The following is a 57,671-nucleotide window of genomic DNA, read 5'->3' as shown; positions in this document are numbered from 1 at the left end:
CGTCGAGAACCTGACCGATCAGTATTACGTTGATCCGCTGGCGGTAGCGGCAATTGCAGCACCCGGCCGGACGGCCCGCATGGGTTTCACCATGATGCTCGACGAGCAGGGTGATTACAGCTCCGGCGGCATCTCCATTCCTGAGATAACGACACCTTCCAATGGCTACGACTGGAGCGGCGCGTTCGTTGGTCTGAGCGGCAGCTATTTTACTGGCGAGGGTTCCGGACAGGGAGATTTCGCAGGAACGTTCCGGACAGGGACAAGGCCGAACTTCGTCTGGATACCGTATGCCGCAGCAATGCAGACCACGCATGATCCGGCTGGGCTGACCGGAGGTGTGTTCGCTGGCTACAACAAGCAGCTCAATTCACCTGTCGTGCTGGGCGTCGATGCCAACGTCGACTACGTCAATCCTTTTGAGTTGATCTCACGCGGCACTGGTCCGGCGGTTTCTAGTGCCGTGACACGCACGCTCAGCACAACCGTGACGTCAGGCGTTGATTGGCAGGCCGGAGTGCGTGGCCGGTTCGGTTTGGCTTTTGACAGAACGCTGCCATACATCGCCGGCGGACTTGCGATTGCGCAATATAGGTACAGCTATACGTCCTTCACGCTGGATCAAGCAGTCAGCACCACCACGCGCCCCGATCCGACAGGCTTCAAGGGGACGTACATCGGCTGGACACTCGGCGCCGGTGTCGAGCACGCGGTGACCGACCACATGCTGTTCCGCGCCGAGTATCGGCACAACGATTTCGGCAAGAAGACGTTCGACACGCCAGCCGGAGCGCATAAGGTCGAGCTCACGTCTGACGAGTGGAAGCTTGGCCTCGCCTACAAGTTCTGACACTGCATCTTGGAAGGGCTGCTGCATTCTGTGCGGCAGCCCTGCCCGCTACCCACATAGTTGAGCGGCGCACTGCCGCGCATCCACCCCGCACAACCTCCACCCTGCTCCGTCCAGCACAACCGGCCTGCAACCAACCTTCAGCAGCGGTTGCTACCTGGCATCAACGTCGCTTGCCGCGCGCGGGTCCGGACACGCTTTCGCAGCCATCTGATCAACCAGCAACTGCAACGGCGCCGGGGAAACCCGCACCGGCCCCTGGAACGGCTCGCCCATTTCCTTGACCAAAAATATGGCGCCGGAAATTGCTGCCATCGCCAGCACCTGGCCGACGAAGACCACCGGATTACGTGGCGCATAGACGCCCAGATACAGAAAGATCAGACAAAACCAGCTGATCACCACAACGATGAACGCGGTTGGATTGACGGTTCGCGCGACGCCGCTGACCTTCCAGTGGTATTCCATCAGCTGGCGCGTCAACGACAACAGGCTGCTTTGCGCCTGCCTTTGATCGTCATTGACCGCCTTCAGTTGGCGCACCTCGCCGTAAAAGTGCAACAGCGCTGCCAGCGAAGTGTCCGGTGCCGTTCCCTCGCCAACGGCGCTGACATCGTCATGCCACGTGCCCTTGATGAGCTGCTCGACATAGCCGCGTAGCTCCTTGCGCACCGCACAGGCTTTGTCGCCGAAACTCAGCAGCTCAAGGTCTGTCACCTGAATTGCGGCGGCATACTTCTGAACGTCAGAGTAGGCCTCGCTGTAATTGTAGCGCGACGAGTTGATCATCAGGCCGAGCAGCAGCGACGACATGGTACCGACCAGCGCCATGCCGATGCGCAGGTTCTTCATCGCGTGCTCGGAGAGATATTCCTCCGGCAATTGCCGCGCGAGTAAAACGCCGCTGCCGCCTGCAATCAGCATCAGGATGAAAGCTGTGAGCGTTGAATCAAAGGCAGTCATGCGACGATGCTCTTCTGGCTTTCGGTTGCATTGACACGCGGTGAACGATGCATGCGATCGTGTGCTGGCTACTTGGCAAAATACTCAGGGTAGAGCGACTGCCAGAAGGCACACTTCGCATCAGCCGCAAGGTCGATCGCGTGAATATTGCCGGGCTCGAAGCGCATCGTTTGTGCGCCTTCCGCGTAGGCCTTCCACGCCGGTGCGCCGTCGGCCTTCGGCGTGCCGGTACGCATGAAGGTTGCCCAGCTCTCCGTCATTTGATCAGCCATCACCTGCGATTGCGGCGGCAGGTCCGGCCCGGAGATTGCAGTCGTATTGGAGAAATTCGGGAAGTATGCGTTGAGCTCACTCGAATGCGCCGCGCCTAGTTCGAAGCCCGGATCGGGTTCAATCGGCATCGCCACGCCCAGCACCGGCGTGTGCCGATCGGCGAATTCCCACTGATACACGGGCACGTGCTGTGACATCAGCCGCGCCGTTTCAAGATAAAGACAGCGATTGATACCAAGGTCCGGCCTGAAGTCGGTTGTCGCCGCGGTGATCGCCTGCGCCGCCGACGCGTAAGCACTAAGCGGATATTGCTCCAGCACCTTCGCTGCGTTGTCACCATAAAGGATTGCGATCACCTCGTCGTAATTCTCGGCGGTGAACTTCTTTCCGGCCTGCACGTCGTAACCAACGTAAAGGCTCAACTCGTCCCGCGTGCCACCGTTCAGCACCGGCACGCGCGCAAACTTCCCGCTTGCGATGGCGTCCAGTCCCTGCAGCGGCACGGTGCGCGCGCCGTATGTCTGCGCGAACGCGAGCAGATCGCCCGCGCCCACTTCTTCGCCGGCGGCAATCAGCGTTTGCGGGTCTTTCCCGCGCATGCATTGAAGCACTGTTGCTGCGTCCGTGCAGCCTGCCTTCTCGGCCACCACGGCTCCGAAATTTTTGCCGTCTTCAACATTGCGCAGCCGGAACACGCAGGCGCCACTCTGCACAATGGCCTTATGAAACAGGCCTTTTGTTTCCTCTGGCGCGATCAGATGCATGCAGACCGACGCTGCGCCCGCAGATTCACCGGCAATGGTGACGTTATCGGGATCGCCGCCAAACGCCGCGATATTCTCCTGAACCCAACGCATGGCCAGACGCTGATCCTCAAGCGCATAGCCGCCGTTACGTTCAGTTCCGAACGCAGGGTGTGGCATGAAGCCGAATACACCGAGGCGATAGTTCATCGACACGACCACAGCGTCGGCCTTGCGCGCCAGCGCATCCAGCCGGTAGAGCGCGGCCGAACCACCGACGAACGCGCCGCCGTGAATCCAGATGATGACGGGCAGCTTGCGTTTTGCCAGCGCCGCACCCGCCTCCCCGGCGTCCAGCGATGCGTTGGCATCAGTCGGCAGCGACACATTGAGATAGAGGCAGTCTTCGTTGTCGCTCCGTTGCGTCAGCCCATAGCGCGCAGCTTGTGCGCACGGCTCCTTGAAGTGCATTGCCGGCAGCACACCGCTCCAGGACGCTGCGGGCTTGGGTGGCTCCCAGCGGCTGTCACCGGCAACCGACATCCCATACGGAATGCCGCGAAACTCCAGCGCGCCATTGCGCATGAAGCCTGCAACTTTGCCGCCTTGCGTCTCGACAATTGCGGCCTCACCCCACTGCGATGGCGGCGCAGCCGCGACTTGAACCGGCACGGCCGCTGACATCAGAACGGCCAGGGCCGCCAATGAGAATTTAAGTTGCACCCCGAACTCCGCATTTGAGTGAGGTGCGCACATTGACGGATTTCATTTAAAATGACGGTAAGGGCTGCCGACCGACGCGATTGCGCGCCGATCTCACCACTTGGCTACGCCCAGCAAATCCATCCTTGGCCTGACATTGATCAGGCATCGGCCCGCCAGGTGCGCGCCACGACGTCTGTCCGTGGAGGCAGCAAGCTGGCCGCCGCTCCAGCTCACCGCTCCGGTTGAGGCGCAAACGGGACGGATTTCGCCTCAACACTCCCTTGCTACGCGCACGGATTGTCAGCAGCATCCCCTATTCGGGTTATGCTGCTAATGCCGGCTGCCATAACGTTAAACCAGCTTACGCGGAGAGCTTGGCCGCAATCTGCGCAACGTGCCGTCCCTGATAGCGCGCACCGGCCAACTCGTTCTCGCTCGGCTGGCGCGAACCGTCGCCATCGGCAATCGTCGAAGCGCCATAGGGTGATCCGCCCGTCACCTCTTTCACGCCCATCTGGCCGGCGAAGGAATACGGCAAACCGACAACCACCATCCCGTGATGCAGAAGCACGATCTGCGTAGTCGTCAATGTCGTCTCCTGGCCGCCATGCTGACTGGCGGTAGATGTAAACACTGAGCCGACCTTGCCGATCAGCTTGCCCTGCGCCCACAATCCTCCGGTCTGATCGAGGAAGTTCTTCATCTGCGCGGCCATGTTGCCAAACCGTGTCGGCGTGCCGATGACGATGGCGTCATAGCCCGCAAGCTCATCAACGCTGGCGATGGGCGCGGGCTGATCGAGCTTGAACCCTGACTTGCGCGCTACATCCTCGGGAACCAGTTCAGGCACGCGCTTGATGACGGCTTCGGCGCCAGCTTCGCGTACGCCCTCGGCAATCGCACCGGCCATACGCTCGATGTGGCCGTAGCTCGAATAATACAGAACAAGAACCTTTGTCATTTGCAGCTCCGTGGGCGACATGGATGGGATGGTCGCGCATTGCGGAAGCACTCTAGCTGCGCAGTGCGTTGGCGCCGTTAAGCGGATTGCTCGAAAGCAACCGTTGGCGAGAAACCTGTCGTCACATGGGGAGGTGTGCGCCCTTCATGAAGGGCAAAGTGATCTGCAATGCTGCGTGATGGCGCCGCGTCCGGCACGGCATAGCGCCGGGGCTACCCTCCCGGCACAACGCGAACCGGTCAGCGTCCCATCAGGCCGAGTGTTGCACGTCCGGACGGAAGGAAAGGTCGATCGTCAGCCAGACGAAGTAGACCGCCGATGCGCTGAGCACGATCGCGGCCCATGCGGGCGGCGGAAAGCCGGTTGCGATGATGGCCACCGCGGCAATCGACCATGCCGCTGTAACCGCCAGCGTCAGCATGCGCCACCGCTTCACGCGCACCGGATGCACCCAGTGAATGGGCACGAACGTCAGTGCCACGCACAGCAGCAGTGCCGTGTAGGTCACCCATCCGGGCGGCGACAGGGTGAATACGTAAAACGCCACCACATTCCAGATCGCGGGAAAGCCGACAAAACTATAGTCGTCGCCTTTGCTGGCGAGATCGGAGAAATGATAGAGCGATGACAGCAGGATCAGCGCGCCGATGATAAGGCCGCCGGTTCCGGTCAGATACTTCGCCTGCAATAGCGCCAGCACCGGAACGAACACATACGTCACATAGTCGACGACGAGGTCGAGGCGCTCGCCGGAAAAGCGGGGCAGTCGCTGCTCGACCTGAAACAGGCGCGCGAATGTGCCGTCGATGGCGTCGATCACCAGCGCAACGCCAAGCCAGATGAACATGCGCTCCCAGGCGCCATCAAAAGCCGCCAGCGCAGCCATGAGACCGCACACGGCACCCAATGCCGTAAACACATGCACTGAAGCGGCAGCAAAATCGGAAAACCGGAAGGGCAGCACCGTCGTCCCCCCTCCGCGCCCCGGACCGAACGGTAACGGGGTGCTCGTTTATCAGAAGCGATGCTTGACCGAGCCACGGACAGTCAGGTCGTCCTCAGGCGGGGCAACGCGATCGGGCTGGCTCTCGGCGGCGCCGTAAAGCAGCTCCAGTCCGAAATCCATCTTAGGGAGCACGCCAAGCCTGCCGAGACCCGGAATGCGGATCTCCGTGCCGGTTTCAGCTTTGGCGCCGATGTCGGTGTTGAGCGATGCTTGCGGATCGGCTGCAGGCGCGGTTTCCACCGGCGCAGCTGGTGCCGATTCCGTCGCTGCAGGCGCGCCAACCTGTTCCTGTTGGAACGCGAACGCGCTGTGGCCAGCAAGAACTGCTGTTGCCAACGCAAGCGCTACTACGATCCGGCCGCCGCTCATTTGCATAGAATCCCGCAAGTCTTCCGTTCGTCTCATGGCGAAAATGCTGCCTCAATCCAACCATGACAAGGATGTTTTAAGCCCAGTTAAGCGCCAGTAAACGTTTGTGCCACCCGGTGTGATCTTGCTGCCATGTGGCCAATGGGCATCAACAAGGGGGTTATCCACACTGACGGCTGTTAAGCGTCGAATTGCGCACTGCCTCGTCGCAGTTTGGTCCCATTTGCCCGCCGCCTGACGTCGCCAAGCCGTGCCGCGTCCTTGGAACGCTTCCGGCGCGGCCCCTCGACCACTTTGCGCGATTCCCCCACCGTGGCATGCTCCCGGCAGATCCTAATGACCGACAGCGGGGCAGGCCCTGACTATGACCGTCCAAGCTTCGAACCCCAATCCGCAGGCTGCCCCTCCCGTGGCGCCATCCGCCAGCACCGCCCCCGGCGCCGCCCTCACCTATGACATCTGCACCGTCGGCACCGGTCCTGCCGGTCTGGCTGCGGCCCTGGCTCTGGCCGGTACTGGGCTGCGGATTGCCGTCATCGGACCCCCGCCCAACAGCCGGGACACCCGCACCGCCGCCCTGTTCGCAGGCTCGGTCACGCTGCTGGAAAATCTGGGGCTGGGCGAAGCCTGTCGCGCCGATGGCGAGCCGATCTATGCCATCCGCGTCATCGACGACATGGGTGGCCTGCTGCGGGCGCCCGAGGTGACGTTCACCGCACAGGAAGTGGAGCGCGAGCTGTTCGGCTTGAACATCTCCAATGTCGGGCTCGTCCGCGCACTGCGAGAGCGCATTCTTCAATGCCCGAACATCACTCTGATTGAGGATAACGTAGCCGCGGTCGCTGTCGCCGGCGATCACGCAGCCATCACGCTGGCGGCTGGCGCGGTCATCACCGCGCGCCTCGTTGTTGGTGCCGATGGCCGCAATTCGCTATGCCGCCAGGCGGCGGGCATCGACGTCAAATCATGGGGCTACGATCAGAGCGCCATCGCCTGCACGTTCACGCACACTGGTAAGCATCGGGGTATTTCTACGGAATTCCATCGCCCCGCCGGGCCGATGACTTTTGTTCCGGCCACGCCCAACTCATCGGGCCTCGTCTGGGTCGAGCATCCCACCGTTGCTGCCGAAATGGCCGCGCTGGATACGGAGGCTTTTCGCGCCGTTTTGACGGAACGCTTGCAGGGGCTATTAGGTGACATCGGCGAGATTGGCGCGCGCGCCGTGTTCCCGCTCTCCGGCCTCATCGCCAAGGATGCCGGCCGCAGCCGCGTCGCTCTCGTCGGCGAAGCCGCGCACGTGATCCCGCCGATTGGCGCTCAGGGCCTCAACCTCGGGCTGCGCGATGCCGCCTCCATCGCCGATTGCGTTACCGACGCGCTGGCGACGGGCGCTGACATCGGCGGCGATAGCGTGCTTGCCGCCTACGGCCGGATGCGCCATACGGACATCAGCGCTCGCATCTGGAGCATCGATCTTCTCAATCGCAGCCTGTTGATGCAGTCTCCGCCTGTGCAGGCACTACGCGGCCTGGGGTTGCATATCCTGAAATCAGTTGGCCCGTTGCGCCGTCTGGCCATCCGCGAAGGGCTGCATCCATCGTTTGTCATGCCGCGCCTGATGCAGCCTCATGCGGCCGCAGCCGGTTCGCCCCACCCTTGACGCAACGCGTTGCACTGGGCATAGGCGAATGCCGCCCACAACCGCGCGCACCCTAAGGATCTGGAATTCGCCGCCGATGACAGCGAAAGACCGCCTCCGCGACATCCAGTACCGTCTGGAATATGTGCTTCTGCGCGCTGTCGCGGGCATTTTCCGCACGCTGCCGCTCAATGTCGCTACCGGATTTTCCGCATACTGCTGGCGTAGACTGGCGCCGCGCATCAATCCGAAGCGGCACCGGCGCGCGCTGGACAATCTCGCCATCGCATTCCCCGAAAAAACTGACGATGAACGCAAGGAAATTGCGCTCGCCCATTGGGAAAATCTTGGTCGCGTGATGGTTGAAACCATGCGCATCGACCGCTTTCTGGCCGAGCCCGAGCGCATCGAGATTGTCAGCCAGAACATCTTTTCACGATACAAAGATAAGCTGGGTCCAGCCGTGGGCGTCAGCCTGCATATGGGCAACTGGGAACTCGCCATTCTGCCCTTCACATGGGCCGGCGCCAATCCAGCGGCTGTCTATCGCTCGGTCACCAACCCATACGTCGATCGCTATCTGCGCGAACAGCGTAAGGATCTTTATCCCGATGGCCTGTTCGGGCGCGGCAACGTCGGCGATCATGGCGACGATCAGCGCACGGCCCGTGCCATCATGGACTTCGTGCGCCGTGGCGGCCGTCTCGGCCTTGTGTGCGATCTTTATGATCGCACCGGCATGCCAATTCCGTTCTTCGGCCGCGATGCCAAGACGCAGGCCATCGGCGCGATGATCGCGCGGCGTGTCGGCGCGCGCATCTGGCTTTCGCGCTGCAAACGGATCGGCAAGGAAAGCCGCTTTGAGATCGAACTGAAAGAACTGCGCGTACCACGCACCGCCAGCCAGGGCGATGACATCCGCTGGATGATGGAACACATGCAGAAGCAGTTCGAAACCTGGATCCGCGAAGCGCCAGAACAGTGGATGTGGAGCAATCGCCGCTGGAGTTGAGCGCAGCGCTCGGTACCGTTGCGCGGCTCTCACCTGATCACCTGGTTGCCTGTTCTTGTCGCAACCCCTGTCGTCACCCGGTCCGGCCAGTCACAACGTGCGCTCAGCCCAGTGCTTCCCGGCGGCATTGCGATGCGGTGATGCCAAATTCGGCACGGAACCGCCGCGAGAAATGCGACAAATCCGAAAAGCCCCAGCTGAACGCAATTTCGCTTACCGTTCGATGGCTCTGGCGTGTGTCCTCAAGCGCCTGCCGGCAACATTGCAGGCGCCGCTGCATCACGTATTTCTCAACCGATGAGTTTTCCTCAGCAAGCAATGCGTTGGCATAGCGCACACTGATGCCGGCCGCAGCCGCCGCAAGTGCCGGCTTGAGATCGGGATCGGCAAGGCGCGCGTTGATTGCCATCTTCAGCCGCTGCAGCGCATGGCCGCGCACTGTTGTCGAGGGTGCACGATTGTCATTGCCGAACGCCAATGCGAACAGATTGACCACTTGCTCCGCTAGCGGATCTTGCGCGTCTGGCTCGATACTGCCAAGGCGCCCTTCAACCAGATGTACAAACTCACTTGCCAGTGCGGGGATCGTCTGTTCCGTCGATATCGTACGCAACGTATCGACGCGACCTATCCGTTCCTCCAGCATCAATCGGGGAACGCTGACGTAAAGCGAGCGATTGGCTTCAAGAAAATCGGTGTGCTGCGGTTGCGCGGGGTCCTCCAGCACAATCATGCCGGGTTCAACGATGAGTTCGCGATCCCCCTGAACAAAGCGAGACTTGCCCTCAAGGCGAATGCAGATAATCGCGTTGTCGATGCCGTCCTGCAGGGCATTCAGCCGCGTGCGGCGTACTTCACACGGCGCAAACTCGCACCGCATGAGACTGATTGGGCCGAGCGTACCGCCGCCGATCGAACCGCGAAACTTATGCGTCTGCGGCACGAATGTATGATCGAAGAACGCCTTCGATGCGACATCGAACCAATAGGAGATTCTGTCGCGTTCGTTGACGTCGTCCGTCGAAAAGGCTGTAAGCATTCAAATCCTCACCCCGACAGTGCCGCTAGGGTCAATCAATTGTGCCACCTAGGTCAAGCACGCAAAGTGAATCTCGCGTTTAATCCGTCCGCCGAGCTTCGGTGTGGACACAATCACTCGGGGCAGGCCAACAACCCTCTCTCGCGAAGGTAGCATAACCTTGAATTCTTCTACGCTGCATCTCCTCCACCGCGTTCACCAGTGTGCCGGCGAATTGTTCCAGCAGCACATGGACGGCATCGACATCACGACCACGCAGTACACCGTACTGCGCGCTGCCTCACAAAAGGATGGCCTCAGCCAGCAGGACATCATCAATGCAACGGGCATCGACCGTTCAACGGTGTCGCAGGTGGTTCAGCTTCTGACGCGCAAAGGCCTGTTGAAGCGCAAGCGTACGCGTCATGACGCGCGGGCCTATGCAATTTCGCTCACCGAGGCAGGTCGCGACGTTATTAAAAAGTCCGAGCCGATCATGGGTCGCATCGAGCAGGAACTGGTCGCCGCTCTGCCCGCCACACGTGCAAAGACCTTCGTTTCTAATCTCCGTTCGATCGTTGCCGCATTTGAGCCGGCGGGATCCTGAAACGCTATTGGATAGCGCTGCCTGCGCATCCTGTATCGATTTCAGCACAGAGACAAACTGTCTCCATCAAGCCCCCGCGCCGCAACCCGGCGCGGGGGCTTCTCAATAGTGCCATAGGATCGCTGAATAGCCGCGCCCTCGCCCCGGTGCTCATCGTTGACACCTATCGGTGAGGCAATATGGTGCGCCCCATTGCCAATATGGGAGCTCTGTATCGATGGCCGCCAGCCGCACACCCGCCAAGTTTTACTCACCACTCGCGATTGGTGCCCCGGAGCCCTACCGCGCCCAGCCGGTGCGCCTTGAGCGCATGATTCACTTCGTGCCGCCGCACAATGAAAAGATCCGCTCCAAGATCAAGGACATTGCGGGTCAGGTGGACGTCGTGCTCGGCAACCTTGAGGACGCAATTCCCGCCGACCAGAAGCAGGCCGCACGCGCCGGTTTCATCGCCATGGCGCAGGAGAATGATTTCGGCACAACCGGGCTTTGGACGCGCATCAACTGCCTCAACAGCCCCTGGATGCTGGACGACGTGACCGAGATCGTTGCGGCCGCCGGTAACAAGCTCGACGTCATCATGCTGCCGAAGGTGGAGGGCCCTTGGGACATCCATTATCTCGACCAGTTGCTGGCCCAGCTTGAGGCACGCAACGGCGTCACCAAGCCCATCATGATCCACGCCATTCTGGAAACCGCTGAGGGCGTCAACAACGTTGAAGCCATCGCTGCCGCTTCGCCACGCATGCACGGCATGAGCCTCGGCCCCGCCGACCTCGCCGCATCGCGCGGCATGAAGACCACGCGCGTTGGCGGTGGTCACCCTGACTATGGCGTGCTGGCCGACGCCGGCAGCGCAGGCAACCCGCGCGCGTTCTACCAGCAGGATCTCTGGCACTACACCGTCGGCAAGATGGTCGACGCCTGCCTCGCCTATGGTCTCAAGCCGTTCTATGGCCCGTTCGGTGACTTCTCCGACGGGGCCGCATGCGAAGCGCAGTTCCGCAATGCCTTCCTGCAGGGTTGCCTCGGCGCCTGGTCGCTGCACCCGACGCAGATCGATATCGCCAAGCGCGTCTTCTCACCGGACGAGAAGGAAGTGGCGTTCGCAAAGCGCATTCTTGATGCGATGCCCGACGGCACCGGCGCAGTGATGATCGACGGCAAGATGCAGGACGACGCAACCTGGAAACAGGCCAAGGTGATCGTTGACCTCGCCCGCCTGGTGGCGACGAAGGACCCTGAGAAAGCTGCCGCCTACGGCCTTTAATAGCGCATAGGTCCGCACACGCATGGCGGACCAGGCAGCGCACGCTTTGAACGTCACGACACAGCGTGCACCGGCTGAAATTCCGGTCGGTGCACGCGTCATTCAATTGGCGGTATGGCGGTGAAAACGCTGCCTGCGAATTGCCAAGCGACGCGCTCAGTTGATCGCGTGCATTCCTTGTTCGGACAGACACATGGGCGCGAGCAAACAGACGCGAGCTAAATTTTCGGTCGGTCAGGTCGTGCGCCACCGCATCTTCCCGTTTCGCGGCATCATCTTCGACATCGATCCGGTATTCGACAACACCGAGGAATGGTGGCTGTCGATTCCAGAAGATATCCGGCCGCACAAGGAACAGCCGTTTTATCACCTGCTGGCCGAAAACGCCGAGACCGAATACATCGCCTACGTTTCCGAGCAGAACCTGTTAGCCGACACGTCCGGCCAACCGTTGCGCCATCCTCAGCTCAAGGAAATGTTTGTGCTGGATGATACTGGCGGCTATCGCGCGATATTCCTGCAGCCGCATTAACTGCGAGGCTGTAAGCACCGCAGTCTTCCCGGGGCAACCGACTGCTGCTCCGAACTTGATCCGCGGCACGTCACGACCGCTGCGCGTCAGATAAACCTCAAACGGGCGAAGCGACGGTTGTTCGGATCGTGAATGTCGGTCGGTGGACCATCGAAGGCAACACCGGCCATATTGGCGCGGCGCCAGATCAGCCTGGCCGGATAAAGCCGCCCGGACGACTTCTCATACAGATGAAACGTGTCAGGCAGCCCGAAGGTGCTGGCGATCAGAATGCGCGCGCCGGCCTCGGAGATGTCGCGGATGGTGCAGTCGAGAACGCGCATCGCATCGGCATAGACAATCTTGCCCTCCTTGAGGACCCGATGGCGCGAAACCTTGCGGCGTTCTTCCATGGCACCGCCCCGCCAGACTATGGCTGCACGTCACGTGAGTTGTAACAGCTCGGCTGCAGTCATGTGACCGCCCGCCGTTTCGACTCGGCTTCCATTCTAATCCTTCCGCGCCCCGCGATCAGCACCCAGTTGCCTTTCCGCACGACTATCCAAAAGTTCAATGATTGCCGTCTTAAACGGGCTTTGGTGAGACGTTTTAAAAAGCTGCATTCAAACGCTGGACACGGGGCATCCAGGGTGCTACACGCCTCTTCACAGGGGTTCGCGGTGGCGGGCCCCTTTGCCTTCTAAAGCAGTACCGGCTTCGGTTTTATGTTTTGGAAGGGTGCCATTCGTGGCGTTGGGTGATTAGCTCAGTTGGTAGAGCAGCTGACTCTTAATCAGCGGGTCGAAGGTTCGAGCCCTTCATCACCCACCATTCTTTTCAAATACTTAGCCGCTGAAAAACCGTCCCGCGTAGTCGGGCACGGCACGCTGAGAAGTCTCACGTAAGACATTCGGCTTTGCGCGGCCTGTTGTGCTCTCCATTTGGAAATGGCTTCGCAACGCGCTCCTGAGCGCCAGCACCTGAAGCTGGTGCGTCTACCGGCGCGCTCGCGCTCCGCACGCCAGCTCAGTTCTTCATCAGCAGGTGCTTGTAGCTGTCAAGGCCGGCCAGCACCGCCGCCGATCCTTTGACCACGCAGTGCATCGGGTTGGGCTGCAGGTGAAACGGCACCCCCACCTGCCGCGTCAGCGCCACGTCCAGCTTGTCCAGCATCGCACCGCCGCCGGTGAGGTGAATGCCGCGCTGACGTATATCGCGCAGCGTCTCCGGCATCAGATCCTCCAACGCCCGCTGCACGAAGTCGGCCAGCGCCTCGATCGGTTCGGCCAGTGCCTCGGCGATATCGCGCGCGCCCAGCACCACCGTTTTCGCCGTGCCCTGCTGCAGATCCCGCCCACGAATGTGCGCTTCGGCGACACGGCCGCTGCTTTTGGCGATGGCGGTGCCCAGTTGCACCTTCATGCGTTCGGCGTTGGCGTCGCTGATGTGAAGCTGATGCTGGCGCCGCACATAGCGCACGATAGCGGCATCCATCGCGTTGCCGGCGATGCGCAGTGTGCGCGCTGAAATAATCTCGCCAGCACTCAGCACCGCGATGTCAGAGCTGCCGCCACCGATGTCGAGCACCATCGCGCCACCCGGCTCGCCAACTGGCAGCCCTGCGCCTAGCGATGCCGCCACCGGCTCGGCAATCAGATAGACCTTGCGCGCACCGAGAGATTTGGCCGTCTCATACACCGCGCGCCGTTCCACCGGCGTCGCCTGTGCAGGCACGCAAATGAGAATGCGCGGCCGCCGGAAGCCCAGCATCGTTTTCGCCCGCCGGATAAGCTGGCGCAGCATTTCCTCGGCGGCGACAAAATCAGCGATCACGCCTTCACGTAGCGGGTGAACAAGCTCCACGCCCTTGGCCGGCTCGGCCATCAGCGCCTTGGCCTTGCGTCCGACCGCAAGAATCTCCCGCGCGGCATTGCGCGTACGCACGGCCACCGTTGACGGTTCGTCGATGATGATGCCGCGCCCCATCACATGCACCAGCGTATTCGCGGTGCCGAGGTCAATCGCGATATCATCCGAAAAAGCCTTGGCCACGCCGTCAAACATTACGCGTACACAATTATTCGAGCGCCCTGGGGCAACCTGCACCGGCAAGTTGCAATTGCTGAAATCTAGCGTGCTTCCGGAAAAGTGATAGCCGATTTCCAAGACAACTGCCTTGGCCTTGTCCGGCAAGAAAGCGGGCGCCGCAGCAATTCGATCGCAACGGCGCCCGGTGTCAAAGTGTGGTTACGCTTCAGATCTGCTGCACGTGAGCCATTTTCTGTCGCTTCACCATCAGCTTGTTGAGCGCCGCCAGATAGGCCCGCGCCGACGCAACCATGGTGTCGGTGTCCGCGCCGCGGCCGGTAACCATGCGCTCACCTTCCTCCAGCCGCACTGAAACTTCCGCCTGCGCATCGGTGCCTTCGGTCACGGCGTGCACCTGATAGAGGTCCAGCTTCACCTCGTGCGGCACCAGCATCTTGATGGCGTTAAAGGTTGCATCAACAGGTCCGTTGCCCGTCGCCTGCACCGTATGCTGCGCGCCGTCGATATCCAGCGTCAGCGTCGCCGTCTGCGGACCCATGTTGCCGGCGATCACCGTCAGCGACACCACCTTCATGCGGTCGTGCATGTGGGCGATACCCTGATCGACCAGCGCTTCGATGTCCTCGTCGTAAACGTGCTTCTTGCGGTCGGCAAGGCTCTTGAAGCGCACGAACGCATCCTCGAACGCGTTCTCGCCCAGGTCGTAGCCCAGCTCCTTCAGCTTGGAGCGGAACGCGTTGCGGCCGGAGTGCTTGCCCATCACCAGCGATGTCTTGCCGACGCCAACCGATTCCGGCGTCATGATTTCATACGTCTGCTGATGCTTCAGGATGCCGTCCTGATGGATGCCGCTCTCGTGCGCGAACGCGTTGCGGCCAACGATGGCCTTGTTGTACTGCACCGGGAAGTTCGTCACCGCCGACACGAGCTTGGACGCCCGCGCCAGCATCGTGCTTTCGATGCCGGTATCATAGCGCAGCTTGTCGCGACGGGTCTTGATCGCCATCACGATCTCTTCCAGCGCCGCGTTGCCCGCACGCTCGCCGATGCCGTTGATGGTGCATTCAATCTGGCGCGCGCCTGCGCCCAGTGCCGCCAGCGAGTTGGCAACCGCAAGGCCCAGATCGTTATGGCAATGGGTGGAGAACACGGCCCTGTCGGAGCCCGGCACACGCTCGCGCACCTGGCGGAACATTTCGGCGTATTCGTCCGGCGTCGCATAGCCCACCGTGTCCGGCAGGTTGATGGTGGTCGCGCCGGCCTTGATCGCGGCATCGACGCACTGGCACAGGTAATCGATGCCGGTGCGGGTCGCGTCCATCGCGCTCCACTCGACATCCGCAACCAGATTGCGTGCCCGCGCGACCGTCGCCGTGATGATCTCCAGCACTTCGGCTTCCGTCTTGCGCATCTGGTGCGCCAAGTGGATCGGTGACGTCGAAACGAACGTATGGATGCGTCCACGGCGCGCGTGCTTCACTGCCTCGCCCGCACGGTCGATGTCGGCGTTGATGGCGCGCGCGAGGCCGGCGATGGTCGCGTTCTGCACTCGCTTTGCAATGGCCGTCACGGCTTCAAAGTCGCCTTCGGACGCGATCGGAAATCCAGCTTCGATGATGTCGACGCCCATCTCGTCGAGGCAGTCGGCAACCTCCAGCTTTTCCTCGAACGTCATCGTGGCGCCGGGGCACTGCTCGCCATCGCGCAGCGTCGTGTCAAAAATTATGACACGGTCGCCTTCGGAACCCTCAGCGGCGGAGGTGCTAGGATCAGTGGTCATAAGGTCATTCTTTCGAAAGGGGCCGGCCCGGCAATGGGCGGCGTTGTACCATCAGCTCGCTCGACTTTTCATCCCCTGAGCACATTCCGGCGGCACCGGAACCGTGACAGCTCAGGGGTTGCTAAGGAGGATCGGAAGCTGAAGCAGGCGCGCCGACCGGCTGCCACGGAGGGGCTCCGTGCGGAAAAATCGAATGCCATCAATGACCGAGTTCTGGCGCATAGCGGTTTATTAAACCATCATCGCGGCGCTGACTAGTCTCATGCAACCGATCCCGCGCGCGCCTACGCCGCCGATATTGCGAACATTGTAAACGAAACGCTGCCCGAAAGTCCTGGCGGAGCAGGCTCTCAGAACGTCACCAGGAAAGCGGGATTGGAGCGCCTTGCACGTACGGCCGCACTGCCGCTAATCCGAAGCCTTGCCACGAGATGCAGCAACGTGCAGGTGCCCGCGCTGCCTGGCGCTGCCGCCGTGCTCCATCGCTTACCCAGCCGACGACTTCAGTCCGATGACGACCTTGCCGCGATAGCCGCCAGCACCGTCCGCTTCCATCACCGGCGTCTGCGCCGCAAGCTGACGCGGCGTGTTGTTGGCGAAGATGCCGTCCTTCGCCAGCGGAATACCCTCATAGTTCGGCACGCTCTCGCGATAGACATCCGATGCCGCATAAACCTCGCCGCACAGCTTCTCCGGCATTGCGAGCTGGGATGTCAGGATGCGGTTTTCATAGCTCGTCGCCTTTTCGAGGCTCGGATAAATCTCGAAGTGGATGTGCGGAAAACGCCCGCGATAGCAGCCGGGGAAAATGCTGGTGAACGTCACCGCTCCGTTCGCATCCGTGACGCCCACGGCGCGCAGATAGCTGGTCTCGGGCAGGTCATAAATGGAATAGCGGCCGGCGGCATCGCAGTGCCACAGATAGATCGCATAGCCCTCCAGCGGGCGGCAGCGATTGGCCACGTCCACGATCTCGACCGTCAGCTCGATCGGCGCGCCCTCGGCGGCAGGCTGCTGCGGATCGAGATTGGTGCGCATGTCGGCGCGCACGATGCCGCTCTTGTCCAGCACGTTGGCCAGCGTGCCGTGTGCGCTGTTCGAGCCATCGGCGGGAAACGGACCGGCCGTTTCGGGCGGATGGGCAACACACTCGGCGCCGTTCGCGCCCGTGCCGATCACATCGGCTTCCGCACGCTCAAAAAACGGACCATCGCAACCGGCCAGCGCGGTCGTGACGCCCGCTGCACCCAGCAGCCCAAGCGCGCGCCGTCGACTGATCTGCATCAGATCGTGCCGCAACCCGTGATCATGGTCATGCGCGTGTTCGTCTGCGCTGTCGGACATGTTCGATGGTTCCCCAGAAGCTTTTTGCGGCCCGGACGTATACGCCCGGACGAAACTTCACCGGAGAACGGCAGCTATCCGTGAAACCCGTCGCCACACCATCTGCGACAGATGCGCGGTGCTCAGACGGAGATCTGCCCGTCGATCACCCGCACCGCCGCACCGCCGATGCGCACGGTCTCAAGTCGCCCGCCCGCCACCACAAGCGTCAACGTAATGAGGCTGGGGCGGCCCATCAGATAGCCCTGCTCGATCTGGCGGCGATGGGTGCCATCGGGCAGGCCATCGAGGTCGTGCACCGCACGCGCAAAGCACACCGCCGCCGAACCGGTCGCCGGATCTTCGTCAACGCCGAGCGCGGGCGCGAACATGCGGGCGTGGAACGCCGATGCCGTATGCATGCATTCGCGCGTGTACAGATACACTCCGCCGTAGGTCTCATCCGGAAACACCCGCGCCCACTCGGCGCGCTCGATACGCGCGCGGTCCAGCGCTTCACGGTTCGCCACCGGCACGAACACAAACGCGTTGCCCGCTGCCAGACACTGCGGTGTGTGGTTCTCAAAGCCGATCTCGCGCGGCAGCAGCCCCACCGCGTCGGCAATCCGGTCGCGCGCCGGCGCCGGCGCCGGTTCCGGCAGCTTTGGCGCGTCGAATTCGGCATAGGGCGCTTCACCGGCGCGCATGCGAACGCCAACCCGCACGATGCCGATCTCTTCCTCAAGCACGGTCAGCGCATCGCCGTCGCCATCGGGCGAACCGTTACGCAACTGCGCCAGCAGGATCGCGGCGCCAAGAGTTGGATGCCCCGCAAACGGCAATTCCCGATTGGGCGTGAAGATGCGAATGCGCGCCGAATGTGCCGGGTTCTGCGGCTTCAGCACAAACACTGTTTCGGAAAGATTGAGCTCGCGGCTGATGGCCTGCATCTGAGCAGTGCTCAGCCCATCGGCTTCCCGGATCACGGCCAGCGGATTACCCGCGAAGCGGCGATCAGTAAAAACATCCAGCGTGTGCAGCGGCAGCGCCATTCAATCCATCCCCATTGTCGGCCGCAGTTCTGCCGAAAACCTCGCCCCGGTCAAGCCGACAAAACACTTTGAAGCAGCAGCCTCGCATGGGCAGGCATCTCTTCGGCGTCGATAGCATCGATGGATGTAACGATCACGACGTCATCCAGTTCGGGCGCTTCCTCGCGCGCGATGAAATCGAGGATGCGCTGGCGCAGCTCCACCGCTGGCAGCGCACTGCGCCATTCAATGGCAATGGCAACCTCCGCGCCCGTGATCGCAATCCGGTAGCCGGGCATGCGCTGCAGCGCGCTCGGCTCAAGGCCGGTCTCCTCGTGCAGCTCGCGCGCTGCGCTGGCGTCAATGTCGATCTCGCCAGCGCCGTTGACGTCAGCGTCGCACAGCACCCCACTCGGCGGATAGACCAGCCCCGAATGCAGCTGCCCCGGCCCCTGCCGCCCCAGCAGTACATGGCCTTCAGCCGAGCGCAGCAACGCCGCGCCAAAGGCCTCCCGCGCCGGCAGCGGCGAACCCAGCCGACGCCAGTAAAGCAGCGACTTGAAGTCAGTGCGGAACATGCTGGCCGACAACCTGCCAGCTTCGATGCGCAGATCGCGCAGCAGATACGTCTCGCCGTTGAACAGCCCAGGCGTATCCGCGCGGCAGCGCTGCCAGTGCGCGTCGATCAGTTCACCGTAGCGCGCAATCGCCCAGTCAAACGGCTCAACCGGAAGACGGCACTCGGCAACGTCAACACAGCCCTGCCCGGTCTGACCAAGCGAATCGACGTTGTTTGAATCACCATCCGCACCCGTCATTTTCCGGTGTTCCGCAGCCATTGATCCGCATGCATCCTATGAGCACAACCTCTGCGCACTGCGTAAACCGGCATAAATTCACGCGATTACGGTTGAACAACCGGAAATCTTAGTTTCGCCCCGAACAAAACACGCTCCGTCCACGATCAAGGAGTGATGTTGACACGTGGGGCAAGGGGGTGCCGAGGAAACTTTGCACGGGTCTTGCGCCGCCTGTTGCGCAGACGTTTGTCCGTTCCAGCCGATCTTTTCGGACAGTGCATGCGCCGCGGAGTTTGCGTCCATTAATCGCCCAACCGGTGCGATGCTATCTCACGATGGCACTGAGGCCGGTTACGCCGCGACCGCACGGATGGATGCAAATGCTTCCTATCCGGCGGCATCACGATCCGCGATGCCGCTGGAGCGGACGGTGGAGGTCCCCGCTTCTCCGCCGTCCGTTTTTTGTGCCTGATCGCATGCTCGCGCCGCAGCGCTTGCTCAGGTCGTCTCAGAGACAGCCAAGCGTCTTCGATCCGCAGGTGTAGTAGTTGATCATTTCCGCCGAGCAGCATGGCTGGTCAGCGCGGCAACGCCACGTCTTGATCTTGCCGCTCGATGTCTTGTGCTTGCAGATCTTGGTTTGCTTCGCCTTGGACGAAGCTTCGGCGTGGGTTGCTGTCAGCGCCATCGGTGCCATGGCGAGCACAGCGGCAACGGCAGTCAAACTCAGAACACGCAACATCGTCTGATACTCCCCTGATTGACGATTACCGCCCTGTACGAGCGGGCGCGCATCAGTATGCGCCAATTGCGCTGGTCACGCAGTTGCATCTGCGCCGCTAGCACCATTTATCAGCACGCGAAGTTTGGTTCCGTCCCGCACGGCTTTTCCCAGCACCGGCGGCCGGCTCCCCGGAGGGATGCCGCCGGTGCAAAAGGACAATCACCGGCGGCCGGCGCCCCGGAGGGGTGTCGCCGGTGCAAAAAGCAAACAAAAAAGGAGCGGCCGATGCCGCTCCTTTCGATGGTGTGCCCCGTAAAACGGTGACGCGACTTTGCGCGATCAGTTGCGTGCCTTGTCGACCAGCGCGCCAGCCTTGATCCACGGCATCATGTCGCGAAGCTTGCTGCCGATCTCTTCGATCGGATGTTCGTCGGCTAGGCGGCGGGTTGCCTTGAAGCGGGCAGCGCCGGACTTGTACTCCTGCATCCATTCGGACGTGAAACGGCCGGTCTGGATGTCGCTCAGCACGCGCTTCATCTCAGCCTTCGTTTCCGGCGTGATGATGCGCGGACCGGAAACATACTCGCCCCACTCAGCGGTGTTGGAGATCGAGTAGTTCATGTTGGCGATGCCGCCCTGATAGATCAGGTCAACGATCAGTTTCACTTCGTGCAGACACTCGAAGTAGGCCATTTCCGGAGCGTAACCGGCTTCCACCAGCGTCTCGAAACCGGCGCGGATCAGTTCAACCAGACCGCCGCACAGAACAGCCTGCTCGCCGAACAGGTCGGTTTCGCATTCCTCGCGGAAGTTGGTTTCGATGATGCCGGAGCGGCCGCCGCCAACGCCCGAAGCATAGGACAGCGCGATGTCGTGGGCGTTGCCCGAAGCATCCTGATGCACAGCGATCAGGCACGGCACGCCGCCGCCCTTCTGGTATTCGCCGCGCACGGTGTGGCCGGGGCCCTTCGGCGCAATCATGATGACGTCAACGGTGTTCTTCGGCTCGATCAGACCGAAGTGTACGTTGAGGCCGTGGGCGAAAGCGATCGCAGCGCCGTCGCGGATGTTGTCAGCGATTTCGCTCTTGTAGATGTCGGCCTGCAGCTCGTCCGGCGTCGCCATCATGATGACGTCAGCCCACTTGGCGGCGTCGGCAACCGACATAACCTTCAGGCCGTCGGCCTCAACCTTCTTGGCGGTCGTGGAACCGGCCTTCAGACCGATGGCGATTTCCTTGGCGCCGGAATCCTTCAGGTTCAGCGCGTGTGCGCGGCCCTGAGAGCCGTAACCGACAATCGCAACCTTCTTGCCCTTGATGAGATTGGTGTCGGCATCACGATCGTAATAGACGCGCATGGCTTCCTCTATTGGTTTTCAGCTTGTAGCTAGCATTGTATCGGCTGCACTGGGCAGCGGTTCAGGCGGGGCGTCCGCAGCCACAGCCGTTGTGACGGCAATGGCGGCGAACTGGAATTTCGGATTGCTCCTTTAGCTGCTCACAGGCCCGCGGCCAATGGCGGCGATACCGGTGCGCGACACTTCGACCAGCCCCAGCTCCGTCATGATCTGGATGAACTCCTCCAGCTTGGACGGTTTGCCGGTGATTTCGAACACGAAATGCTCGGTCGAGGTGTCCACCACCTTGGCTCGGAAAATCTCGGCGATGCGCAGCGCCTCGATGCGCTTTTCGCCCTTGCCGACAACCTTCACCAGCGCCAGTTCACGCTCCAGCGCAACGCCTTCAGCGGTCAGGTCGCGCACGCGGTGAACCGGTACCAGCCGCTCGAGCTGATGCTTGATCTGCACGATCACGTCCGGCGTGCCCAGCGTCACGATGGTGATGCGCGACAGATGCTTCTCGTGCTCGGTCTCCGTCACCGTGAGGCTGTCGATGTTGTAGCCGCGCCCGGAGAACAGACCGATGACCCGCGCCAGCACGCCGGGCTCGTTATCGACAATGATCGACAGCGTGCGCGACACCACGGCCTGCGCCGCACCCGGTCCAACGTAATGGCTCTTTGAAGGAAGCTTCGGCATGTTCGTCATGGTTTTTCTGGCTTTGCTTTGTCGGGCGTTGGCAATGTGTCGGGCTTGCTCGCCCCATTATCCGGCCCGTCATTTGACGTGTCGTCCTCCGGAATGGCCTGCGGCACCTGGGGGACGGGTGTATTCGGGAACAGCGCGGCGAACATGATCGGGAAGCCGTGCGCATCGATGTTGCGCTTGAACTCGGCCACCTGCTCCTTTGACAGCTTGTACTGGCCGAACGCCGCGCTCACCCGGCGCAGCATCGTGCCCGCAAGCATGTCCGGCGACGGCGCTTTCATCCGCTGCAGCACTTCCAGCGGCATACGTGAATAGACCAGCGAGAGGATCTGCGTTTCCAGATAGTCCTGCGCGATGCAGGCCTCGAACGCGCGCGTATAGGCCGACGACAGCCGGTGCGTGCGATAACACGCATCAATGAACGCGAATGCGCCGCTGGCGCCCTGCGTCCGCTGAATCTGTGCCAGTCGCGTTGCCGCTTCCTTGATGTTGGCAACCTGGTCCCAGTCGGGCTTCGGCGCCTCATCCTTTGCCGCTGCTTCGTCGCCGGCCTTGGCCGCGTCCGGTGCAGATGTAGCGTCACCCGCGTCCGACTTGGTCGCTTCGGTTTTTACGGTTTCAGGCTTTGCAGCTTCAGCTTCGATCTTCTTGTCTGCGGCCGCTGGCTTGTCCTGCGCAACAACCGTTGCCGGAGCGACCATCAGTCCGAAGACGACCGCAGCGCACAGGCCGGCACAGGCGCCGAGGCGCGGACGACGCAACGCCATCATCCACCACCTCGCCGCCGCCGCGCGTTCAGCCTGTTGCTCCGCTGTCTGCATTAGACAAGCACCTTGCCTTCTTCGCTGATCGCGTTGCCGACATCCTCGTCGGAAACATCTTCGCCCAGCAGCATCTCGTTATGGGCCTTGCCCGACGGGATCATCGGGAAGCAGTTGGCGAGATTGGCCACGCGGCAATCGAAGATCACCGGACCCTTCGGTGTCGATCATCGCGCTGAATGGCGTCGTCGAGATCCGCCGGATGATCGCACTGCATGCCGGTCCAGCCATAGGCTTCCGCCAGCTTCACGAAGTCCGGCAGGCTCTCCGTATAGCTGTGCGACAGGCGGTTGCCATGCAGCAGCTGCTGCCACTGGCGCACCATGCCCATGTACTGGTTGTTCAGGATGAACACCTTCACCGGCAGATCGTACTGCACCGCCGTCGAGGCATCCTGAATGTTCATCAGGATCGAAGCGTCACCTGCAATGTCGATCACCAGCGACTTGGGATGCGCAAGCTGCGCACCGATCGCCGCCGGCAGACCATAGCCCATCGTGCCCAGACCACCGGACGTCATCCAGCGGTTCGGCTCATCGAAGTGATAGAACTGCGCCGCCCACATCTGGTGCTGACCGACCTCGGTCGTGATGTAGGAATCGCGGTCCTTCGTCAGCTCGAACAGACGCTGGATCGCGTACTGCGGCATGATCACGTCGTTGGAGTTCTTGTAGCTGAGCGATTTACGCGCCCGCCACTGATCGATCTGCTTCCACCACGCCTTGTGTGCCGCCTTGTCGAGCTGCGGCGCCTTCGACTTCCAGATGCGCAGCATGTCCTCAAGCGTGTAGGCAACATCGCCGACGATCGGGATATCGACCTTCACGTTCTTGTTGATCGAAGACGGATCGATATCGATCTGGATCTTGCTGCGAGCCGGGCGAGAACGCATCGAGGCGGCCGGTGATGCGGTCGTCGAAGCGTGCGCCAACCGCCACCATCACGTCGCAGTCGTGCATGGTCATGTTGGCTTCGTAGGTGCCGTGCATGCCCAGCATACCCAGCCACTGCTTGTCGGATGCGGGATAGGCGCCGAGCCCCATCAGCGTCGACGTGATCGGGAAGCCCGTCAGGCGCACAAGTTCGCGCAGCAGCTGGCTGGCCTTCGGACCGGAATTGATGACACCGCCGCCGGTGTAGAAGATGGGACGCTTTGCCGTCGCCATCAGCTCCACCGCTTCGCGCACGCCCATCTGCTCCGGCTTCACGCGCGGCTTGTAGGTCTTGTGAGCAATGTTGGACGGACCGACGTAATTGCCGGTTGCGAACTGCACGTCCTTCGGGATGTCGATCACCACCGGACCGGGGCGCCCGGCCTTCGCGATGTAGAACGCCTCGTGCAGAATGCGCGCCAGATCGTCGACGCTCTTCACCAGCCAATTGTGCTTGGTGCACGGCCGCGTGATGCCAACGGTGTCGCATTCCTGAAACGCGTCGTTGCCGATCAGATGCGTCGGCACCTGCCCGGTGATGCACACCAGCGGAATGGAATCCATCAGCGCGTCGGTCAGGCCGGTCACGGCATTGGTCGCGCCGGGGCCGGAGGTCACAAGCGCCACGCCAACCTTGCCGGTCGAACGCGCATAGCCCTCAGCCGCGTGCAGCGCGCCGCCTTCCTGGCGCACCAGGATGTGCTTGACCTTTTCCTGCTGGAACAGCTCATCATAGATCGGCAGCACAGCGCCGCCCGGATAGCCGAAGATATGCTCCACGCCATGGTCCGCGAGCGCCGCCAAAACCATTTCCGCGCCCGTCATCGTCCGTGCCATTGCTTCTCACCTGCCCTGTGCCGCATCGGACATCCAAACCGCCTATCAGGCCGAAACAAGGCTCAGCCCTGACAGCGGCGCGCGGATGTCCATCGCGGGATCAATGCTTTGGGTGCGGAAACTAGGGAGCCGGAGCAACCGGGTCAATCGGCGTTTTGAACAAAATGCATGATTTGACCGACGGAACATTCCATTTGTTGCGCGTTGAGCCGTTTCCACGAACTCATATTACGCCGCGACCACGTGACCTGCCGTTTGGCGTATTGGCGGGTCTCGATCTTGCTGGCCTCGATCGCCGCCTCCAGGCCGATCTCTCCCGCCAGATGACGGCGGAACGGGCGCACGCCCAGCGCCCCCATCAGCGGCAACGCCGGATCGAGCCCCAGCGCGTCGAGTTGCCGGACCTCCTCAAGCGCGCCCTCGCCCACCATGCCATCGAAGCGACGGTCGATGCGGCGCACCAGCTCCTCCCGCTCCGGCGCAACCAGTAGCCGCACGGTTTCCGTCTCCGGCAGCAGAGGCTCGCCGGGCAGACGCTGCCACTCGGCCAATGAACGCCCGGTGCTGTCCAGAACCTCAAGCGCACGCACGATCCGCTGCGTGTCGCCGGGGGCCAGACGCATCGCCATTTCCGGATCCCTGCCGCCAAGCACCCCGTGCAGATGCCGCGCGCCATGTTCGGCAGCCTCGGCGCGCCAATGCGTCCGCACCTCATCATCAATCGGCGGAATGGGTGACAGTCCGTCCGTCAGCGCCTTGAAGTAGAGGCCCGTGCCGCCAACGATGACCGGCCTCAGGCCGCGCTGACGCGCCTGCTCCAGTGCGTCCGTCACATCGCTCACGTAGCGCCCTGCGGAATAGGCATCGGCGGCGGCAACGGTTCCATAAAGCGCATGCGGAACGCGCGCCTCGGCCTCAGCGTCGGGGCGCGCCGTCAGCACCCGCAGTTCGCGGTAAACCTGCATCGCATCGGCATTGATGACCATGCCGCCAAGCTCTTCGGCCAGTCGCAGCGCGAGGCCGGATTTGCCGCTGGCGGTGGGGCCTGCAATGAGAATGACAGGTGGCAAATCAGATCCTTGCATCGCGTGGGCCGAGCACTAAGCGCTGAGCGGACAACCGGTGGATGGCAGAGCGACCGTCGCACCACGCCAATGGTGGGCTAATAATGGACGGTGCTGCGCAATCCGAACACCGCTGCGTTCGGCACCGCCCTATCCAGGTCGTCCGGGAAGGCAACGTGCCCGCCTGGGTTCCAGAAATACTGGAAATCCGGTTGCAGCGTCAGCCCCGGCATGATCTCCGCCGTATAGCTGATCTCCAGCATCGCCTCAAAGCTCGGCGTCACCGGCAGCAAGGTTTCGCGCGCATAATCGATGATCTGCGAAGAAATGCCGGTGTAGGCGATGCCAATTCCCAGCATATCGTTAGGCCGCGCAGCCAGCAGTCCCGAAAACGTTACGCCTGCTTCGGCATAGAAGCTCACCATATTGCCTTCTGACGGCGAGGTGATCAAACGTCCAAAAACGCCGACGCCCTTTGGATCGCCCTTGCCCGGCACGCGATAGATCATCTGGTCCCACACCGCGTAGTAAGCGCGGTCGTGTTCCGTCATCATGCCTGGGATTGGCTCCAGGCCGATCGGCAGGCCGGCGCTACCCACCGCGCTTTCCTCGAAATTGCCGAAGTAGCGCCAAAGCCCGAATTTCACCGTGCCCGGCAATTCACCGTCGCCCTGGTTGTAGCGCACGGCCATCTCGGCAAACACCAGCGGCGTGTTGATCGGAAAACTCAGGCCATATGGATTGCACTGCTGCGGGAAATCGTAATCACAGTCGCCCGCCGGATTGCCCGAATACATCGCCAGCTTGAGACTGAGCTGTTCGTTGGGCATGAACGCCAGCCGCATGCCGGGCGAAGCCATTGGATATGCGGGGCCGCCATTTGGCAGGTTGATACCCGCGATGGACGGCCACCCCCAGCTTCCGTTCAGGAATGCGCTGGCACCCTGGCTGATCATAAACTCAGAATCGGCGGCGAGCTGCCCGAAGCGGAAAGTCAGTTTGTCGTCCAGCAACTGCTGTTCCAGCCAAAGCTCGAACAATCGCGTCGACGGCAGCGCTTCGATGAAACTCACTGGCATCAACACGCCGAGGTTGTTCGCCGTGATGCTGCGTCCGTGGATCTGATAGACGTTGGCGAAGAAGCTCAGGCCGCGCCAGCCGATCGCCTTCTCCAGATCAGCGGTTAGCGCGAATTCAAGACGGCCGTCGTAGAACGTGCCCTGCGCTATGCCACCCGTGGGGTTGCCCAGCACCTCACCGATGTAATTGACGGCGAACGTCACGCCCCTGCCCGCCAGCGCCGAACGTATGCCGGTGGGATCGCCGAACGCACGCGGAAAGTTCATTGCGATGGAGGGCTCAGGCAGTCCGGGAATACGGTCGGCTTCCTGCTCCGCCGTCTGCGCACGCGCATCCGGAGGTGCAACACACACGATCAGAATGATGAGTATTTGGGCAACAACAAACCCCATAGACGCGCGCACGCAAGGCACGCCTCCACGTTCAACGCACGCGGGGTTATCGCCAACCGCCATCCGCAGTCCTCAGGGCAACCCGCATAAAGCGGCCGATCCCACCTGCGCTTTGCCACGATTCTTTTGCGCAATTGCTGCGCGCCATCGCCAAATTGCAGCGTCATCAAATATCGGACCGCGGATTGCCCCACTTTGAAAACCTCTGTGTCCACAGGGGCACGCCGGCACACGGGAATTTGCGCCCTGTTCGGCTGCATGCACTCAGTAGTGGGCTTGTCGTGCAGCCGCGAAGCCGTTAGCCATCTAGGTAACGGGCAAGTTGCCTGTAACGGATCGTCGGCGCTGGGAACGCGGGCGGCAGGGCCAAATCCGGGGGGTGCCATGGCCGAGGAACCGATTGTTGCGCTGGTCGGGCCGTATCAGGTCGATCTGGTTGCGGGAACATCTTATTTCTACTGCCGCTGCGGACGCTCACAGCAACAGCCGTTTTGCGATGGCTCGCATAAGGGCACCAGCTTCGAGCCCATGAGCTTCACCGTCGATTATTCCGGGACATTCAATATCTGCGGTTGCAAGCAGACCGACGACGAACCTTTCTGCGACGGATCGCATCTTTTGCTTTAGAAGTTCCGGGTCTGCGGGACAATTGATGATCGGCCTGCCGGGGGGTGCATGGAATATTTCGTCCAACAATTGATCAACGGTCTCACGCTCGGATCGATCTACGGACTAATCGCCATCGGCTATACGATGGTGTTCGGCATCATCGGCATGGTCAACTTCGCCCATGGCGACGTCTTCATGATCTCCGCCTTTATCGCCCTCATCCTGCTCATGCTGCTCACGCAGTTTCTTGGCGTCACATCCATCGGCCTTGCGCTGCTGATTGTGCTGGTCGCCGGCATGTTCCTCACCGCGCTGTGGAGCTGGGTGATCGAGCGCATCGCCTATCGACCGTTAGCCGGCTCGTTCCGCCTCGCGCCGCTCATTTCCGCCATCGGCATGGCCATCTTCCTGCTGAACTTCGTGCAGGTGACGCAGGGTCCGCGCAACAAAGCCTCGCCCTCCATCCTCAATGACGTGATGACGATCCCGATGGGCAACGGCTCCGTCACAATTTCGGAGCGGCAGGCGCTGATATTCATCGTCACCGCAATTCTGCTGGTCGCGTTCTGGGCCATCGTGCAGAAAACCAAGCTGGGGCGCGCGCAGCGGGCCTGCGAGCAGGATCGGCGCATGGCCGCGCTGCTCGGCATCAATGTCGACCGCACCATATCGCTCACCTTTGTCATCGGCGGCGCGCTGGCTTCCGTCGCCGGGCTCATGTTCATGAGCTACTACGGCGTCGTCAGTTTCAGCGACGGGTTCACGCCGGGCGTCAAGGCATTCACGGCGGCGGTGCTCGGCGGCATCGGCTCGCTGCCCGGCGCTGTCATCGGCGGGTTGCTGATCGGCCTCATCGAGACCATGTGGTCGGCCTACTTCTCGATCGACTACAAAGACGTCGCCGCGTTCTCCATTCTGGCCATCGTGCTCATCTTTATGCCGTCCGGGCTGCTTGGCCGTCCGGACGTCGAGAGGGTTTAAGCCATGGACACGACGGGCGGCGGCACACCGGTTAGCGAAGGCGCGCTGCCGTCTCCGCGTTTCCCGATCGAGGACGCGCTGCGCAGCGCTGGGCTATGGGCGCTGGTCACACTTGGCCTCTGCTTTCCCATCGTCGCGTTCGAAACCCTGCAGGACTTCTCCAACCGCCTCACCATCCAGGCGCGACCGTTGCTGGTGCTGTTTGCGGTCGCTGCGGTGTTCGCCGGACGGTTCGGCTGGCTGGCGTTGCGCCACCATGGCCTGCCCCAACTTCTGCCATCAACCCGCTTTGAGCTGACACCGGAACGAAAGAAGCAACTGCCGCGCATCGGGCTTGCGGCGTTGCTCATCTTCCCGTTCTTCGCGCTCCTCCTCACGGGGCAAGGCGGCGCCGTAAAATGGATCGACAATTTCGGCGTTCAGATCCTCATCTACGTCATGCTCGCGTGGGGGCTGAACATCGTCGTTGGCCTCGCCGGACTGCTCGATCTCGGCTACGTCGCGTTCTACGCCGTTGGCGCTTACGCCTACGCGCTCATCGCGACGTACGTGATCCCCGCCACGGTGCCGGGCCTTGGCCCGTGGGCGTTCTGGATCTGCCTGCCCATCGCCGGAATTCTCGCCGCCTTCTGGGGCATTCTGCTTGGCTTCCCCGTGTTGCGGCTACGCGGCGACTATCTCGCCATCGTCACCCTGGCCTTCGGCGAGATCATTCGCCTCGTGCTCATCAACTGGGTTGAAGTCACCAACGGCAACGCCGGCATCCGCACCCCGTACATCACCTTCTTCGGCCTGCCCTTCTCCTCGCGTACCGGCGAGACCACCTTCGGCGATGTGTTCAGCCTGCCCGGCTCGCCCGCCGTGCACCGCTCCATGTTCCTGTACTATACGATCCTCGCCCTCGCGCTGCTGGTCGCCGTAGCCACGCAGCGCCTGCGACGCCTCCCCATCGGCCGCGCCTGGGAGGCAATGCGCGAGGATGAAATCGCCTGCCGCTCGCTCGGCATCAACACCGTCAACACCAAGCTCACCGCGTTCGCCATCGGCGCCATGTTCGGCGGCCTCGCCGGTGCCTTCTTTGGCGCGCGCCAGGGCTTCGTGAATCCGCGTTCGTTCGAGTTCATGGAATCGGCCACCATTCTGGCCATCGTCGTGCTGGGCGGAATGGGCTCGCTGGTCGGCGTCGCCATCGCCGCCATTGCCGTCATCGGTGGCATCGAACTGCTGCGCGAGTTGTCCTTCCTCAAGCAGATCTTCGGGCCCGAGTTCGATCCAGGCCAATACCGCATGCTCATCTTCGGCCTCGCCATGGTGCTGATGATGATCTGGCGCCCGCGCGGACTTGTCGGCGCACGACAACCAACCATGCCGCTGGACGGCAACGCCAAGGCTATATCCTCCTCGCACGTCAAGGAGGGCCACGGCTGATGCGCTGGGTCCGCGATCCCCTGCTCGTGGTCGAAGGGCTGACGATGCGCTTCGGCGGCCTCACCGCCGTGCGCGATCTGTCGTTCTCGGTCGGTCGCGGAGACATCACCGCCCTCATCGGCCCCAACGGCGCCGGCAAGACCACCGTCTTCAACTGCATCACCGGCTTTTACAAACCCACCAGCGGCCTGATGGCGCTTTCAACCGGCGGCCCCGTACGCCTCGACGAAGTGGCTGCATTGGCCTCAACCGGCCATCGCTACAAATGCGTCGACGATCAGATCGGCGCCGATGGCGTGTTCCTGCTTGAGCGCATGCCCGACTTTGAAATCGCCCGCCGGGCCCGGGTTGCGCGCACATTCCAGAACATCCGCCTGTTCTCCGGCATGACGGTGCTGGAAAATCTCATCGTTGCCCAGCACACGCCCCTGATGCGCGCGTCAGGCTGGACAATCAAAGGCCTGTTCGGCGCGCCGCAGTATCGCGAAGCCGAAGCCGCCGCCATGAAGCGCGCGCGCTACTGGCTGGAGCACATCGAGCTAACCCACCGCGCCGACGATGCCGCCGGTTCGCTGCCCTACGGCGATCAGCGCCGGCTGGAAATCGCCCGCGCCATGTGCACCGATCCGGTGCTGCTGTGTCTGGATGAACCCGCCGCCGGTCTCAACCCGCGCGAAAGCCTGGAGCTGAACACGCTGCTGCGCACCATCCGCGACCACCACGCCACGTCCATCCTGCTCATCGAACACGACATGTCGGTGGTGATGGAAATATCCGACCACGTTGTTGTGCTCGAATACGGCCTGCGCATTTCCGATGGCACCCCGGAAAGCGTGCGCAACGACCCCAAGGTCATCGCCGCCTATCTCGGCGTCGACGATGACGAAGTCGCGCAGGTTGAAGCGGAGGTCGGCCTGTGAACCAGCCCTCCCAGCCGCTGCTTTCATTGCAAGGCATCAGCGCCTCATACGGCAGCATCACCGCCTTGCATAACGTCAGCCTTGATGTACCTGCGGGTCAGATCGTGACGCTGATCGGTGCCAACGGCGCCGGTAAGTCCACGTTGATGATGACCATCTTCGGCATGCCGCGTGCACACGCCGGACGCATCGTGTTCGACGGTCAGGACATCTCCGCGCTGCCCACCCACCAGATCGCGCGTCTCGGCCTTGCTCAGTCGCCTGAGGGTCGTCGCATCTTCGGCCGCATGACGGTTGAAGAAAACCTGCGCATGGGCGCCGAGTTCGCCGGACACCGCGAGTTCGAGCGCGACCTGCAGCATATGACGACCATCTTTCCTCGGCTGAAAGAGCGCCTGCATCAGCGCGGCGGCACACTTTCCGGCGGTGAACAGCAGATGCTGGCGATTGCCCGCGCGCTGATGAGCCGTCCGAAACTGCTGTTGCTGGACGAGCCTTCGCTCGGGCTGGCGCCGCTGATCGTCAAACAGATCTTCCGCGTCATCGCTGATCTAAACGCGCGTGAAGGCTTGACGGTGTTCCTCGTTGAACAGAACGCATTCCATGCGCTGCGGCTGGCCCATCGCGCGTATGTGATGGTCAATGGCGTCATCACCATGTCAGGCTCAGGTCAGGAGTTGCTCTCCAGTCCTGAGGTCCGCGCAGCCTATCTTGAGGGCGGGCGCCATCACGATGCAGCGGCAGCGCAGCTGGAAATCAGCCAGCAGGGCGAGGTGCCATGACCGTCTATGAAACCGGCGACAACGGCCTCTGGATCTTTCTGCTCATCACTGTGTTGATAGGTGGGGCAGCGGCGCGGGCGGCCGGATCAGCCATTGCATCAACATGGCGGCCCACCTGGCAGATCTTCACTTCGGCCCTGCTGCTTACATTCGCCGTTCGCTTCCTGCACTATGCCTTGTTCCATGAGGTGCTGTTCTCATGGCGCAATTTCATCATCGATTACATCGTGGTCGTCACCGCATGCCTGTGGGGTTTCCGCATGACGCGCGTGCGCCAGATGGTCGAGCAGTATCCTTGGGCCTATGAACGCGCGGGGCTGCTCTGGTGGCGCCGCCGAACCGACGAGCCCGCTGAAAACACCGCCGCGCCGCAAGGCTGACTCAACCCCAAGGATGACATTTGCCCGGTTTCGGTTGAACATACGCCATCAAATCAAAGATGTGCCGCGACACTGAAACGGCCAGATTATTTCGCAATTCACCCTTTGAAACATTTTAAGCCCCGGTCCACCCCGAGAGGAGCTCATGAAATCAACAGCAACCCTTGCCGCCTTGGCGCTTGCTTTAGCCACCCTGCTCACCGGCTGTGGCGGTGACGACGACAAACTCAAGATCGGCGTGGCTGGCCCGATGACCGGCACGGACGCTGCCTTCGGCGCCCAGTTGAAAAACGGTGTCGAGCAGGCGGTGGCGGATATCAATGCTGCTGGCGGCATCGCTGGCAAACAGCTCGAGCTCGTCGTCGGCGACGATGCCGCCGATCCGCGCCAGGGTGTTTCCGTCGCCAATAACTTCCTGGGCGAAGGCGTGAATTTCGTCGTCGGTCACTTCAACTCCGGCGTCACGATGCCGGCATCGGAAGTCTACGTCGACAACGGCATCCTGATGATCACGCCCGCGTCTACCAACCCTTCCATCACCGAGCGCAAACTCTGGAACGTGTTCCGCACCTGCGGCCGTGACGATCAGCAGGGTGCCGTTGCCGGGCAGCACATCGCCACGCACTTCAAGGACAAGAAAATCGCCATCATCCACGACAAGACCACCTACGGACGTGGTCTCGCCGACCAGACCAAAAAGGCCATGAACGATCTCGGCGTCACCGAAACCGTCTATGAAGGCGTCGGCGCGGGCGAGAAGGACTTCACCGCCCTCGTCTCCAAGCTGAAGAACGCTGAGATCGATGTGCTCTACTGGGGCGGCGTACACACGGCGGGCGGCCTCATCCTGCGCCAGATGCGCGATCAGGGCCTCCAGGCCGTGTTCATGTCCGGTGACGGCATCGCCAGCGACGAGTTTGCAGCCATCGCTGGTCCCGGCGCGGAAGGCACGCTGATGACCTTCGGCCCCGACCCGCAGAAGCGCCCCGAGGCCAAGGAAATCATTTCAAGGTTCGAGGCGCGCGAATACAAGCCCGAGGCCTACACGCTTTACAGCTACGCCGCCGTGCAGATTCTGAAGCAGGCCATCGAAGCCACCCAGTCGACCGATCCCAAGACTGTCGCGGCCTATATGCGCACCGGCGTGCTGTTCAACACCGTGATCGGCGACATTGCCTTCGACGAAAAGGGTGACATCAAGCAGGTGGCCTACGTCATGTACACTTGGACCAAGCAGCCCGACGGCCGCATCACCTACGTCCAGAACGAATAACTGCATTTCAGTTGGCGCTGGCGACTGCGCTCCGCGCAGCTGGTCGCCAGCGCTGATTGGTGCGCGCTGCCCCTTCGCTCCCTCCACGTCGTCCCCGACAACGGTCGGAAGGTGGTCTTACGGTTGAAGTCAATCCACCCCCCATCGTGGCAATGCATGGTTCGGGAGCAGGCCACATCGATCAGCAGAACACAGCGGCGGGAGCAATCCCGCCGTTTGTTTTTGTGGCGCAGGGGATTTTTGTGGCGCTCTGCGACACCGCCGCGCGCCCCCCCCGCCGAGCGCGTCGGGACCACTCGATCGCGGGCCGTTCCAGGCGGCATTTCCTGCCGCGCTTATAGCGTTCGACGATCCGCTCAGCGGAGCACGCCGCCAACCGCGTGGTGCGAACTACACCCCCGTCAACTGTTGATGGACACGACAAAGCCGTCATGCGCGGCGCATGCCTCTCCGCAACGTCATCCCGACGCAGGTCGGGATCCACGCCAGTTTTTCTGTTGCACCGGCGATTCCCCTTCGGGGGGCCGGCCCACCGGTGCGTAATGCGAACTGAACCCCCGTCAACTTTTGCTGGAAACGCAAAAGTCGATACGTGCCGGCGCATGCCTCCTGGCAACGTTCCCTTCCCTTCTCGCATCAGCCGACTACATTATCGGCACATTGGCCTGCCACTGTGCGCCGCCTCGGTTGCCGCAGCCGAAAAGCCCGCTGCAATCGAGACCAAAGCCGCGTACTCAGCACATCGTGCCTGCATCCTGGCCCACCACCTGACGTCCGTACCGCACGCACCCGCGCCGCCAACGACCGCAACACCGCTCCCGGAGCCCGCTGAAATGAAAGCCTGGATCGTTCTGCTACTGCTCGTTGCCGTCGGCGGCTATCTCTTTACCCGCGACGGCGGCGGCATGCTGACCGAGCTCGGCACCGGCGAGATCATCTCGCTCGCTGTCGGCGTGCTGCTGGTGCTGTTCTATCTCTACGGCCTATTCGGCGAGGATCGCACGCGGCCCATGCAGGCGCTGCGCTACGTCATCGCGTGGCTCGCCATTGGCTTCGGCTTCATCGCCGCCTACTCCTACCGCGAGGAGGTGATGACCGTCGTCAACCGCGTCGGCGAAGAGCTTGTACCCTCCGGCCAGGTTGTATCGGTCGAAACCACCGACGAGGGTGAGCGCGCCGTCCGCGTCCGTCGCCGCCTCGATGGCCATTTCGCCGTACGCGCCAGCGTTAACGGTCAATCGATGCCGCTGATGGTCGACACCGGTGCCTCCTCCGTGGTGTTGAAGCCCGCTGACGCCGCCCGCGCCGGCATAGATCTGGGCGCGCTGTCCTATACGGTGCCGGTCAACACCGCCAATGGCATGACCTACGCCGCCTCCGCCCGCATCCGCTCCCTCGCCATCGGCCCACTCGTCGTCCACAACGTCGAGGCCCTCGTCGCCAAACCCGGAAGTGTTAACGAGAACTTGCTCGGTATGAGTTTTTTAAGGCGTTTGCGATCCTATGAATTCGCCAAAGATTATTTGACGCTAAGGGGCTGACGGCGGCGAAGGATGCGCTCCCATCACTGGGGGCGTTCCGGGCAATCCCGCCAAGCTCGTCAACATCTGAGAACCATGGCTTTGACGTCAGGCACCAGGCAACTCCTCCGTGAAGTGTTGAGTTGGGGCGTTGTCGCGGTCATCGCGATCGCCGCCCTCACCCATTTCGAGAATCTCAAAGTCGGCGCCGAGCGTATGCTGGGGCTGCCGACACCGGCTGACGTTGCGCAGGCGCGCCAGCAGGCCGCCGACAGCAACGCACCGCGCCAGAATGCAACGGCTGCTGCCGCACAGCAGCCCACCGCAAGCGGCACCGTCGTTGAACTGGCAGCGCAGGACAACGGCCACTTCAATACCCACGCCGAGATCAACGGCCGCCCGGTCGAGGTCATGGTCGACACCGGCGCCACCATGGTCGCCCTTTCCTATGAGGACGCCGAGCGCGCCGGCCTCTATCTGCGCGATCAGGATTTCACCCGCTCCGTGCATACCGCCAACGGCGTCGCCCGCGTCGCCCCCGTCACGCTGGATCGCGTCTCCATCGGCGGCATCACCGTGCGCAACGTGCCCGCCGCCGTCACCGAACCCGGCCGCCTCAAAACCTCCCTGCTCGGCATGAGCTTCCTGTCGCGCCTGTCCCGCTTCGACATGCGCCAGGGCCGCCTTGTCCTGCAGGAGTAAAGCCCGACACCTTGCACCAAGCGCCAGGTTGCTGAGACCGCCGTGCCGCTATCACATGCTCCACCGTGTCGCAGTCTGTTGATCAACTTTATTCCACGGGCGGCGTTTACTCATCCGGCCGGATATTTTCACGAAGGACCATTCATGCTGCCCAAGCCGCGCGCCGACCTGAAGCCCAACACCGCCGATTTCGAACGCATCCCGCTGGTAAAGCCCACCGGCTTCCGCGAATACGATGCGCGCTGGCTGTTCCCGCAGGAAATCAACCTGCTCGGCCTCACCGCCGTCGGCCTGGGCATGGCAACGCTGTTCGAAGAGCGCGGTGTGCCTAAGCGCATCGTCACCGGACACGACTACCGCTCCTATTCCGCATCGGTGAAGCAGGCGCTCATCAACGGTCTGCTGGCTGGCGGCTGCGAAGTGCACGACATCGGCCTCGCGCTTTCGCCGATGGCCTACTTCGCGCAGTTCGATCTCGACGTCGAAGGCGTGGCCATGGTCACCGCCTCGCACAACGACAACGGCTGGACCGGCATCAAGATGGGCCTCAATCGGCCACTCACCTTCGGCCCCGATGAAATGAGCCGGCTGAAGGAAATCGTGCTGTCAGGCGCTTCCAAACCCGCAGCCGGCGGCCGCCTTATCTTCGTTCCCGACATGGCCGAGCGCTACATGCGCGCGCTGGCCGATCGTCCGAAGCTCAAGCGCAAGCTGAAGGTCGTCGCCGCATGCGGCAACGGCACAGCAGGCGCATTCGCACCGCAGGTGCTCGAAGCGATCGGCTGCGAAGTCGAGCCGCTCGATACCGAGCTCGATTACACGTTCCCGCGCTATAATCCGAACCCTGAGGATATGGGCATGCTGCACGCCATCGCCGAGGCGGTGGTGCAGCACAAGGCCGATGTCGGTTTCGGCTTCGACGGCGACGGCGACCGTTGCGGCGTCGTCGATAACGAAGGCAACGAAATCTTCGCCGACACCGTTGGCGTCATGCTCGCGCGCGATATCTCGGCCCAGCACAAGGATGCTGTGTTCGTTGCCGACGTAAAATCAACCGGCCTCTTCATGACCGATCCGGTACTGATCGAGAACGGCGCCAAAACGCTCTACTGGAAAACCGGCCACTCCTACATGAAGCGCTACACCTTCGAGCAGAAGGCGCTGGTCGGTTTTGAAAAGAGCGGTCACTTCTTCTTCCAGCCGCCGCTCGGCCGTGGCTACGATGACGGTCTCGTCGCCGCGCTCGCCGTTTGCGACATGCTGCAGCGAGCGCCCGATAAAACGATGGCCGACCTGCGCCGCGCGCTGCCGAAAACCTATCAGTCGCCGACCATGTCGCCCCACTGCGACGACGAGAAAAAGTATGGCGTCGTCGATCGCGTCGTCGCGCATTATCAGAAATTAGCAGCGGATGGCGGCACCGTTGCCGGTCAGAAGATCTGCGATCTCGTCACCGTCAACGGCGTGCGCGTCACGCTCGAAGATGGCACCTGGGGTCTGGTGCGTGCGTCATCTAACAAGCCGGAGCTGGTCGTCGTCGTCGAAAGCCCGGTGTCGGAGGCCAACATGAAGGCTATCTTCGCCGACATCGACGGCCTGCTCTCGCAACAGCCCGAAGTCGGCGAGTACAATCAGAAAATCGAAGTTTAGTTTTTGCCTGGCGCTGGCGACTGCGCTCTGCGCAGCCGGCCGCCAGCGCCGAATACAAACTTCGCGCCGGCGAAAAATTTCTACGCACTCGGCGGCCGCCGCCCGGACAGGAAATCACTCGTGCGAAAGAAATAAAAACGTCATCCCGGCGCTAGGCCGGGATCCACGCAAGTTTCCCCCAGCACGCGCTATAAATTCTGCCGCGCCCGATCAGCCGGGCCTTCGGCAATTGCGCCGGTCAACGGATCAAAGAGGTTCACCCACTCAGGGTTCATGCTTTCGATCAGCCGAACCTTCCACGCGCGGCGCCACGCCTTCAACTGCTTCTCGCGCCGGATCGCCATTTCCATGTCGTCGTGGTGTTCGTGATAGACCAATAATTTTACGCCATAGCGCTTCGTGAAACCTGCGATCACGCCCTGGCTGTGCTCCTCCATGCGACCGTGAAGGGCACTCGTCACGCCGATGTACAGCACCCCATCGCGTTTGCTGGCGAGAATGTAGACGCACGGATCTTTCGGCTCATACAGGCGAGGCATGCTCCGATCATCTCTGGACGGACATCCTTCTGCAACCGCTCAAACGCTTAAGCTGGCGTGGATCCCGACCGATGTCGGGATGACGGTGTGCGGAGGCCACTGCCGGGCTATTGCCCCAGCTTGAGTTGCAGACCTGGATGCCTCCCAATGGAAGCTGAGGCAGAGGCACTGTTGTCGGTCTTCTTTATGGCCCAAGCGGCCTAGCGGCTTTGACAATGAACTCTGCGAACCGCACCTCTCATCCCGTTGCAGTCCGACGTATCATTGCTAAATCGCCCCCACTCCTCCGTCATCCCGGCGAATATTTCTTGCGCACTCGGCGGCCGGCTCCCCGAAGGGGAGTCGCCGAGTGCCAGAAAAAGGCCGGGATCCACGCAAGTTTCCCCATGCCCGCGCCATCAATTCTGCCGTGCCCTGACCTATGGCCAGCCTTGCGTTGGCCCACCAATCAGCGCTCACAACACCAAATCAACAATGAAGCGCAGCGCGATCGTTGCCAGGAACGCGGCGAACGCCAGCTCCAGCGTGCGGCGCGGAATGCGATGCGCCATGCGCACACCCAGCGGCGCCGCCAGTACGCTTACCGGTGCAACGATCGCCATCGCCAGCAGGTTGACATAACCGATCGAGCCCCACGGCAAACCTTCCGCACCCCAACCCGCCCACGCGTATCCGATCACGCCGGGGAACGCGATCAGCGGCCCCACGCCGGCAGCTGTTGAAACCGCCTGCAGGATCGGTTTGCCGAACAGCGTCAGCAGCGGCACGACGAACGATGCACCACCGATACTCATCAGTGTCGAGATGAGACCGACGCCGAACCCGCCAGCCTGCGGCCACGGCGTTGGCGGCAGGTGATCGGAAATGCGCCAGCTCTCACGGCCGAACGCCATTTTGAACGCAATGACGCTGGCGGAAATCGCCCACACCCACTTCAACACTTCGGCGCTGGAATTCTTCGCGGCGACCGCTCCGATCATCACGCCCAGCACAACAAACGGCGCCACCCGTTTCAGCAGCGCCATATCAACCGAGCCGCGCGCCCGGTGCCCCGCGAACGATTTCAGCGACGTCGGCAGGATGATCGCAAGGCATGTGCCCAACACCACGTGCATGCGCACGGCGGGATCGACATCGAGAGCGCGGAACACTTCATACAGCACCGGCACCAGCACACCACCGCCGCCGATACCAAGCAGACCGGCTAGAAAACCGGCCACCAGTCCGCCCGCCAGCAGCGCCACAACGAGCATGACAAGATCGCCATTGGCCAACCCCAGTTCCATGCGCGATCATTCCCAGTGTTATGTGGTTGTACGGCGGCGTTACTCGGCGGCGCTTGCGCGGCGCGGTCCGCTTTCAACGTATTCCAGCGCCTCCTTCAGCACCGACAGCGGCGCTGCATCCCGTGGTGCATTCTCACTGAGATGACGACGGAACAGGCGTCCGCGCGGTTCGGCGTGATAAAGCCCCAGCATGTGACGCACAATGTTGTTCAGCCGGCCGCCCGATGCAATGTGTTCTTCGATGTAAGGCAGCATCGCTTCCACTGCGTCGCGGCGAGAAATCGCCGGCGCGTCCGTTATCGCGAATATGCGCTGGTCGACGTCACTCAGAATGTACGGCGTCTGATACGCAGCGCGCCCCATCATCACGCCATCGACATGACGCAGATGTTCCTCTGCCGCATCCAGATTGTCGACGCCGCCGTTGATCACAATCGTCAGCTCGGGATGCGATGCTTTCAGCCGGTAGACGCGCGGATAATCCAGCGGGGGAATCTCGCGGTTCTCTTTCGGCGACAGACCCTTCAGCCAGGCTTTGCGCGCGTGGACAACAAAAGTTGTAATGCCCGCATCGGCCACCGTGTCGATGAAGCGCTGGAAATCGGCCTCGCTGTCCTGGTCGTCGATGCCGATCCGGCATTTCACCGTTACCGGCACCTTGACGTTGCGTTGCATTGCGTAAACGCACTTTGCAACCAGCTCCGGCTCGGCCATCAGGCAGGCGCCGAAGCGGCCCTCCTGCACGCGGTCGGAAGGACAGCCGACATTCAGGTTTATTTCGTCGTAACCATATTCCGCACCCACGGCGGCGGCGTCCGCCAGTGCTTCAGGGTCCGATCCACCGAGCTGCAACGCCACCGGATGCTCATGCTCGCCGGCCAATCCGAGCAGCCGCTCGCGATCGCCGCGCAGCACAGCGGGGGCCGTTACCATCTCGGTATAGAGCAGAGCGCGCTTCGTCAGCTGACGGTGAAACGTCCGGCAATGCCGATCCGTCCAATCCATCATGGGCGCCACGGAGAACCTATGCGGCTGATATTGCACGGATAGTCCTATTCGATTTCGAACGTATTGAGCCTTCTAAGGGAAGCACGTTCCACTGTTCGTCGGCAATTGGGCATGGCTGCATAATAGCCAGCGTCTGATCGAAAGACCTTTAAGCTGAAATCGCAGGCGCTGCGATGGGCCACAGCGCAGCAGGCCCACGCCGCATTAAATGCGGCGAACGCATAGTTTGTTAAATCGGCACGCCACGTCGAACGCGCCCCCATGCCTCTATCATAGCGGAGGCACACACGGAATCGGTCTCGTCGTCTGACTGCTGTTCGATGCCCCAATAAGCACCGCCTGCATACCGCCAGCGGTACAGCTCTCTTCCTACCGTGACTGTTCCCGATCAGCGCTTCTGAAAACACATCGGAAACCGATATGACTGGTCGATGTATCGACGGGGTGAGCGTGGCGTGCTGCTGGTCGATACCGCCGACAGTAGTTCGGCGCGCACAGATGCGAACCGCCCTTCAACACCTTGCGCGGAATAGCCGACCTGGGCTGACGGGCATCATGGCTGGCCTGCTCCGGACCGCCGCGCGGATTGACCGGAATGCAGCAAGCTTTCGGGGCGTTGTCTGGATGGCGGTTCGAAAACCAATCCGCCGTCCATTCCCAGACATTGCCAATCATGTCGTAAAGCCCAAAACCGTTGGGTGGGTATGAACGGATCGGCGATGTGCGCTCGTAGCCATCGAGCTTGAGGTTCTCGTGAGGAAACGCGCCCTGCCACGTATTTGCAAGCTGACGTCCCTCAGGGTTCAGCTCATCTCCCCAGGCGAACTCGGCCCCATCGAGACCGCCGCGCGCAGCGTATTCCCATTCCGCCTCTGTCGGTAGTGACTTGCCAACCCAGTCTGCATAAGCCTCAGCGTCTCGATAGGCGACATGAACCACGGGGTGATGGTCCATCCCCCTGATCGAGCTGCCACGACCGTACGGCCTGCGCCAGTTCACCCGCTGACGGAACTCCCACCATTGGCTCCAGTCGCGTGTGTCGACGGGATAGTCCGGTGGCGCAAACACCAGTGATCCCGCCTTCAACAGATGCGGCAGCGCGCCGGGATAGTCTTTCGGGTCAGGCGCAATCTCGGCGAACGTGACATAGCCCGTTGCCTCGACAAAGGCGCGAAACTGCGCGTTAGTCACCGGCGCCGGATCGATCCAGAAACCGTCGACCGTTACCCGATGAACCGGCTTCTCCTCAGCATAGTGCCGATCCGATCCCATGCGAAACGTCGCGCCGTCGATCCGGACCATATCCGTCGTCGGGTCGGAGATGTTCGGCGGAGCAGAGTGCGCTTGTGCCTTATGCCTGTGTCTGATGCTCACCTTGCTTCCCCTAGAATTGTCTCCCAGTCGGGATGCACACCAACCTGCCTATATCAACCCGCCTTTTTCGGCCGCCTATTCCGCCGGTTTTGGAAAAATGGTTGCCCAATCATTCTTCATGCTGATCACATGCCATTTGCGCGCATGGGCCTCATCCATCAGCGACTGGCTAAACGTGCCAACTTTGGTGTCGGGTAGGCCGTCGGCCGGGCCATAGGCGAACTCGCGCGTAGCATCGTCATGCAGCACAAGCACGCCCAGTCTGGGCCCCTCACCCGCTGTCGTCCATTCCAGCATCTGGCGATCGCCGTCGGAGTTTCCAAAAGCAATCAAGGGACGCTTGCCGATGAAGAGATTGATGCCGATCGGCTTGCCTTCATAGTTGCTGTTGAAGAACAGCTTCGGCTCGCGCAGCAATTCTGCCTTGCCGTCCTTGTATTCAAATTTGGTCGCAACGCTGGAGCCGACGACCTGCTCGCGTTGAATGCCATACACTGCGTCGGCATAGGGGCGGACGAACTCCTGACCACCACCGGTAACGATGTAAGTGTTGAAACCATTGGCGCGCAGATACGCCAGCACTTCCAGCATCGGCTGATAGACCAGTTCGGTAACAGGCCGCTTCAGCACCGGGTTCTTCGAGGTCGGCAGCCAATCGGTGACAATCTTCTCAAACTGCTCGGTGCTCATGCCAGCGTGCGTGGCGGCAACGATTTCAAGCCAATCCTTCTCGCTGAACTTTGCGATGGTGGCAAAATCATTGGCGAGCACTGACTTGAAAGGCTCGGTGGTTTTCCATTCGGGGTGTTCGGGCGCCAGCGTCGCCACCCGGTCGAGCGCAAACAGCGCCTGACTGTAAAGCGGATGCTCAGCCCAGAGCGTGCCGTCTTGATCGAAGACCACGATGCGATCGGCCGGTTCAACATAACCGGCGGCGCCCTCCGTGGTTGTTTCCTTAACGAGCGCCACGATCGCGCTCTTCACTGCACCGTCGTTCCATGACGGAAGCGGGTCTTGTTTGGCAGCTGCTGAAAGCGTTGTCAGGGTGAGAGCCGCCAACACTGCAAACGAGGCTGCAAACGTGCGCGTCCGGAGCGAATGGAGCGTCTGAACAATCCAACAAAGCATTGCATTACCCGATATGATCTGAAGTCGCCGATGGACAATGACAGTCGGGCGGCTCCGCAGAACCGCCCGATCGTCGTGCGTATCAGTCTCTGGTCGTCTTGGCGGATTTCACCTGCTGGATGACCTGATCAAGGTTGTAGCTCGCAGGCGTCTGCATCGGCGGGAACTTGTTGTAAGTCTCAAGTTCCTTTAGCCACAACGCCTGGCCGATCGGCAGCAGGTTCCAGTCGTAGACGTAGGCGGTAACCGGTGCAGCCAACGCGCCACCGACGCCGGTCAGTGTCTTCAACTGCGAACCGATCGAAGTCTCGAATGGATCGCGCTTGATGTTCACAACCTGAGTCCAGTGGTACGGCACGGGGCCAACGGTAAAGCCGGTCGGATCGTCCGATACCATCGAGAAGTACATCTTCCAGTTCTTGTAGCGGACAGCCGAAGGATCCTTGCCCGAGTAATAGAAGAATGTATCGCGTGCCGATCTATCCGATTTTCCGAGCAGATAATCGTGCTGGTTGATGCCATCCAGCGTCGTCTTGACAATGCCCGGATAGGCGCCCTTCTCGATCTGCGCCTTCAGTTCGTTGCCCTTGGGGCCACCGGCGATTTCGACGAACGTCGGCACCCAGTCAAGCGACGCGAAGATGTCGGTCTTGACCGTTCCTGGCTCGATGTGGCCCGGCCAGCGCACCACCATGGGCGCTCGCATGCCACCTTCCCAGGTTGACAGCTTTCCGCCCTTGAACGGCGTTGTGCCGCCATCGGGAAACGTGATGGTCTCAGCGCCGTTGTCCGTGGTGAAAACGACAATCGTGTTGTCGAGCTCGCCCATCTCCTCAAGCTTCTTCAGCACGTAGCCGATGTTGTCGTCCATCTGCTTCATGCCGGCTTCGTTCACGCCCCAGTCCTTGCCACCGGGCTGCCCGACCATGCCGAGATACTTGTCAGACAGCATTGTCGTGATGTGCATGCGCGCCGGGTTGTACCAGACGAAGAACGGCTTGCCGGTTTCCTTGGGATTGTTGCGATCGAGGAAGTCGATGAGGTGACTTGAAATCTCTTCGTCGACCGTCTCAGACCGCTTGAGCGTCAGCGGCCCTTCGTCCTTGCATGTCTGCTTTTCTACGGTGCCGTTAGAGGATTTACAGGCGATCACCGGTCGCGGTGGCATCAGACAAATGGTCGTCTTCTGATCGACAGCTCCCGGTGTCGGATCCAATCCAGGCACTGCAGTGTTCTGACACGGCGGGGCAACAGTTTGATCCGTTGGCGTCTTGTTGATGTCCGGGAAGCTGACGCCCTGCATGGCGTCAAGGTGGTAGAGATAACCCCAGAACTCTTGGAATCCGTGTGCTGTGGGCAGCGCCTCCGTATGATCGCCAAGGTGGTTCTTGCCAAACTGCCCGGTTGCATATCCGAGATCGTGCAGGAACTTTGCGAGTGCCGGCGTGCCGGGCTTCAGATAGGTCGGACTGCCGGGCAGCTGCGGCATGATCATGCCGGTGCGCAGCGGATGCATGCCAGTGAAGAACGCATTACGTCCAGCCGTGCAGCTCTGCTCCGCATAGTAATCGGTGAACATCGCGCCTTCGCGGCCGATGCGGTCAATATTCGGCGTTTCGCCGACCATCAAGCCGCGATGGTAGATGCTCGGCTGCATGTAGCCGATGTCATCACCCATAATAAAAAGAATGTTCGGCCGCGCTGGCGCAGCTTCAGCTTGCACAACCGCTGGCGTAATCACGCTAAGAGCAATCGCAGCAACGCTGGCTTTCAACCAGCTGGTGCGGCCTTTAATGGGTTCATCCCGCAAATGCGCGGCTTCGGGGATCATTCGATACCTCCTGTGCTGGAACGGAGGTATCAACCGGCCGCCCCGATCTTAAATCGACGGGATGGCGTCGCGACATACGTTCTGGCCCAACCGCGGGCATCAAAAGTCTGCGCGCTTGCCATCAATATGAGAGAGCATCGCCCTCGGCTTTAAAAACACATGAAATGGCAATAGCCGCTATGCAGATTCGGCCAGCTAGAAATTTAAAAGAGTTGCCGATTCCTTTATGTTTTTCGGGCGTTTTTCCATGCAATTGCACTCTTAATGCCGATCAATGCAATTGCTTGCCTCGGAATAAATCGCCCGAGTGAACGGGCAAGAAAACGAACTATTTGTTTGTGGTGTGAACGGTCGGCTTCGGTGGTTTTGCCGGCACGACACGCGTCGCTGCCGCTGTCTTTCACGGAAGTCCGTTATTCGAACTGGGCAAGGCCGAGATAGCGAGGAGACATCACCCGAGGCACGAAATTTGGCTTTTTGCGTAGCGTCGTGGAAGGCGCCTCACCGAAGAGTTGGCGATAAACCGTCGCGAACCTGCCGAGTTCTCCGAAACCGTGCTCCATTGCTATGGTCGTTACGGAAGTCTGCATTGGGTCGGCGAGCTGAAGCGCGCGGTTCACCTGATACATGCGGCGCAGCCAAAGATACCGGATTGGACTTAGTCCGAATTGCTCCTTGAAAACGCGCCGCACCGTTCGTTCTGGTGCTCCGAGTTCGTTGCACAAATCCATGATGTAAAGCGGGCGGCCTGAGTGGCGGGCAATGAACCCTTCTAGCCCTTCTAGAATTGCACGCCGATCCTTGTATCCGGCGACCGGCGCCTTTTTCTCGCTGGTGTCGATGGCCAGCAGCATCGCGTGCACCATCGCCTGTTCCAGTGCCTTCGCGACCTCCGCATGGGCGATGATTTCGGGCGCCGACCTGGCAAGAGTTCCGGCGATCTGATGCAGCGCACCTAGCCGCGCCATCGCGCGCCGCTGCGGACGCAACACATTCGTCTCTTGCGGGACCGGCATTTCACGGCCGAGAACAGTGCGGGCCGCCCGTTCGAGTTCATCCGGCGCAAGGGACATGGCGCCCCAGCGGATCGCGCCGTCCGTGCGCTGATACTGTTCGCTTTCACGGCCCCAGAACAGCAATTCCCCTGGCTTGAACTCGATGCCGTTTATGCAGCTCGGCTGCTGCCGGAGATCCGTCAGAAAGAAGATCGGCGCGCGGGTCTTTGGAATTGAAATATGAACGGAGCGAGCCAGACTCTCCGCGCCGCGCTGCAACCATAGACGACGAAAGTCGATGCGGGTCAGTTCGCCATCGAATTGACCCGGCTTGAGGACAGCCGCCTGCACCTGCGCCGCCCGGATCGTGTGCACGTACTCGTCTGCGCAGTCGAATACGCGGTGAGCGCTGCCAAGCACAGATTTCCTCGCATATTCTCAGGCGAACAGGGCCGTCGACGTTGCACCGACCCTCACCTCGTCGTCTGCAAGCACCCGTTATGCAATCTCATCATCCGTACAGTCTGCGGATCTGCAGCCGATAACAAACGCGGCCATAAGACAACCATACAAATGATTGCGGACTGATCCGCACCATCGCGCGAGCCTGCGACCCGCACCGCCACAAGGAAAGGCAAGCGCAGCGCAGAGGTGCTGTACAGCAACGATGCAGCACCGCTGGACGCAAGGCCCGATTACATTCGGCGCAAAGCAGCGCCCGACCCCAAGGTTATGCCGCCGCCTCACGCAGCGCACGCGTGTCATAGTTGAGCACCGGAGCCAGCCAGCGTTCGGTTTCTTCAACGGTCCAGCCCTTGCGGGCCGCGTAATCCTCGACCTGGTCGCGCTCAACTTTACCGACGCCGAAATAGTGGCTGTCGGGATGCGAGAAATAAAGGCCCGCAACCGCAGCACCGGGCCACATCGCGTAGCTTTCAGTCAACTGCATGCCGATCGCATTCTCGACATCCATCAGTTCCCAGATCGTCCCCTTCTCCGTGTGATCAGGCTGCGCCGGATGGCCCGGCGCCGGACGAATGCCGCGATACTTCTCCAGGATCAGATCATCGTTGGACAGTTTCTCGTCGGCCGCATAGCCCCACAGCTCGCGCCGCACGCGTGCGTGCATGCATTCCGCGAAAGCTTCCGCCAAGCGATCTGATAGCGCCTTCAGAAGAATGCGGCTGTAGTCATCGGTGGCTTTCACGTGCTTGGCTATGGCCTCCTCCTCACCGAGACCTGCCGTCACCGCAAACCCGCCGACGTAATCGGCAATACCGCTGTCCTGCGGCGCGATGAAATCGGATAGCGCCGTATGTGCACGGTCGCGCTTTGGATCGCGCGCAATCTGCTGGCGCAGCGTATGGAACGTTGCAATCTGTTTGGACCGGCTGTCATCGGCATAAACAGCGATGTCATCACCGATTGCGTTGGCAGGCCAGAACCCGACGACGCCGGAAGCACGCACCCAGTTACCGACCACCATCGCCCGCAACATATCCTGCGCGTCATTGAACAGCTTCTGCGCTTCAGCGCCGACCTTGTTGTCCTTGAGAATTGCAGGATAACGCCCGGCCAGTTCCCAGGTCTGGAAGAACGGCGTCCAGTCGATGTAAGGAACCAGCTCCGCCAGCGGATAATTTTCAAACTTACGCGTTCCCAGGAACGTCGGCTTGGGCGGCGTATAGTTCGGCCAGTCGATATTGAACTTGTTTCCACGCGCGGCGCTTAGCGGAATGCGCTTCTTGGATGCCTCGTTCTTCAGGTGATTTTCGCGCACCTTGACGTATTCAGTCTGAATCTCGGCGACGTAATCCTGGCGATCAGTTTCTGACAGCAGCTTGGAGACAACGCCCACCGCGCGCGAAGCATCGAGCACATAGATGGCCTGCCCCTTGGAATAGTTGGGGCTGATTTTCACCGCCGTGTGAACACGGCTGGTCGTAGCGCCGCCAATCAGCAGCGGGCAATCAAATCCCTCACGCTCCATCTCGGCGGCCACGAAACACATCTCATCGAGCGAAGGCGTGATGAGGCCGGAAAGCCCGATCATGTCGGCCTTTTCTCTCTTGGCTGCCTCAAGAATTTTTGCGGCGGGAACCATCACGCCGAGGTCAATCACCTCGTAGTTGTTACATTGCAGAACAACGCCGACGATGTTCTTGCCGATGTCGTGCACGTCGCCCTTCACCGTCGCCATCACGATCTTGCCGGCGGCGGGCATCTGATCGACACCGGACGCGCGCTTTTCTTCTTCCAGGAAGGGTTGCAGATAGGCTACCGCCTGCTTCATGACGCGGGCGCTTTTCACCACCTGCGGCAGGAACATCTTGCCCGCCCCGAACAGATCGCCGACGACGTTCATGCCCGTCATCAGCGCGCCTTCGATCACGTGCAACGGCTTCTCGGCCTGCTGGCGCGCTTCTTCCGTATCTTCCTCGATGAAGTCGGTGATGCCGTTGACCAGCGAATGGGTTAGGCGTTCCTGCACCGGCTGATTGCGCCAGGAGAGATCCTTCTCCTTCTGCTTGGCACCGGTGCTGCCGTCGCCCTTGAAACGGGGTGCCGCGTCCAGCAGTCGGTCAGTTGCATCGGGACGCTTGTTGAGAACCACATCCTCACATAGCTCGCGCAGTTCCGGATCGATCGCATCGTAGGGCGTAAGCTGGCCCGCATTGACGATGCCCATGTCCATGCCGGCAGCGATTGCATAGTAGAGGAACACCGAATGCATCGCCGCGCGGACCGGTTCGTTGCCGCGGAATGCAAACGACAGGTTCGAAACACCGCCTGAAATGTGCACCAGCGGCATCGCTTCCTTGATACGCCGCACCGCCTCAATGAAGGCGATGCCATAGCCGTTGTGTTCCTCAATACCCGTCGCCACCGCGAAGATGTTGGGATCGAAGATGATGTCTTCAGGTGGGAAGCCAACCTGCTCGGTCAGAATCTTGTAGGCGCGATGGCAGATCTCGAATTTGCGATCTTCCGTATCCGCCTGTCCGACTTCATCGAAAGCCATCACCACCACGGCGGCGCCATAGCGCAACACCTTCTTGGCGTGATCGAGGAACTGCTCCTCGCCTTCCTTCAGGCTGATCGAATTGACGATCGGCTTGCCCTGCACGCACTTCAAGCCGGCTTCGATCACGCTCCACTTCGAGCTGTCGATCATGACAGGTACGCGGGCAATATCGGGTTCAGATGCGATCAGATTGAGAAACGTCGTCATCGCCCGTTCAGGATCGAGCAGGCCTTCATCCATGTTGATGTCGATCACCTGCGCGCCGTTCTCAACCTGAGAGCGCGCAACCGCGAGTGCGGCCGGATAATCGTTCGCTTCGATCAGCTTGCGGAAGCGCGCCGAGCCGGTGACGTTGGTGCGTTCACCGACGTTGATGAAGGCCTGCGCTGCGTTTGCCGTTGTCATTTTTATTCTTTGCCTTCTGACGTTCGACGCACAGCTGGATGCTTTCGCTGGCGTAATCTCATATCAAACGCTCAACCTGAACCTGCACGACCACACCCGCGCGGGTCATGCTCCGTGGACAAACGGCTCCAGCCCCGAAAGGCGCAGCTTCGGCGGTATCGAAGGAATTTGGCGCGGTGCATACTTCGAGACATGCTCGCGCACATGGGCAATGTGGTCGGGTGTAGAACCGCAGCAACCGCCGACAATGTTCACAATGCCGTCGCGTGCCCACGGCTCGACGGCACACGCCATGTCATGCGGGGTCTCGTCATATTCGCCCATCGCATTGGGCAGGCCCGCATTCGGATAGGCGGAAATGCGCGTATCGGCAAAGCCGGAAAGCTCCGCCAGATAGGGGCGCATCAGGTCGGCGCCGAGCGCACAGTTCAAGCCGATCGAGAACGGGCGCAGATGGCGCATTGAATACCAGAACGCCTCCGCCGTCTGTCCGGAAAGCGTGCGTCCCGAACGGTCAGTGATAGTGCCTGAGATCATGATCGGTAGCTCGACGCCCTTCTCCTCGAACACTTCCAGCGTCGCTACGCCGGCCGCCTTCGCGTTGAGCGTATCGAAAATGGTCTCGATCAGGATGATGTCGACGCCGCCATCCATCAGGCCGCGCATCTGCTCCTTGTAGGCTTCGCGCAGCTCATCGAAATCGACATTGCGGAAGCCAGGATTGTTGACGTCCGGAGAGATCGATGCCGTGCGGTTGGTTGGCCCAATGGCACCCGCAACAAACCGCAGCTTGTCCGGCGTCTTCTTGTTCCAAGTATCCGCCACGTCGCGCGCAATCCGCGCAGCTGCCAGATTGACCTCATAGGCGAGATCTTCCATCCCGTAGTCGGCCAGCGAGATTTTTTGCGCGTTGAAGGTGTTGGTCTCGATGATGTCCGCACCAGCCGCAAAATACTCATCATGAATGGCGCCAATGATCTGCGGCTGCGTCAGCACCAGAAGATCGTTGTTGCCCTTCACGTCGCGGTGCCAGTCCTTGAAGCGGACACCGCGATAGCCGTCTTCATCCAACTTGTAGCGCTGGATCATGGTGCCCATTGCACCATCAATAATAAGAATGCGCTCTTTGGCGGCGGCTTCGAGTGCAGCGAATGAAGGCTTGCGTTCAAGCATTATAATTTTCCTTAGCTCGCGGCGCGCACTTTTGCGGGCGCGCTACCAGCATGGGGCCGCAGCCCCAGTAGATGACATATGGCGTAGACGAGATCGGCGCGGTTGAGGGTGTAGAAATGAAACTTCTTCACGCCCTCATCGACGAGATCCATCACCTGCTCGGTCGCGACAGCGGCGGCCACGAGATGCCCGGTCGCCGGATCCTCCTCCAGCCCGTCGAAACGGCGCGCCAGCCATGACGGCATGCTTGCGCCGGCACGGGCGGCAAAACCTGCAACCTGCTTGAAGTTATGGATCGGCACGATGCCGGGAATGATCGGTATCCAGATACCGGCAGCGCGCGCACGCTCCAGGAAGCGCAGATAGTGTGCGTTGTCGAACCCGAACTGCGTGATGATGCGGTCTGCGCCAGCATCAACCTTGGCTTTCAGGTTGTCGATGTCAGCAGCGACACTCGTGCTTTCCGGATGTTTTTCCGGATAGCCAGCCACCGAAACTTCAAATGGCGCAATGCGCTTCAGGCCAGCCACCAGATCAGCGGCGTTTATATAGCCACCGGGGTGCGGTTCATACACCGAGCCGGGGCCACTGATGGGGTCGCCGCGCAACGCCACGATATGGCGGACGCCGCGCTCCCAATAGTCGCGCGCAATCGCGTCGACTTCTTCCTTCGTGGCCGCAACGCAGGTGAGATGTGCGGCCGGCTTCATGTTGGTTTCATCGACGAGACGCACAACCGTGTTGTGTGTACGCTCACGCGTCGTGCCACCCGCACCATAGGTCACCGAAACAAACTCCGGCTCCAGAGGCGCAAGCCGCTGGATGCACGACCACAGCGCAGACTCCATCTTCTCCGACTTGGGCGGAAAGAACTCGAACGAGACATCGATCTCGCCAGCGCCCAACAATCTGCTTTTACGTTCTGATGTCATTGCCATCAGGGTGCACCCTCCAGGGCACGCGCCGCGCGTGCCGTCTTCTCTGCTGTTTTTGTGTTTGTTTCAGGCGGCCGCACCGCAAGCCACAGTGAGACCGTCAATGCCTCCGGGCCCGCTGCGGCCGAGGGGGCAAGATCCAACTGCTTTTGCGGGCTGAGCCCGGCGTCTCGCATCCACGCGGCCACCTGACCGGCAGGAAAACCAAGACGGTCGTGGGCATACTCATCGCGCAAAAATTCAAGATCATGCGGAGCAAAATCGACGATGAGCAAGCGACCGCCGGGGGCCAGCACCCGCGCTGCTTCGCGAATGGCCTGTAGCGGATCGGAAAGGAAGTGCAGCACCTGATGCATCACCACCGCATCGGCCGCGCCGTCGGCGCAGGTTCCCAGGCATAAAGATCGCCACTTGACGCACCTGGGCGCGACCGAGGCTGATGCCTGAAAGCTTGCTGCGCGCATAGGCGAGCATGGCGTTGTTAACGTCAAAGCCGATGCCGCGGTCATAGCGGTCGGAAAGCAGTTCAAGAACACGGCCGGTACCGGTGCCCAAATCCACCAGCAGCGAAAACGGCCCCGCACCGAGCGCATCGGCAATGGCCGCTTCGACGTCGCGTTCGGCAACATGCAGCGAGCGAATGCGGTCCCAGTCGGCCGCGTGCGCCTGAAAGTATGACTGCGCCGCTGCCTCACGCTCGCGCTTCAGCGCTTCGGCCCGCTCTCGGTCCCGCGCCATGCCCCGATCGTCGGGGTCAACCAGCGAAAGGATGTCCATGGCGAGCTTGCCACCGGCGGAGCGGTCCGAAACATGGAAGTAGGCCCAGCTGCCTTCCCGGAAGCGTTCAACCAGTCCGGCTTCGGCGAGCAACTTCAGGTGGCGGCTGATTCGCGGTTGGCTTTGACCCAGGATGACAGTCAGGTCCTTGACGCTCAATTCACCCGCCATCAGCAACATCAGAATGCGCAGGCGCGTTGGCTCGGCCGCCGCCTTGAGCGCCGTCACGATGTCGTCGCTGGCAAATTTTCCGGGCACGGGCGCCGCTCCTCTGACTGGCGGGCATCATATAAACATATGTTTATGCGTCAAGCGGTGATGACGCTAGTGCGGGCCTTCTTTCTGCTTCTCTCACGCCCCCCGCGCCCGAAACCTCGGCAGGAAATCACGGCCAGAAATCACGGAATGGAACCAAACCCCGTTCCGCACCCTTTCAGAACAGCGGTTAACCCGGGAGTAAGCCTGTTGAGGTTAACGTAGGCTCCTACACCGCTCCGATGGACTCTCAATGCGCGTTGCCACCTTCGACCGGATCGAGCCTGCGATGCCTACGCAACTGCCGGCAAACATTTCGCAAACCTGCTCACAGCGCACGGCGTTCGCGCTGCTTGTTTTGCTTGTTCCGCTGGCCTTTGCAGTCGCGCTCGCAACCATGAGTCTCTTGGTCGCCATCCTTTCGCCGGAGCCGCGCGCCACCCTATTTAGTCAACCTCTGCTTGCGGTGGAGATCACGACGGCGTTTGCACTGGTAGCTTTTCTGATTGCGCTGCCCATCAAGCGCCTGCTCGACCGGGTGCTGACGACGCGCTCGGTCAGCATCGAGGATGCAGGCGTGACCGTGACCGACAACGGCTATTTTCTGACGGAAACTTGGTTCGAGCCGCTGTCGGCCTTCGTCGGTGTCGCCCCTCACATGCGCGCCACACTGGGGGCGACACGCCATGAGATCGTGCTGGTGCACCCCAAGCGTGGCAAATCCATCCTCTTGAGTGTTGCCGCAAAAGCATCCCCGGCTGAACTTGACCGAATCGCCCACATGCTGGGTCAGCCGGTCGTTGCAGCCAGTGAACTCTATCGTTTTCGCAATCGGGCGCACGGCTTTTCCACAGGTCGTCTACCGGATGCCAGCCATGCCTGAATCTTCGATCCTCGGAAAATTCCGGAGCGCTGCGGCGCAAGCTTTGACTGAAAGTTGCCTCACATGGCTAATAAGCCTGCGGAGGCGAGTATGGGCCGGACCGAATGCGGCCACCTCCAATATGTATGCCTTGAGGGAGTTCGATTATATGTTGAGCACCGTGGCGGTTCGCGCGACACGCGGAACTTCAGCATGGGCGCTGGCTCTTGCCTGCCTCTCCTTTGTCTGCGTGCCATTCGTTGCCGTGGCGCAGACTGTCGCCCCAGAGCGCACAGCCGCAATCAAATCGCCTGTCAGCGCTGAAAAGCCAGTTGCGCCGTCCAACCGGCGTGAATCGCCGGCAGCCTATATGAAGCGGATCGGCAACGAGCTTCTCGCCGCCTCGCGCTCCGGCTCCATGGCGCAGTTTGCGATGGTGCTCAATTCCAACGCGGATATTCCGTCCATCGGCATCAGCGCGTTGGGAGAATACGCACGCGTGCTGCCGAAGACCGATCGTCCGATCTATTACACCGGCATGATCAACTTCATCGCGCGCTATGCTTCGCGCGAAGCGCCGAAGTATCCCGTGGCCCGTTTCATCGTTACGTCGCAGTCCAAGGAAGATCCGCGCGGCACCTACGTTGACAGCCGCATCACGCTGGAGAACGGCTCCAGCTATGACGTGCGCTGGCTCGTTGTACGCCGCGGCAACACCTACAAGGTGCGCGACGCTCAGGTCATCGGTTTCTGGATGACCTCGTTCCTCGACACCCTGTTCCAGAGCTTCATCAGCGATAACGGCGGCAACCCGAAGGCCCTCGTGGTTGCCCTCAATCGCTGATCGTTTACCCTACCGCACGCACAGGCAGCGGCGTTCCTTATGGAGCGTCGCTGTTTTTGTATTTGGCGCCGTCAATCGGGGCTTAATCGGCATGCGGCTCAATTGTTTGCGCTGACACGGCCAAGCCGTTATGTTGCGCCTCTTGAGGTAGGGCCATGACGCAGGCGCAAGGCAACATCACGCGACGCAGCCAGTTCCCGCAGCTTCACGCTGCGGCGCTGTACCTGTATGCGCTACTGTTTGCAGTGCTGTCGGTTGCTCCCGCTGTACCACTACTGGACAGCGGCGAGGCCGCCGGCGTCCGTGCAGGCGCTCCGGCTCTCGATCATACGCTTCGCAGCGAAAACCTGTCGCTTGCGGGGCGCGTTTCACCCGATGAGCATTCGGGCGCGCCGTCATCCTCTCCGCCGCATGTTGTTATTGCCGCGTCAGGCTTTGCAATCGCCGTTGCTCTTGGCCTGCAATCGAACGCGCGTGCGTCCTCTGCCAGGCCGCTCCATAAGGCGCGCAGCGCGCATCGTTCTCGCGCCCCACCCCCTGCCCTGCTGACCTGATTTCACTTTACATCGCTGGTTCAAAGCAAACCGCCATGTGGAACGGGATACCGTGCGCATGCGCGTGGATTTGAGCCTGCCATCTTTTCGCGCCCGCAGACGCCTGCGTTGCGCAAGCAGGGTAATCCCATGTTCTTTCCTATCCCGACCTTCAAGGGTCTCGATATCTTTCCGCACGGCACGCAAATCAACTTCATGCGCTTCAAGGGCACGTGTCTCGCGCTGTCCGTAATCCTGTCGATCCTCTCGGTGCTCGCCATGGGCGTCATCGGCTTCAACTACGGCGTCGATTTCAAGGGCGGCACGCTGATCGAAGTGCAGGCGCAAGAAGGCAAAGTCGACGTTTCGAGGCTCCGTAATAAGCTCTCCGAGCTTGGGCTTGGCAGCGTGCAAATTCAGTCGTTTTCCGATCAGAACGTGCTGATCCGCGTTGAAACGCAACCGGGTGGCGAAGAGGCACAGCAGGCGGCGCGCACCAAGATCGTGGACGCGCTCGGCCCCGGTTTCGAGCAGCGCCGTGTCGAGATCGTCGGCCCCGCTGTCTCCAGCGAACTGAAGCGCTCCGGCACCTGGGCCGTCATCGGCTCGCTGATCGCAATCTCAGGCTACGTTTGGTTGCGCTTCGACTGGCAGTTCGCTGCGGGCGCCATCCTGTCGCTGCTGCATGACGTCGTAGTCGTCGCCGGAATTTTCGCCCTGTTCCAGCTCGAATTCGATTTGTCGATCGTCGCGGCGTTGCTGACCGTGCTCGGCTATTCGATCAACGACACGGTCGTCATCTCCGACCGCATCCGCGAGAACCTGCGACGCTACAAGAAGATGCCGATCGATAAATTGATCAACGTATCGATCAACGAGACGCTATCACGCACGTTCCTGACCGGCCTTACGACCGTTGTCGTGCTGGTAGCCTTGCTGGTGTTCGGCGGCGAAGTGCTGTTCAACTTCTCGCTCGCCATGCTGCTGGGCGTGCTGATCGGCAGCTATTCGTCGGTCTTCCTGGCGGCACCACTGCTCGGCTATCTGGGTGTTCGCCGCGATATCCTGCTCGGTTCGAAAGCTGACAAGGGGCAAAGCGAGCACGAACCGCGCCATTACAATCCCGCATTTACGCCGCCTGCGCGTCCTGCGGTTGCCGCCTCGGTGGTGGATGCTGAGGTCGTGTCTGACAGTGGTGCCCCGGCCCCCCGTTAGGGGCCGAGGTCATATAGACGCCCGATTTTCCGCTCAAGGCTGGACTGGGGAAACAAAATGAGCAAAAGCCCATCAAGGGCAACGAAGATGTTGGGGGAGTTCATGAATTCCAGAATATGGCTGGCGGCGGTCTTACTTGCCGTCCCGGCGGCGGCGCAGGCGCGCTCGATCGCAGATCAGCTCCGCAAGCTCGACCCGGAAGAGCGTGCGCACCAGGTCTGCGTGATCAAGGGCATCGACACCATCCGCCGCGACGGCAAGCTGCCTAAGGCCGACCGCATCAAGACCAGCATCAGTGGACGGGCGACGTTCACTGGCGGCGAGGTCTCGACCAAGGGCGGCGCGGTGCGTGCGAAGTCGCATTGGTACAAGCTGAAATTCACGTGCGCCGTTTCGGAAGACCAGATGAAGGCGCTGAGTTTCAAGTATGAGGTCGGCGCCGAGATTCCCGAAGATACCTGGGAAGACCTGGGCCTGTGGCGCTGACCGCCAACGGCACGCTGTTCGCACCGCCTATCTAAACCGGCTTGATGAACAACACCGCGGATGAGTATCCGCGGTGTGTTTGGTGTGTTCGGAAATCAGCAGACGTCAGTCGTCGTAGCCGACCAGAATTTCGCCGGTCTTCGGATGGACGTGCGCCTCGATGCGGGTGCCGTGCTGGTCGACCAGCTCAACCTCGTAGACGCCATCGTCGGTTTCGATCTGCTGCACCTTGTAGCCGGCGGCGCGCAGCTTCTCACCCACCTGGTCCGGGCTCAGCCACTCGGCGCGCGGCACGCCAGCCTGAGAGGTTGCAGCGGCATTGTCGACGGCCAGTGCCGGCGTAACGATGGCAACAGCAGCGGCGAACAGCGGCAGGATGATGTACTTCTGCATGGATTTCGTTCTCCTCGATATTGGGGCGTATGTGTCCGGCCCCTCCCGGCCAACGACAGCGTGTCGTCGATCCATGCCCAACCTCGCAGAAGCACGCTGACAGCCATCTGATGGGTGCTGTCAGGGATTTGTCAGCAGACTGGGTGCACCATGGGGCTTCGTCTGGAGATAATTTCTGTGCCCTTTTACCGTTGGCTGGCCTGTACCTTTACAGCGGCTCTCATTCTTGTTGCGGCTGCCCCCGGTGCGCTGATGGCCGACGACCTTGGCCCTGAGGAAGCGCAGCGGCTGCTGCAGTCTGGCCGCATCAAATCCCTCGCCGATATTGTCTCCATCGTGCAGAAACAGGTGGACGGCGACCTCATCGATGCCGAGCTTGACGAGGAAGATGGCGTTTACATCTACGAGCTTAAGATCCTGCGCCCCAATGGCCGGTTGCAGGAGATTGAAGCCGAAGCATCCACCGGCAAGATCCTGAAGATCGAGGATGACGACTGATGCGTTTGCTGTTGGTCGAGGACGAACCTCGGATCAGCGCCGCGATCAAAGCCGCGCTGGAAGCGGCCGGTTACGCTTGCGACGTGGCCCATGATGGCGAAGACGCATGGTTCCGCGGCGACACTGAAGATTACGATCTCGTTGTGCTAGACCTCGGGCTGCCACGCATGGACGGACTTTCCGTGCTCAAGCGCTGGCGGGCCGACGGCCGCAACATGCCGGTGTTGGTGCTGACGGCGCGTGGCGCCTGGCCCGAGCGCGTTGAAGGCATTGATGCCGGTGCGGATGATTACCTGACGAAACCGTTCCAGACCGAAGAACTGCTGGCGCGCGTGCGGGCGCTGATCCGACGCTCCACCGGCCATGCCAGCGCAGTGATTGCGTCTGGCGCCGTCTCGCTCGATACGCGTCAGATGCGCGTGCTGAACGCTGGAGTGCCTATTCAGGCCACGCCGCTGGAATATCGGCTGATCGCTTATCTCATGCACAACAAAGGCCGCATTGTTCCGCCGCACGAACTGATCGAACACCTTTATGGCGACGATGACGCCCGCAACGCCAACGCTCTCGAAGCGCTCGTCATGCGGTTGCGCAAGAAGCTGGGTTCTGAAGCAATCGAAACCCGCCGCGGCTTCGGTTACATGATGCCGGATGCCACGCCATGAGCATGCGCTCGCTGCGGGTGCGCCTGCTGGCCGGAGCGGCGACATTCATACTCGTTGCACTGGCGCTGGCTGCATTCGCTTTGACGTCGCTGTTTGAACGTCACGTCACGCAGTGGATGGATAGTGAGCTTGCAAACCATCTCAATCAATTGATCGCCGGCGTTGACCGCAATGCGTCGGGCAATATCGTCATCGCTCGCGCTCCGGCCGATCCGCGCTTTCAGAAGCCGCTGTCGGGCCTCTACTGGCAGGTGGAGATTGAACCGGCGGGTCCGGTGTATCGCTCCCGCTCCCTGTGGGATGCAACGCTTGATCTTCCCGCCGAAGCGGCGATCGACGATGACCTGCGCAATTATGAGCTGTCTGGTCCAGCGGCGCAGTCGCTGC

Annotated in this window: 53 protein-coding genes, 1 tRNA gene and 3 pseudogenes (2 of these 57 only partly in view); 25 read left to right on the top strand and 32 right to left on the bottom strand. The window is 61.3% G+C overall.

All coding sequences use genetic code 11. The annotated features are described in order from the left end of the window. Positions 1-850 carry the 3' portion of a TonB-dependent receptor gene (locus tag QEZ49_RS04780; RefSeq protein WP_280384700.1) on the top strand. It extends 2,414 nt beyond the left edge of the window, so only the last 850 of its 3,264 coding nucleotides appear in the window; its start codon lies off the left edge, out of view; the stop codon is at positions 848-850. A 153-nt stretch (positions 851-1,003) separates the two neighbouring features. Here QEZ49_RS04780 and QEZ49_RS04775 read toward each other — a convergent pair whose 3' ends face one another. The 5 genes from QEZ49_RS04775 to QEZ49_RS04755 form a co-directional block, all read right to left on the bottom strand. Then, positions 1,004-1,813, bottom strand: coding sequence for a DUF4239 domain-containing protein (locus QEZ49_RS04775; RefSeq protein ID WP_280384698.1), 810 nt, complete (start codon positions 1,811-1,813; stop codon positions 1,004-1,006). A 68-nt stretch (positions 1,814-1,881) separates the two neighbouring features. After that, positions 1,882-3,552 (bottom strand): carboxylesterase family protein, encoded by a 1,671-nt coding sequence (locus tag QEZ49_RS04770; RefSeq protein ID WP_280384696.1) that lies wholly within the window; start codon positions 3,550-3,552, stop codon positions 1,882-1,884. A 343-nt stretch (positions 3,553-3,895) separates the two neighbouring features. Next, positions 3,896-4,495: an NAD(P)H:quinone oxidoreductase gene (wrbA, locus tag QEZ49_RS04765; RefSeq protein ID WP_280384694.1), complete on the bottom strand. Its 600-nt coding sequence runs from the start codon at positions 4,493-4,495 to the stop codon at positions 3,896-3,898. A 250-nt stretch (positions 4,496-4,745) separates the two neighbouring features. Beyond that, on the bottom strand, positions 4,746-5,459 hold the full coding sequence (locus QEZ49_RS04760; RefSeq protein ID WP_280384693.1) for a phosphatidylcholine synthase: 714 nt from the start codon (positions 5,457-5,459) through the stop codon (positions 4,746-4,748). A gap of 51 nt (positions 5,460-5,510) precedes the next feature. Continuing rightward, a complete protein-coding gene (locus QEZ49_RS04755; protein WP_068462374.1) occupies positions 5,511-5,870 on the bottom strand; it encodes a hypothetical protein in 360 nt (119 codons plus the stop codon). 364 nt (positions 5,871-6,234) lie between these two features. On the opposite strand from QEZ49_RS04755, the gene QEZ49_RS04750 reads away from it, so the two are divergent. Together QEZ49_RS04750 and QEZ49_RS04745 are read left to right on the top strand one after the other, a co-directional pair. Beyond that, positions 6,235-7,533, top strand: a complete 1,299-nt coding sequence (locus QEZ49_RS04750) for a UbiH/UbiF family hydroxylase (RefSeq protein WP_280384690.1) — start codon at positions 6,235-6,237, stop codon at positions 7,531-7,533. A 76-nt stretch (positions 7,534-7,609) separates the two neighbouring features. Next, positions 7,610-8,524, top strand: coding sequence for a lipid A biosynthesis acyltransferase (locus QEZ49_RS04745; RefSeq protein ID WP_280384688.1), 915 nt, complete (start codon positions 7,610-7,612; stop codon positions 8,522-8,524). 103 nt (positions 8,525-8,627) lie between these two features. Here the strand turns inward: QEZ49_RS04745 and QEZ49_RS04740 are convergent, their stop codons facing one another. After that, positions 8,628-9,563, bottom strand: a complete 936-nt coding sequence (locus tag QEZ49_RS04740; protein WP_280384686.1) for a helix-turn-helix domain-containing protein — start codon at positions 9,561-9,563, stop codon at positions 8,628-8,630. Positions 9,564-9,723: 160 nt separating this feature from the next. Between QEZ49_RS04740 and QEZ49_RS04735 the strand changes: the two genes are divergently transcribed. From QEZ49_RS04735 to hspQ, 3 genes are all read left to right on the top strand, one after another. Further along, positions 9,724-10,149, top strand: coding sequence for a MarR family transcriptional regulator (locus QEZ49_RS04735; RefSeq protein WP_280384684.1), 426 nt, complete (start codon positions 9,724-9,726; stop codon positions 10,147-10,149). 217 nt (positions 10,150-10,366) lie between these two features. Then, complete coding sequence (locus QEZ49_RS04730) at positions 10,367-11,419, top strand: CoA ester lyase (RefSeq protein ID WP_280384682.1); 1,053 nt, start codon at positions 10,367-10,369, stop codon at positions 11,417-11,419. 193 nt (positions 11,420-11,612) lie between these two features. Further along, positions 11,613-11,951, top strand: coding sequence for a heat shock protein HspQ (hspQ, locus tag QEZ49_RS04725; protein ID WP_280384679.1), 339 nt, complete (start codon positions 11,613-11,615; stop codon positions 11,949-11,951). A gap of 86 nt (positions 11,952-12,037) precedes the next feature. Here hspQ and QEZ49_RS04720 read toward each other — a convergent pair whose 3' ends face one another. Beyond that, complete coding sequence (locus QEZ49_RS04720; protein WP_280384677.1) at positions 12,038-12,343, bottom strand: PilZ domain-containing protein; 306 nt, start codon at positions 12,341-12,343, stop codon at positions 12,038-12,040. Positions 12,344-12,685: 342 nt separating this feature from the next. On the opposite strand from QEZ49_RS04720, the gene QEZ49_RS04715 reads away from it, so the two are divergent. Then, positions 12,686-12,761, top strand: a tRNA-Lys gene (locus QEZ49_RS04715). A 195-nt stretch (positions 12,762-12,956) separates the two neighbouring features. Here QEZ49_RS04715 and QEZ49_RS04710 read toward each other — a convergent pair. The 12 genes and pseudogenes from QEZ49_RS04710 to QEZ49_RS04655 all read right to left on the bottom strand — a co-directional run bounded on the left by QEZ49_RS04710 (position 12,957) and on the right by QEZ49_RS04655 (position 26,824). Further along, entirely contained in the window at positions 12,957-13,994 is a 1,038-nt protein-coding gene (locus tag QEZ49_RS04710; RefSeq protein ID WP_280384675.1) for a rod shape-determining protein, read from the bottom strand. A 190-nt stretch (positions 13,995-14,184) separates the two neighbouring features. Beyond that, positions 14,185-15,759: a 2-isopropylmalate synthase gene (locus QEZ49_RS04705; RefSeq protein WP_280384673.1), complete on the bottom strand. Its 1,575-nt coding sequence runs from the start codon at positions 15,757-15,759 to the stop codon at positions 14,185-14,187. Between the two features lie 486 nt (positions 15,760-16,245). After that, a complete protein-coding gene (locus QEZ49_RS04700) occupies positions 16,246-17,103 on the bottom strand; it encodes a hypothetical protein (protein ID WP_280384671.1) in 858 nt (285 codons plus the stop codon). 122 nt (positions 17,104-17,225) lie between these two features. Then, entirely contained in the window at positions 17,226-18,134 is a 909-nt protein-coding gene (locus tag QEZ49_RS04695) for a PhzF family phenazine biosynthesis protein (RefSeq protein WP_280384669.1), read from the bottom strand. Between the two features lie 50 nt (positions 18,135-18,184). Next, positions 18,185-18,931 carry an NUDIX hydrolase gene (locus tag QEZ49_RS04690; protein ID WP_280384667.1) on the bottom strand — a complete coding sequence of 249 codons (747 nt, stop codon included), beginning with the start codon at positions 18,929-18,931 and terminating at the stop codon, positions 18,185-18,187. A gap of 490 nt (positions 18,932-19,421) precedes the next feature. Further along, complete coding sequence (locus tag QEZ49_RS04685; protein ID WP_280384666.1) at positions 19,422-19,655, bottom strand: hypothetical protein; 234 nt, start codon at positions 19,653-19,655, stop codon at positions 19,422-19,424. A 321-nt stretch (positions 19,656-19,976) separates the two neighbouring features. Further along, entirely contained in the window at positions 19,977-20,996 is a 1,020-nt protein-coding gene (gene ilvC / locus QEZ49_RS04680; protein ID WP_280384664.1) for a ketol-acid reductoisomerase, read from the bottom strand. A 132-nt stretch (positions 20,997-21,128) separates the two neighbouring features. After that, positions 21,129-21,677: an acetolactate synthase small subunit gene (gene ilvN / locus QEZ49_RS04675; protein ID WP_280385081.1), complete on the bottom strand. Its 549-nt coding sequence runs from the start codon at positions 21,675-21,677 to the stop codon at positions 21,129-21,131. Between the two features lie 5 nt (positions 21,678-21,682). Beyond that, complete coding sequence (locus tag QEZ49_RS04670; RefSeq protein WP_280384662.1) at positions 21,683-22,507, bottom strand: hypothetical protein; 825 nt, start codon at positions 22,505-22,507, stop codon at positions 21,683-21,685. Continuing rightward, positions 22,507-24,276 (bottom strand): annotated as a pseudogene (locus QEZ49_RS04665) (acetolactate synthase 3 large subunit). Before QEZ49_RS04665 ends, QEZ49_RS04670 begins: the two are co-directional and overlap by 1 nt. A 143-nt stretch (positions 24,277-24,419) precedes the next feature. Then, the gene (miaA, locus tag QEZ49_RS04660) at positions 24,420-25,346 is read right to left on the bottom strand and encodes a tRNA (adenosine(37)-N6)-dimethylallyltransferase MiaA (protein WP_280384660.1); all 927 of its coding nucleotides are present in this window, start codon (positions 25,344-25,346) and stop codon (positions 24,420-24,422) included. 92 nt (positions 25,347-25,438) lie between these two features. Beyond that, the gene (locus QEZ49_RS04655; protein ID WP_280384658.1) at positions 25,439-26,824 is read right to left on the bottom strand and encodes a carbohydrate porin; all 1,386 of its coding nucleotides are present in this window, start codon (positions 26,822-26,824) and stop codon (positions 25,439-25,441) included. A 372-nt stretch (positions 26,825-27,196) separates the two neighbouring features. Between QEZ49_RS04655 and QEZ49_RS04650 the strand changes: the two genes are divergently transcribed. From QEZ49_RS04650 to QEZ49_RS04605, 10 genes are all read left to right on the top strand, one after another. Then, a complete protein-coding gene (locus tag QEZ49_RS04650; protein ID WP_280384656.1) occupies positions 27,197-27,439 on the top strand; it encodes a CDGSH iron-sulfur domain-containing protein in 243 nt (80 codons plus the stop codon). 48 nt (positions 27,440-27,487) lie between these two features. Next, positions 27,488-28,402, top strand: a complete 915-nt coding sequence (locus QEZ49_RS04645; protein WP_280384654.1) for a branched-chain amino acid ABC transporter permease LivH — start codon at positions 27,488-27,490, stop codon at positions 28,400-28,402. A gap of 45 nt (positions 28,403-28,447) precedes the next feature. Continuing rightward, positions 28,448-29,830, top strand: a complete 1,383-nt coding sequence (gene livM / locus QEZ49_RS04640; protein WP_280385079.1) for a high-affinity branched-chain amino acid ABC transporter permease LivM — start codon at positions 28,448-28,450, stop codon at positions 29,828-29,830. Continuing rightward, positions 29,830-30,750 carry an ABC transporter ATP-binding protein gene (locus tag QEZ49_RS04635; RefSeq protein WP_280384652.1) on the top strand — a complete coding sequence of 307 codons (921 nt, stop codon included), beginning with the start codon at positions 29,830-29,832 and terminating at the stop codon, positions 30,748-30,750. Before livM ends, QEZ49_RS04635 begins: the two co-directional genes overlap by 1 nt. Next, entirely contained in the window at positions 30,747-31,532 is a 786-nt protein-coding gene (locus tag QEZ49_RS04630) for an ABC transporter ATP-binding protein (RefSeq protein ID WP_280384650.1), read from the top strand. Before QEZ49_RS04635 ends, QEZ49_RS04630 begins: the two co-directional genes overlap by 4 nt. Beyond that, positions 31,529-31,912, top strand: coding sequence for a DUF6867 family protein (locus QEZ49_RS04625; RefSeq protein WP_280384648.1), 384 nt, complete (start codon positions 31,529-31,531; stop codon positions 31,910-31,912). Before QEZ49_RS04630 ends, QEZ49_RS04625 begins: the two co-directional genes overlap by 4 nt. 145 nt (positions 31,913-32,057) lie before the next feature. Next, entirely contained in the window at positions 32,058-33,185 is a 1,128-nt protein-coding gene (locus QEZ49_RS04620; RefSeq protein WP_280384646.1) for a branched-chain amino acid ABC transporter substrate-binding protein, read from the top strand. An 833-nt stretch (positions 33,186-34,018) separates the two neighbouring features. After that, on the top strand, positions 34,019-34,726 hold the full coding sequence (locus QEZ49_RS04615; protein ID WP_280384644.1) for a TIGR02281 family clan AA aspartic protease: 708 nt from the start codon (positions 34,019-34,021) through the stop codon (positions 34,724-34,726). A 75-nt stretch (positions 34,727-34,801) separates the two neighbouring features. Next, positions 34,802-35,407, top strand: a complete 606-nt coding sequence (locus QEZ49_RS04610; protein WP_280384642.1) for a TIGR02281 family clan AA aspartic protease — start codon at positions 34,802-34,804, stop codon at positions 35,405-35,407. Between the two features lie 144 nt (positions 35,408-35,551). Further along, positions 35,552-37,057, top strand: a complete 1,506-nt coding sequence (locus QEZ49_RS04605) for a phosphomannomutase/phosphoglucomutase (RefSeq protein WP_280384639.1) — start codon at positions 35,552-35,554, stop codon at positions 37,055-37,057. Between the two features lie 188 nt (positions 37,058-37,245). Here QEZ49_RS04605 and QEZ49_RS04600 read toward each other — a convergent pair whose 3' ends face one another. The 12 genes and pseudogenes from QEZ49_RS04600 to QEZ49_RS17250 form a co-directional block, all read right to left on the bottom strand. Beyond that, the gene (locus QEZ49_RS04600) at positions 37,246-37,596 is read right to left on the bottom strand and encodes a GIY-YIG nuclease family protein (protein WP_280384638.1); all 351 of its coding nucleotides are present in this window, start codon (positions 37,594-37,596) and stop codon (positions 37,246-37,248) included. A gap of 455 nt (positions 37,597-38,051) precedes the next feature. Beyond that, positions 38,052-38,882 (bottom strand): sulfite exporter TauE/SafE family protein, encoded by an 831-nt coding sequence (locus QEZ49_RS04595; RefSeq protein WP_280384636.1) that lies wholly within the window; start codon positions 38,880-38,882, stop codon positions 38,052-38,054. Positions 38,883-38,921: 39 nt separating this feature from the next. Continuing rightward, positions 38,922-39,926: a tRNA dihydrouridine(20/20a) synthase DusA gene (gene dusA / locus QEZ49_RS04590; RefSeq protein WP_280384634.1), complete on the bottom strand. Its 1,005-nt coding sequence runs from the start codon at positions 39,924-39,926 to the stop codon at positions 38,922-38,924. 333 nt (positions 39,927-40,259) lie between these two features. Then, complete coding sequence (locus QEZ49_RS04585) at positions 40,260-41,192, bottom strand: formylglycine-generating enzyme family protein (RefSeq protein WP_280385078.1); 933 nt, start codon at positions 41,190-41,192, stop codon at positions 40,260-40,262. A gap of 147 nt (positions 41,193-41,339) precedes the next feature. After that, positions 41,340-42,248: an HAD family hydrolase gene (locus QEZ49_RS04580; RefSeq protein ID WP_280384632.1), complete on the bottom strand. Its 909-nt coding sequence runs from the start codon at positions 42,246-42,248 to the stop codon at positions 41,340-41,342. 226 nt (positions 42,249-42,474) lie between these two features. Further along, positions 42,475-44,223 (bottom strand): arylsulfatase, encoded by a 1,749-nt coding sequence (locus tag QEZ49_RS04575; RefSeq protein ID WP_280384631.1) that lies wholly within the window; start codon positions 44,221-44,223, stop codon positions 42,475-42,477. 413 nt (positions 44,224-44,636) lie between these two features. Beyond that, the gene (locus QEZ49_RS04570; protein ID WP_280384628.1) at positions 44,637-45,638 is read right to left on the bottom strand and encodes a helix-turn-helix domain-containing protein; all 1,002 of its coding nucleotides are present in this window, start codon (positions 45,636-45,638) and stop codon (positions 44,637-44,639) included. Between the two features lie 310 nt (positions 45,639-45,948). Next, positions 45,949-48,705: a methionine synthase gene (gene metH, locus QEZ49_RS04565; protein WP_280385076.1), complete on the bottom strand. Its 2,757-nt coding sequence runs from the start codon at positions 48,703-48,705 to the stop codon at positions 45,949-45,951. A gap of 63 nt (positions 48,706-48,768) precedes the next feature. After that, positions 48,769-49,821 (bottom strand): annotated as a pseudogene (locus QEZ49_RS04560) (homocysteine S-methyltransferase family protein); the annotation flags it as partial. An 11-nt stretch (positions 49,822-49,832) separates the two neighbouring features. Beyond that, entirely contained in the window at positions 49,833-50,759 is a 927-nt protein-coding gene (metF, locus tag QEZ49_RS04555; protein ID WP_280384626.1) for a methylenetetrahydrofolate reductase [NAD(P)H], read from the bottom strand. Beyond that, positions 50,759-51,220 carry a class I SAM-dependent methyltransferase gene (locus QEZ49_RS04550; protein WP_348534790.1) on the bottom strand — a complete coding sequence of 154 codons (462 nt, stop codon included), beginning with the start codon at positions 51,218-51,220 and terminating at the stop codon, positions 50,759-50,761. The genes metF and QEZ49_RS04550 overlap by 1 nt, the downstream gene beginning before the upstream one ends. Before the next feature lie 394 nt (positions 51,221-51,614). Then, a pseudogene (locus tag QEZ49_RS17250) lies at positions 51,615-51,704 on the bottom strand (ArsR family transcriptional regulator); the annotation flags it as partial. 337 nt (positions 51,705-52,041) lie between these two features. Here QEZ49_RS17250 and QEZ49_RS04540 point away from each other — a divergent pair. The 5 genes from QEZ49_RS04540 to QEZ49_RS04520 all read left to right on the top strand — a co-directional run bounded on the left by QEZ49_RS04540 (position 52,042) and on the right by QEZ49_RS04520 (position 55,728). Continuing rightward, complete coding sequence (locus QEZ49_RS04540) at positions 52,042-52,671, top strand: hypothetical protein (RefSeq protein WP_280384620.1); 630 nt, start codon at positions 52,042-52,044, stop codon at positions 52,669-52,671. A 148-nt stretch (positions 52,672-52,819) separates the two neighbouring features. Beyond that, a complete protein-coding gene (locus QEZ49_RS04535; protein ID WP_280384618.1) occupies positions 52,820-53,494 on the top strand; it encodes an ABC transporter substrate-binding protein in 675 nt (224 codons plus the stop codon). A 155-nt stretch (positions 53,495-53,649) separates the two neighbouring features. Next, complete coding sequence (locus QEZ49_RS04530) at positions 53,650-54,048, top strand: hypothetical protein (RefSeq protein ID WP_280384616.1); 399 nt, start codon at positions 53,650-53,652, stop codon at positions 54,046-54,048. 129 nt (positions 54,049-54,177) lie between these two features. Next, positions 54,178-55,242, top strand: a complete 1,065-nt coding sequence (secF, locus tag QEZ49_RS04525) for a protein translocase subunit SecF (protein WP_280384613.1) — start codon at positions 54,178-54,180, stop codon at positions 55,240-55,242. 57 nt (positions 55,243-55,299) lie between these two features. Next, complete coding sequence (locus tag QEZ49_RS04520; protein WP_280384611.1) at positions 55,300-55,728, top strand: DUF930 domain-containing protein; 429 nt, start codon at positions 55,300-55,302, stop codon at positions 55,726-55,728. Positions 55,729-55,833: 105 nt separating this feature from the next. Here QEZ49_RS04520 and QEZ49_RS04515 read toward each other — a convergent pair whose 3' ends face one another. Further along, the gene (locus QEZ49_RS04515; protein ID WP_280384610.1) at positions 55,834-56,121 is read right to left on the bottom strand and encodes a PepSY domain-containing protein; all 288 of its coding nucleotides are present in this window, start codon (positions 56,119-56,121) and stop codon (positions 55,834-55,836) included. 177 nt (positions 56,122-56,298) lie between these two features. Here QEZ49_RS04515 and QEZ49_RS04510 point away from each other — a divergent pair, with 177 nt between their 5' ends. The 3 genes in view from QEZ49_RS04510 to QEZ49_RS04500 are tightly spaced (each overlapping or abutting the next) and all read left to right on the top strand, a layout consistent with a single transcriptional unit that may run on beyond the window. After that, positions 56,299-56,619 (top strand): PepSY domain-containing protein, encoded by a 321-nt coding sequence (locus QEZ49_RS04510; RefSeq protein ID WP_280384608.1) that lies wholly within the window; start codon positions 56,299-56,301, stop codon positions 56,617-56,619. Then, on the top strand, positions 56,619-57,284 hold the full coding sequence (locus QEZ49_RS04505) for a response regulator transcription factor (RefSeq protein ID WP_280384606.1): 666 nt from the start codon (positions 56,619-56,621) through the stop codon (positions 57,282-57,284). The genes QEZ49_RS04510 and QEZ49_RS04505 overlap by 1 nt, the downstream gene beginning before the upstream one ends. After that, a protein-coding gene (locus QEZ49_RS04500) for a HAMP domain-containing sensor histidine kinase (protein WP_280384604.1) crosses the window boundary here: on the top strand, positions 57,281-57,671 show its beginning. The gene runs 986 nt beyond the window's last position; 391 of the gene's 1,377 nt are visible here — the first part of the coding sequence; it begins with the start codon at positions 57,281-57,283; the stop codon falls past the right edge of the window. Before QEZ49_RS04505 ends, QEZ49_RS04500 begins: the two co-directional genes overlap by 4 nt.

The sequence above is a fragment of the Hyphomicrobium sp. D-2 genome (assembly GCF_029872155.1).
Taxonomy (GTDB): Bacteria; Pseudomonadota; Alphaproteobacteria; order Rhizobiales; family Hyphomicrobiaceae; genus Hyphomicrobium_A.
Note: the sequence above shows the minus strand (reverse complement) of the source record. Positions and strands in the feature narration are given on the sequence as shown.

Coding starts and splice junctions, on each gene's coding strand:
- secF (WP_280384613.1), top strand. CDS start 54,178: ATGTTCTTTCCTATCCCGACCTTCAAGGGTCTCGATATCTTTCCGCAC.
- QEZ49_RS04650 (WP_280384656.1), top strand. CDS start 27,197: ATGGCCGAGGAACCGATTGTTGCGCTGGTCGGGCCGTATCAGGTCGAT.
- QEZ49_RS04595 (WP_280384636.1), bottom strand. CDS start 38,882: ATGGAACTGGGGTTGGCCAATGGCGATCTTGTCATGCTCGTTGTGGCG.
- QEZ49_RS04635 (WP_280384652.1), top strand. CDS start 29,830: ATGCGCTGGGTCCGCGATCCCCTGCTCGTGGTCGAAGGGCTGACGATG.
- QEZ49_RS04705 (WP_280384673.1), bottom strand. CDS start 15,759: ATGACCACTGATCCTAGCACCTCCGCCGCTGAGGGTTCCGAAGGCGAC.
- QEZ49_RS04540 (WP_280384620.1), top strand. CDS start 52,042: ATGCGCGTTGCCACCTTCGACCGGATCGAGCCTGCGATGCCTACGCAA.
- QEZ49_RS04685 (WP_280384666.1), bottom strand. CDS start 19,655: ATGTTGCGTGTTCTGAGTTTGACTGCCGTTGCCGCTGTGCTCGCCATG.
- QEZ49_RS04745 (WP_280384688.1), top strand. CDS start 7,610: ATGACAGCGAAAGACCGCCTCCGCGACATCCAGTACCGTCTGGAATAT.
- QEZ49_RS04600 (WP_280384638.1), bottom strand. CDS start 37,596: ATGCCTCGCCTGTATGAGCCGAAAGATCCGTGCGTCTACATTCTCGCC.
- QEZ49_RS04585 (WP_280385078.1), bottom strand. CDS start 41,192: ATGGTCCGGATCGACGGCGCGACGTTTCGCATGGGATCGGATCGGCAC.
- metF (WP_280384626.1), bottom strand. CDS start 50,759: ATGGCAATGACATCAGAACGTAAAAGCAGATTGTTGGGCGCTGGCGAG.
- QEZ49_RS04730 (WP_280384682.1), top strand. CDS start 10,367: ATGGCCGCCAGCCGCACACCCGCCAAGTTTTACTCACCACTCGCGATT.
- QEZ49_RS04720 (WP_280384677.1), bottom strand. CDS start 12,343: ATGGAAGAACGCCGCAAGGTTTCGCGCCATCGGGTCCTCAAGGAGGGC.
- QEZ49_RS04550 (WP_348534790.1), bottom strand. CDS start 51,220: ATGCGCGCAGCAAGCTTTCAGGCATCAGCCTCGGTCGCGCCCAGGTGC.
- ilvC (WP_280384664.1), bottom strand. CDS start 20,996: ATGCGCGTCTATTACGATCGTGATGCCGACACCAATCTCATCAAGGGC.
- QEZ49_RS04740 (WP_280384686.1), bottom strand. CDS start 9,563: ATGCTTACAGCCTTTTCGACGGACGACGTCAACGAACGCGACAGAATC.
- QEZ49_RS04575 (WP_280384631.1), bottom strand. CDS start 44,223: ATGATCCCCGAAGCCGCGCATTTGCGGGATGAACCCATTAAAGGCCGC.
- QEZ49_RS04670 (WP_280384662.1), bottom strand. CDS start 22,507: ATGCAGACAGCGGAGCAACAGGCTGAACGCGCGGCGGCGGCGAGGTGG.
- QEZ49_RS04530 (WP_280384616.1), top strand. CDS start 53,650: ATGACGCAGGCGCAAGGCAACATCACGCGACGCAGCCAGTTCCCGCAG.
- QEZ49_RS04690 (WP_280384667.1), bottom strand. CDS start 18,931: ATGACGGGTGCGGATGGTGATTCAAACAACGTCGATTCGCTTGGTCAG.
- QEZ49_RS04505 (WP_280384606.1), top strand. CDS start 56,619: ATGCGTTTGCTGTTGGTCGAGGACGAACCTCGGATCAGCGCCGCGATC.
- QEZ49_RS04750 (WP_280384690.1), top strand. CDS start 6,235: ATGACCGTCCAAGCTTCGAACCCCAATCCGCAGGCTGCCCCTCCCGTG.
- QEZ49_RS04615 (WP_280384644.1), top strand. CDS start 34,019: ATGAAAGCCTGGATCGTTCTGCTACTGCTCGTTGCCGTCGGCGGCTAT.
- QEZ49_RS04695 (WP_280384669.1), bottom strand. CDS start 18,134: ATGGCGCTGCCGCTGCACACGCTGGATGTTTTTACTGATCGCCGCTTC.
- QEZ49_RS04700 (WP_280384671.1), bottom strand. CDS start 17,103: ATGTCCGACAGCGCAGACGAACACGCGCATGACCATGATCACGGGTTG.
- QEZ49_RS04625 (WP_280384648.1), top strand. CDS start 31,529: ATGACCGTCTATGAAACCGGCGACAACGGCCTCTGGATCTTTCTGCTC.
- QEZ49_RS04535 (WP_280384618.1), top strand. CDS start 52,820: ATGTTGAGCACCGTGGCGGTTCGCGCGACACGCGGAACTTCAGCATGG.
- QEZ49_RS04605 (WP_280384639.1), top strand. CDS start 35,552: ATGCTGCCCAAGCCGCGCGCCGACCTGAAGCCCAACACCGCCGATTTC.
- ilvN (WP_280385081.1), bottom strand. CDS start 21,677: ATGCCGAAGCTTCCTTCAAAGAGCCATTACGTTGGACCGGGTGCGGCG.
- QEZ49_RS04710 (WP_280384675.1), bottom strand. CDS start 13,994: ATGTTTGACGGCGTGGCCAAGGCTTTTTCGGATGATATCGCGATTGAC.
- QEZ49_RS04645 (WP_280384654.1), top strand. CDS start 27,488: ATGGAATATTTCGTCCAACAATTGATCAACGGTCTCACGCTCGGATCG.
- QEZ49_RS04515 (WP_280384610.1), bottom strand. CDS start 56,121: ATGCAGAAGTACATCATCCTGCCGCTGTTCGCCGCTGCTGTTGCCATC.
- QEZ49_RS04520 (WP_280384611.1), top strand. CDS start 55,300: ATGAGCAAAAGCCCATCAAGGGCAACGAAGATGTTGGGGGAGTTCATG.
- QEZ49_RS04775 (WP_280384698.1), bottom strand. CDS start 1,813: ATGACTGCCTTTGATTCAACGCTCACAGCTTTCATCCTGATGCTGATT.
- QEZ49_RS04620 (WP_280384646.1), top strand. CDS start 32,058: ATGAAATCAACAGCAACCCTTGCCGCCTTGGCGCTTGCTTTAGCCACC.
- hspQ (WP_280384679.1), top strand. CDS start 11,613: ATGGGCGCGAGCAAACAGACGCGAGCTAAATTTTCGGTCGGTCAGGTC.
- QEZ49_RS04610 (WP_280384642.1), top strand. CDS start 34,802: ATGGCTTTGACGTCAGGCACCAGGCAACTCCTCCGTGAAGTGTTGAGT.
- QEZ49_RS04755 (WP_068462374.1), bottom strand. CDS start 5,870: ATGAGCGGCGGCCGGATCGTAGTAGCGCTTGCGTTGGCAACAGCAGTT.
- wrbA (WP_280384694.1), bottom strand. CDS start 4,495: ATGACAAAGGTTCTTGTTCTGTATTATTCGAGCTACGGCCACATCGAG.